The following is a 57,671-nucleotide window of genomic DNA, read 5'->3' as shown; positions in this document are numbered from 1 at the left end:
AGGTAACCAATAGATACACACAACAAGTACCGCAATTCCAATAAGAAAAGCAATGATCTTTAAGAAAAAAGTTGAACTTAGTTTAACATTCATTTGAAGCACCTCACCGATTTAATGATAATATGATATTAGTCTATTTATTATCGTTTATCAATATATTTATTTCGTTTTTTATTATATTATTGTTGTTATTCAAATGATTATTTAAAAATCATGTGGGAATCGTACTTCCGTTATGGTAAGTTTTATGATGAGGTACTGAACAATAGGGCGCAATTGTTAAAGTTGGGAATGCGTCTTTCATCATCTAAAGGGCGATTAAAATAGTAAAGAAATTCGGCAAAATTACATTAGAATTCAGTTTAGCTTGTGAAGTAGTGTATTTAAACTAACACTGCAGTTGAGTTTAAGAAGGATAAAGAAATCATCGAACGAATTAGTTAACTATATTGAAAATGAGGTGACTAAATGAGATTAGGGTTAAAACGAGATGAGGTAAGGTTAGAAGCACATTGTGATGAGTGGAAAAAAGAGTTTTTTAGGGTGAAACAGGATATTTTAAATGCAACGCCAATTCAAGAGAATAGAATTGAACACATTGGTAGCACAGCCATAAAGAATATCGTTGCCAAACCAATATTGGATTTAGTCGTTGGTGTTGATAATATTGAAAATGTTGATAAATCGATATTTCAAGGGCTGAGGGAAGTTGGTTTTTTAAAGCTCAAAGTGGAACGCCCTAATGAAATTGTGCTTGCGAAGTTTAATGATGATCATTATGAGGAAAAGACACACTTTATTCACTTAGTAGAATACAACAAAGAACTCTGGAAAAATTTAATCTTTTTTAGGAACTACTTAAATTCAAACGAAACAGCAAGGGAAGAGTACAGAGAACTGAAAATGAAATTTGTAGAAGAGAAAAATGGTGGGATCAATGAATACACAGATTATAAGGAACAATTCGTAAAAGGAATCTATGAGAAAAGGAAATAATTTCTTGTTAAGCTAACAGTATGCTTTACTTTAACAGGCAAAAGACAAATCACCGTCTTGCTATTCAGCAATCGGGCGCTTTCATGGAAAACTAGGAAAGTGTCTTTATAGGACAAAGTGTTATGGAACGCTGCATTTAATTAGGGGGGCATTGTTATGGAAATATACTGGGTAAACGGACAATATCAAGAAGATGAGCGGATTTTTGATTCTCAGTTTGAAGTTTATGAATGGACGGACTCATTATATCAAGATTTCTCCAATGGCTTTTTGAGAAAAGAAAATATCGGTTATGCAACTCCTGATATAAAGGTCATTGATTGTTTAACGGAACTAATACCACAATGGGCGGAATACATGAATGTATATGTTACAATGCATAGAGATAAGATTGAGGTAGATTGTAAAAAAATGTATAGAATTTGGACTTCATATAGTAGATAAAGTTCTTCCACCATCGGGCGCGGTTCTGTAATAAGGATCAGTGCTCGATCATTATAGGGACATATAATTGAATAAGAAATTATAATGTATAAATAGGGATAACGTCAGGAAAATGCGGATTTATAACGCTAAGTAAGGTTCAACTATGAGAAAACCTAATTTCTCAGTATGAAGTAAAAATTAGGTTTTTTCAATAATAGAAAGAGATTTATAAGTATTTATCGCTAATCACTTTCATATGGTGTAACTCGTGCCCGACAATGCCATATACAATGGTTCCTACTGAAACTGGACTGTTCATTATAGTTCCTTTACGAACCCACGCAGCTTCATCAATAGTTGAAATCAGGCTTAATGTGTTGGAGCGTGCGGTGTCTAAACCAGCTAGTAACTGTTCCCAAGATAATTTGTTGAAGTTTGCCGCAGAAACGTATTGATCCTGATCCATTGCTGGGAGTGGTGCAATTTCATTTCGTGCAATGGCAAGTATTCGATACGACATCACACGTTCCGAGTCGGTCATATGCCCAATCACTTCTTTTAAAGTCCATTTCCCTGGTGCGTACGTCTTACTTGCTAACTCCTCTGATACGCTGCCTAAGAGGGTAAGGGTCTTAGCTTGTTGCTTATTAAGTATTTCTTCAATATCTCCATCTGGCACAAGACTAACATACCTATCATGCTCTGGATTTTCAATAAATAATGGTCGTGGACGCACATGAATCCTCCTCATCGGAATAGTTAATTATGGTTGTAGGGTAATATTCTACTTTCAAGCGGATATTTCCTTTATATAATATTTATTTATTTTCATTACCGCTATTTCGAAGACATATTAAATAATCGGGCGCAATTCTTGAAAAGGAATTGTGCCTTTTTCATTAATAGGGCCATTTAATTGAATTAAAAATGGGGCTTTATGTTAATCTTGATTTGAGTTTGTGAAACAATGTACTTAAGCTAACGATGCATTTAGTTGAATAGCAATTAGGTGTGACTGGAAGAATTGGAGATGATATAAAAAAACACCGAAGTGTCATATGTATTTTCAAATTAAGCTTATGGACAACTTGGAATTTGTGGGGTTAATCATAATAGTGAAATTCAAAACCGTCTTCTGGTTCGCCAACTTCATATCCCAATAATTTTGTAGCTCTATTCTTAAATATTGTAATCCATTCATCCCATTCTTCTGATGGTAACTTAGCATAGAATTGTAATCCACTTGATTCAATACTTACTTCTATTAATTTATCATCTGAACCATACCACTGTGGACAGCCGTTTACAAAGTTGTTCCAGTTAGGCATTTCTCTATATAAACGCTCCAACTTATCCCAAACTTCTTGTGGAGCAGAATAATGAATATTCAAATTAATATTGTATATTTCCATATGTTCTCCTTTTAATATATTGTTTTACTGTGGGTCAACTGTGATAAAAACACTTTTTAATCCGTCATCCGTATATAAAAACTCCATTTGTAAACACATATCTGCCAATTTTGAATTTGAAGTTAAAGCATAATCAACAGCAAATCCACTATTATCATTGAATTCATAGAAGTTGATTTGTGAATATTTGTATTTGGGGTGGAAATTACATGGAGCGCCATATTCATCAAATGAATCAAATCCATTTAAGTTTAATGTTTCTTGAACATAATAGAATAACTCACCAATATCATCCACTTCACATTCATCCACATAATTTAAAATGTTTTCATATTCTTTATTGTGCATTACTTTTAATATATTAGTAATAACAGTTAAAGCATATTGTTTATCTTCATTTTTCATAGTGAACCTCCAAATTCTAATTTGTCTTTCTATTCAACTGTATAATATCATAAATTTGTGAGAAAATTCACTTAAACTAACGGAGTGCTTTAGTTCAATAACGATCTTCCACAATCTGGCGCGATCATGGAAGAAGCCAATGATTATTTATTGTAGTATTGTGGTAGATGTTGTAGTAGTAAATGGGTTCATATGTTGTCCAAAAAGGATAGATGTAAACAGGTATAATTCCTGTTCATCTATCCTTTTTTTACCCACTATAATGTGTGATATTTTAATAAAATACATGATAATTAAGTTCTATATTTATTCTCACCTGCTTTTTGTTAATATTGATATTTTTTGCGCGTCAGCAGCAAAATAGCGATGGCAGGCACTGTACAAATAAGCATGGCTGCAAAGGACAGGCCAGGAGATATTTCGTATAAATATCCCCCTAAAAACGTAAGGATTGCTGTACTTAAGCCCATGGCTAATGCGGAATAGAGACCTTGCGCATTTGGAATTTGTTCCTTTGGTAGAGCTTTCGTTAAGTAGCGGATAAAAGCGAAATGTGCTAGTGCAAAGGATAATGCATGCAAGGTTTGTGAAGCAATAAATACCCAGACATTCGGGAACATAAAGATGAGTAACCAGCGCAGGGAAGAGCCGCTTGCTGCTAAGAGCAATAATGACGATGAACGCCACTTCATCAATAATGTATCGGCCTTCATAAAGTATAGGATTTCGCAAATTACTGCGATGTTAATAATCATGCCCATATAGAATGGGTCAACCTGTAAGTCTTCTAAATAAATATAACCATAGCTATAATAAGAGGCATGTGCACCCTGTAATAAAATTACGATAAATAAGACAATCGGGAAGCCCTTGATAGTCCATAAAGTCTTCATCGATAATGATTTCGCACGTTGTTCTTTTGTTGGCACAACAAGTAATTCCTTTGGAGTGGCTAATTGTTGCATAAGTAACATGCCAATCAACCCAATAATCATGCTCCAAAAGATGATGTTTTTGCCGAAAACGCCCGTCAGCATACTTATAATTAATACAGCAATCACAAACCCGAAGGAACCATAGGAACGGCTTTTGCCGTAGTGAATATTGCCATGCTGGACAAGCGTTGCTGCACTACTTTCCACAGCAGGTAATAGTGCTGGATAAAAGACACTAAATAAAATGGTCACGATTAATAATGCGATAAAGCCAGTGCTTGGAATATAAAGTAATGCAGTTAGTAGAGCACCTACTGCTAAAATCGTAATAAGACGTTTATTGTGTACATATTTTGCAAGGGTTGGAAAGAAGAAAAGATTGGACGTGGCACGAGCTAGTAGCCCACAGCCCATTACAACACTTGCCTGCGATACTGTCAGATGTTTTGCATCCACAAGCCAACCTGTCCAGTAGGGTAAGAAAATGCCCCAGGTGATGAAAAATGTAAAGAAATTCTGAGAAAGCCATCGTTGATTGTTCATATAATTACCGTACCTCCATTAACTAAGTTGAATAATAGCATGTTCATCGCTACAATAATGTGAGATATCTCATATTTTTTAGAGGGGAGAGTAAAAAATGCATATTCTAACAGCTGAAGCACGTACCCAATATCTTGAAAAATATCCGATAAATGATTTTTTCTCATTTGCTATCGATCCTTATCTGGAAGTGTGTCAATTTGACAAAGGAGAGTGGATTTTTCAGGAAGGCTCCTTTCCAGATACATTGTATTACATGATAGAAGGCAAGGCGAAGCTCTATATGACGCATAAAAATGGCAAGGTTTCACTAATTGAATATTTGGAAGCTCCTCGTTTTATGGGGGAAATTGAATTGCTTAATGAGGCGAGGTATACAAAGGGGATACAAACTGTTACCAAGACAATTTGTTACTCCATTACACAGGCATGTAAGGAAAAGTTACTTGTGGATGCCTTGTTTTTACGTAGACTTTGTGTGTTTCTAGGGGAAAAAGCCACGAACATGACATCTAAATATACACAAAATCAAGCATATCCGTTTGAGAATCGCTTAGCAGCCTTTATTCAATTATCTGCTGATCAAGGTGTCTATAAGGAAAAGCATACGGAAATCTGTGAGTATTTAGGGGTTTCTTATCGCCATTTATTATATGTATTGGCACAGTTTTGTGAAGAGAAGATATTAGAAAAACGTAAGACAGGCTACCATATTATTGATGAAAAACGTCTTGCACAGTTGGCTCAGGAGATACAATAGCGATGGACTTGCAGGAGATCGTGCTAGAAGGAAGCGCCCGATTAAGTTAGCAGAACGCTTACGAAGTACCATATCAGACTTCATATAAAGAAGTCTGGGTTTGGCTTGTTGTATTCACTTTTTTTAATGAACCAGCGAGCGATGTCCTTACCACTATGGTAGAAGTCTACCTCATGCACCTTATTTTTTTGGATGGTGATGTCTAGCGTGTTTTCCATAACGTCAAAAGGTAAAACACCGATACATAAAGGATTGTTTGGTAAAAGACTTTCATGTGGTTTACGAACAGTTTGTTTCGCTTCAAGGTGCTTGTTCGCCGTATTATTTTGTGTCATATGGAATGCAAGTAGTTCTCCTTGTGCCAATGCCGTGCTTGATGAGTAACCAGTACTTTTCATTCAACATGCCCCCTTTTGTCGTTACATTTATTGTACAAGACTGGTTGGAAAAATAGCCGTTATTTACAAGGCTTTTACAATAACTTTAAGATTCATGGAATATTTAGTAATTTGTAACCGCATTCATACCGTTTTTGGATAAAAACCATAGAAAACTGATATAAATTCTTTTTGAAAAACTCATACTCAAACTATTGTGAATTTTTCTAACACAAAGTATTATTGTAATTAGATTTAACGTGAAAGTTTTCACAAAGTCACGAAATCGTTAGGAGGAATTTTAATGAGTGCAATTCGAGTAGGTATTGTAGGATATGGAAATTTAGGACGTGGTGTGGAGTATGCTATTTCACAAAATCCAGATATGGAAGTAGTAGCGGTGTTCACACGTCGTGATCCTTCAACAGTAAACGTAGCAAGCAATGCGAGCGTATATTTAGTAGATGACGCCGAAAAATTCCAAAACGACATTGATGTCATGATTTTATGTGGTGGCTCTGCAACGGATTTACCAGAACAAGGACCACATTTTGCACAATGGTTTAATACAATTGATAGCTTCGATACACATGCGAAAATTCCTGAATTTTTCGATGCTGTAGACGCAGCGGCACAAAAATCTGGTAAAGTGTCTGTTATCTCAGTTGGATGGGATCCAGGTTTATTCTCCTTAAATCGTCTACTAGGAGAATCCGTATTACCAGTTGGTACAACATATACATTCTGGGGCGATGGTTTAAGTCAAGGTCACTCAGATGCAGTACGTCGTATCGAAGGTGTTAAAAATGCTGTTCAATACACATTGCCAATTAAAGAAGCTGTAGAACGTGTACGTAATGGTGAAAACCCTGAATTAACAACACGTGAAAAACATGCACGTGAATGTTGGGTTGTGTTAGAAGACGGTGCAGATGCTGCAAAAGTGGAACAAGAAATTGTCACAATGCCTAACTATTTCGATGAATATAACACAACAGTTAACTTCATCTCTGAAGATGAATTTACAGCAAACCACACAGGTATGCCACATGGTGGTTTTGTCATTCGCAGTGGTGACAGTGGAGCAAACGATAAACAAATTCTCGAATTCTCATTAAAACTTGAAAGTAATCCAAACTTCACATCTAGTATATTAGTGGCTTATGCACGTGCTGCGCATCGTCTAAGTCAAGCTGGTGATAAAGGAGCGAAAACAGTATTTGATATTCCATTCAGTCTGCTTTCACCAAAATCAGCTGCTGAATTACGTAAAGAATTACTATAATCATAGAAAATCACCCGATTATCATTCATTTGATTATCGGGTTTTTTATTTTTGCCATTCATTCGATAAAATATGGTAAACTGTCAATAATTTAATAATCTGAATTTTTGTGAAAAAATGGAGCTATTGTAACCTTACACAAATTTGGAGGTTATCGTTAACATGACAGATATTATTATTCAATCAAAATGTATGGCACCAAGTCCATCCACTCATTGTATCAATAGAGCCGCACTTATGAAGACATTAAAGAAGAGTCATCACCATACTTGTACATTTATTCATAGTGGTGCAGGGTATGGTAAAACGACCATCCTCACACAATTTCTCTCGAACGAAGCGAATAAATTTTCTTGGTATAGTATTTCCGAAGAAGATGATAATTTATTACCCTTTTTAAGACATCTTTTTTTTAGCATACAGCGAGCTGTGCCGAATTTTGGTCCTACATTCGATGAGTGGAATCAATTGTCACGCTTCCCTAAAATGGAGGAGCTGAATCGCTGGTATAAGCTTTTTGTCAATTGCCTATGTAGCATAGAGGAGCCATTTCTAATTGTCATTGATGATTTTCATTTAGTGGATCACGTCTTTTCAATTAATTATTTTATGGAGAAAGTTATTGAATTTGCTCCACCAGCGATTCATTTTATTATCGCATCTAGAACATTACCGAATTGGGATATTATGAGAAAATTAAAGCTGCAAAAGAAGTGGCTAGTGATCAACGAGGACGAGCTGGCCTTTTCAACTGAGGAAATTGCTGTTTTTTTTGAAGAATATGTAGACGTGCATTTATCCGATGCTGAAATGGCCAAGATATTGGAGATCACAGAAGGCTGGGCCATCAGTCTTTCCTTGTTAGCAGAGCAATGGCATCATGTTTCTTTAGATTATTGGCTAATGATTTCTCCGAATGATCTTTTCACCTATTTGTCAGAAGAGGTTTATAGTAGGATGACTGCAACGGAGCAAGAGACCATTTTAAAACTAGCTATTTTTCCTACATTTTCAGCGGAGCTATTGGAAGATTTTTATGGCTTTGAGATGGCACAAATGTTGAATACTTTATCACAGCGTCATTTATTTATTCAACCAGTGACAACAGATGGTTTATACCGCTTCCATGCTTTGTTTAGTCGGTTTTTAGAAATGAAATGGCGTCAGCATACAAGTTGCTATACGGACCTTCATAAACAAGCGGCATTCTATTATATGGAACGGCATAATATTCAAGCTGTGCTTTATCATGCCTTTAAAACGAATGACCATGATTTTTGTGGAGAGCTATTACAGCGTCATGCAGAGCCATTAGTACGTGCTGGACAATTTGAATGGTTATTAGAAAAAATCAATCGATTTACTGTACAAGAAAAAGATACATTTTATAGATTATATTATTTTGATGGCGAATGCCATCGCTACCGTGCTTATTATGAAAGGGCGAAACAATCCTACGACAAGTGTGCAATGATCGCACAGCAGCAGCAGGATCACCTATTTATGACAAAATCTCAAGCAGGTTTGGCACATATTTACTTAGACACTATACAGCCTGCATTAGCAGAGCCTTATTTAGAAAAAGCATTAGAGCTTGCCAAATATACCCCCTTACTAAAAGAGGAATTATTAGAACTTCAACGGCAATATGCTGAAAACTTAGTGAACTTAGGGAAGGCCAAGGGTGCACAGTTATTTATGGAGGACGTGGCATTGCCAGCGGATGTCATGCAACGAGCGAATGTGGATGTCCGAGTTTTACTACGGACTGGGCAATTACGAGAGGCGAAGGAATTATTAGCACAGCGCCTTGAATTGCCACCTCAGCTTGTGGCAACCCATCGTGAAAGTGAACTACTAGCAGCATTTGTCTATGCATTGTTAGGACAAGGAAAGGAAGCTTGGTATGCAGCCCAGCATGGGATACGCAGGGGGTTAAGAGAGAAGTCTATTTTTATAGAGGCGGTTGGTTATATCAGAAAAGCACATGCGCTACTATTAATGGATTTCCCAGATTATCAAGGGGCATGTCAAGCCTATGAAAAAGCGTTGACTTTATTGAATGCCATTAATATTTCTCGAGTTAAGGCCGAACCTTATATGGGGCTAGCGATTGCTAAACATTATTTAGGAGATATAGTAGCGGCTAAGAAATACTTGGCATTGGGCTTACGAGAAACCGAGCAAGTACAAGATGCTTGGATGACAGGCCTCATTCTTTTAGCGGAAGTGAAAATCATTCTCTCCCAGCAAGAAACAGAACGAGCGAAGCAATTAGTAAGGAAGGCACAACAACTATTTCAGGAATGCGGAGATCGCAATGGCTTGATGCATGTTCTATTCTATCAATCCGTTATCGCGTTTCAAGAAAATAATAGAGACCAATTTCATCCGTATTTTCAACAGTTTGCGCAATTATGTTTGGCAAATGGCTATGACTATTTTTTACAAAGGAAAATGATACTTGGTCCAAGTGATCGAATGATTTTCTATGAGCTATTGCATTTTAGCCAAACAGGAGGTGTGGAACATGCAGCCATTCTTACATTACGAAGCTATTTTCAAGTGGAGGACAGTATCAATTATCCGCATGATGCAATACAAATCAATCTTTTTGGGAGTTTAAGTTTAATTCGAGCACAAAGAAAGCTCGAAGATAAAGAATGGCAACGTGATAAATCGAAGGAATTGTTCGTGTATCTATATTGTCATCGCAATCGTTTTACACCAAAGGAAGAAATAGCGCAGGCATTATGGCCAGACCGCACTGTCGAGTCTTTAGATCGGGATTTTAAAGTGGTCTTAAATACATTATTAAAAGTGTTGGAGCCACAACGACATGCAAGGCAGGAGAGCTTTTTTATTCAACGTAAGAATAATATGTATCAGTTGCAAAATATTGCCTTTCTCCAAATTGACGTGGAACGATTTCACTATTATTACAACCTAGGAATGGAGGAATTTGATCCACAGTTGTCCGATGAATGGCTACTGTTAGCGGAAGCGAGTTATCCAGACGCCTTATATGCAGAAAAAAAGCAAATCGACTGGCTTACTCAAGATCGCGAAAAGCTACAATTTTTATATATAGAAGTTCTAGAACGTTTGGCACAAAATGCCACAAGGCAGCAGCAATATAAAAAAGCCATCCACTATGCAGAGAAAATAATTGGAGAGGATGCACTATGGGAGGAGGGCTATCGCCTGCTTATGTACAGCTACTACCAACTCCAAAACCGTTCTCTAGCATACAAATGGTACGAAAAATGTGTACAGCAGTTACAGAGCGAATTAAATACAACCCCTATGGAGTCGACCATGGCTGTCTATGATTTAATTATGGGATAGCTAGTGCCGTCGTTTAAATGAGGGAATCTTATTCGGGTGGTACTACTTTGTAGTGTAGGGAGAGCCACTCATAAGTAGAAATGAACTATATGAACAAGTTAAAAAAAGCAACATATTTAAATGCCATTTTGTCAGACAAATAAAAGGCTGGCCACAATTTGCAGATTGAACAAGATGAGTGAATGGTTGAATCGTGTAGAAGGAGAGATGAATTAAAGTGATACTTGCAAATGAAAAATTATTTTTAAGGGAATTCACGCCACATGACTGGATTGATGTTCATAAATATGCCTCACAGGAGATTGTTTGTAGGTATCAAACATGGGGACCGAATACAGAGGAGGATTCAAAAGAATTCATTCAGGATGCACTCGATGAAGCAAGACAAACACCAAGGGAAAGATATGTTTTTGCTATTATTTATCAAGAAACTTTAATAGGTTCGGTTGAGATAATGATTAGGGATTTCACGAATAAGGTGGGGGAAATTGGCTATATTGTTAACCCTGACTATTGGGGGAAGGGAGTAGCAACGCAGAGTGCTAAATTAGTGATCACTTTCGGTTTTGACACATTAAAGCTCCATCGTATTTATGCAACATGTGACCCAAGAAACATTGGATCATCAAAGGTTTTAGAAAAGGTTGGAATGGCCAAAGAAGGAATATTACGTGAAAATATGTTAATGAAAGACGGTATTTGGCGAGATTCCTTCTTGTATAGTGTATTGAAGCAGGAATGGTCTTCATGAAGCGTACTACAGAATGCAGTTTGAAACACTAAAAAATAGTTCCTAATACAAAAGACAAAAATGTTGTATATTCAACGTTTTTGTCTTTCTTTTTACCTGATGTAATTAGTAGCGTAGCGATAAATCTTTTAACACTTTTAAATTTTTAATAAATAATTCCATAACATCGATACAGAAAAATGCTTTGTACTTTTGTGCAAAGCATTTTTTGTAACTAATTTGTAACTGGACTTTTGTATAGTGTTGTCATAGCAAGAAAGCGCTTTCTATGGAGCTTATTTTAAAGGGGGGTATAGGATGAAGAAGCGGTGGTATTGGTTTCTTTTAGTAATGTTGGCTGTGGTGTTGGTAGCTTGTAGTGGGGAGGATACGAAGGATGATGCAACAGATGCAGATTCCTCCGATGGTGAGACAAAAGCGGTGACGGCGGAAGGAGGCACGATTAAGATTGGGGTGCTTGCTTCGTTAACGGGGGCGCTTGAATCATATGGGAAGCAGACGCAGCGGGGATTTGATTTAGGGATTGAGTATGCGACTGGTGGGACGATGGAGGTCAATGGTAAGAAAATCGAGGTTGTGTATGAGGATACGGAGACGAAGCCGGAGGTGGCCGTGCAGAAAGCAACAAAGCTATTAGAAGATGACCAGGTTGATTTTTTAGTAGGTTCTTCAAGTTCTGGTGATACCCTTGCTGTTCTACCGCTGGCGGAGGAGTATGAAAAAATTATGGTGGTGGAGCCTGCGGTGGCTGACAGTATTACAGGTTCTGAGTTTAATGAGTATATTTTCCGTACAGGTCGTAATTCATCACAGGATGCCTATGCAGCCGCGGCGGCTATTGCTAGTAAAGGTGTGAAGATTGCTACATTTGCCCCAGATTACTCGTTTGGCTGGGATGGGGTGAATGCGTTTAAAACGGCAGCGGAGAAATTAGGTGCTGACATTGTGTTAGATGAGTATGCAGACCCAGCAGCAACAGACTTTACGTCTAATTTACAAAAGGTGCTAGATGCTAAGCCTGATTATTTATTCGTTGTCTGGGCAGGAGCAAATTCACCATGGAATCAAATCGCAGATCTTAAAATTCAAGAAAAGGGCATTAAAATTTCAACGGGAGCACCTGATATTATAGCGCTTCAATTTATGAATCCATTGGTTGGTATGGAAGGTTTTTCGGTGTATTACCACACACTACCGCAAAATGATGTAAATAAATGGTTAGTTGAGGAACATCAAAAACGTTTCAATAAAGTACCTGACTTATTTACACCTGGCGGCATGTCTGCGGCGATTGCCATTATGGAGGCATTGAAAAAATCGGAGGGAGATGCAGATGCCAACAAGCTGATCGGCATAATGGAGGGGATGTCATTTGAGACACCAAAAGGTACGATGACGTTCCGTGAAGAGGACCATCAAGCCCTTCAATCGATGTATTCAATTCGCTTAGAGCAACAGGATGGCGTGGATTATCCAGTACCCGTACTTATTCGGGAGTTAAGTCCTGAGGAAACAGCACCACCTGTTATGAATTAAACAAATGAGAGGCAGCATGGCTGTCTTTCTACATAACTATTAGAGGAGAAGGGAGTAGAGGATGGAGCCAATACTACACACAGACAATTTAACGATTCAGTTTGGGGGACATACGGCGGTGGATTGCGTTAATTTTCAAATGCCTGAAAAGCATTTAAAGTCCATTATAGGGCCGAACGGTGCTGGGAAAACAACATTCTTTAATTTGATTAGTGGAGAGCTAAAACCAACTGCGGGTGATGTTTATTTTAAAGGGCAATCACTTGCCCAAAAGTCGGCCATCGAAAGAACACGTATGGGGTTGGGTCGATCCTTTCAAATCACGAATGTGTTTCCAAATTTAACGGTTCTCGAAAATGTTCGTTTAGCCGTGCAGTCAAAGGAAAAGATTCGTTATCAGCTATTTCGACACTACAAAAGCTATAAGGCGATTACCGACAAAGCGGAGGAGCTATTATCACTCGTTTTACTCGACAATAAACGGGACGCCCTGACAACGATCCTATCACACGGGGAGAAAAGAAAGCTTGAGATTGCCATGCTACTTGCGTTGGATACGGAAATTCTGCTACTCGATGAACCAACAGCTGGTATGTCTTTAGAGGAAGTACCTACGATTTTAGAGGTCATTCGGACCATTAAAAATCAAGGGAATAAAACCATTCTGCTCATTGAACATAAAATGGATATGATTTTAGATTTATCGGATTCCATTATGGTGTTATTTAATGGTCAGCTACTAGCAGATGGTTCACCCGTGGAAATTATGAATAATGATACCGTACAACAAGCATATTTAGGAGGGCTGTACGATGACCACCTTACTGACATTAAATGAGGTTCACACGCATATCGGCCAATATCACATTTTGCAGGGAGTTAATTTTGAAGCGAGGGAGGGACAGGTTAGCGTACTGCTTGGACGAAATGGTGCAGGTAAAACAACGACCTTGAAAACAATTATGGGATTAACACCTGCGACAAATGGCGAAATCGCCTTTCGCTCCCACTCCATTAAAAAAAGCCCAACATACAAGGTGGCTAAATTAGGGATAGGTTATGTGCCTGAAAATCAAGGGATTTTTGCAGATTTAACGGTAGAGGAAAATATGAAGGTAGCCATGTATAGGGAGGATACTGCCACGTTAGAGCGACAGCAATATGTGCTGGAGCTGTTTCCCGATTTGAAGAAGTTTTGGAAAAAGGCTGGCGGGCATTTATCAGGAGGGCAAAAGCAAATGCTGTCCATGGCAAGAGCCTTTATCAATGATAGCCAATTAATATTAATTGACGAGCCTTCCAAGGGGCTTGCGCCCATAGTGGTGGAGAAGGTGATGGAAGCGATTATGGAAATGAAAAAGAAAACGTCCATTGTTCTTGTTGAACAAAACTTTATGATGGCAAGCCGGATTGGTGATACCTATACTTTGATCGATGATGGCAAAACAGTAAATTCGGGCATGATGGAGGATCTGATTGTCAATGAAGAACTAAAACGCAAGTATTTAGGAATTGGATAAAGGAGGTGACCATCATTGGAGCTTTTCATCAATTTACTCATTAATGGCTTAGCAACAGGGATGCTGATCTTTCTGCTGGCGGCAGGTTTGACGTTAATTTTTGGCTTAATGGATGTGTTGAATTTTGCACATGGTGGATTATTTGTTTGGGGAGCCTATGCGGGAATCTTTACCTATATGTGGACAGAAAGCTTTATCGTAGGAATTATAGGTGCGCTTGTGACGGGCGCGTTACTTGGACTGCTTACAGAGAAATTGATTATTACGCCTGTTTACGGCAATCATATTCAGCAAATTTTAATTACGTTAGGGCTTATGCTCGTTTTGCAGGAATTCATCAAGGTGATTTTTGGTCCAAATGGTGTGGCCGTGAAAACGCCGAGCTATTTAGCGGGAAGCTGGGAATTTGGTGACGTGATTATCATCAAATATCGCCTATTTATTATTGTTATAGGGTTTGTGATTTTTGGTGTTTTTCAATATATGCTGAAACGCACGAAGATTGGGTTGATCGTTCGAGCTGGTGTGCAGGATAAGGAAATGGCACAGGCTCTTGGTATTCATATTAAGCGTGTATTTCTATATGTCTTTATGGTGGGTGCGGCTCTTGCGGCACTTAGTGGAATGTTGATGGCTCCGTATTCGGGCGTCATCTATGCGGAGATGGGCATGGAGTACGCCATTTTAGGATTTATTGTCGTCGTCATTGGCGGAATGGGTAGTTTTTCAGGCTCATTGTTGGCTGCTATTTTAGTAGGGCTAGCAGGTAGCTTTATGGCTTATTATGTGCCTGTGCTGTCACTAGCAGTCAATATGATTTTAATGGCCATCGTTTTAATTTTCCGTCCACAGGGGCTGTTTACGATGCGAAAGGAGCGAACATCATGAACAAGAAAATGTCCTTACGCTCTATCGCTTTTTTCCTGTTATTGGCGATTTTTATCGTGCTCCCTTTTGTCAATGATTCAAGGACGCTGCTTATTTTACTGACACAAATTTTCATTTTTGGCATACTGGCGATGAGCTATGATATTTTGCTCGGTTATACAGGAATCGTTTCCTTTGGACACGCTATGTTTTTTGGTATTGGCGCTTACACGACAGCAGTCATGCTCAAGCAAATGGAGAACACACTATTCATCTTTGTGCTGTCCATCGTGATAGGCATGGTAATAGCAGGCTTTGTTAGTTTTTTAGTAGGTTTATTAACCTTGCGCTTGAAAAGTCATTTTTTTGCGATGCTCACACTAGCCTTCTCGGGGTTATTTTTAGTAGTAGCTGAAAAGTGGCGCTCTGTCACGTATGGCAATGATGGCTTTACTTTTCGAGCACCAGATATTTTTAGAGATCGGATGACCTTCTATTTCTTTGTGTTAGCAAGCTTAGTTGTCATCTTTTTAGCGCTCCACCGTTTTGTTAACTCGCCGACAGGTCGACTACTAATTGCTGTTCGGGAAAATGAACAACGGACGAAATCATTAGGCTTTAATACCTTGCACTATAAAGTGGTTGCCTCCGTTGTTGCAGGCATTGTTGCGAGCTTTGCAGGCTCCTTATATGCGATTTCTTTACGCTTTGTTAACACAAGTGTGATGGCGATGGATATTACACTCGATGCGCTATTAATGACGATTATTGGTGGAGTCGGCACTTTAGTAGGGCCATTACTAGGGGCAGCAGTGATTGAATATGCACAGCATGCATTATCAGGGCTAGCACGAGATTACCCTATTTTTGAACGCTGGATTATCTTCTTTGGGATTCTCTATATTTTAGCCGTTATCTTTTTCCCGAAAGGTATTATTGGCTCACTAAGACTGCTGTTTTGGAAATGGCGAGCAAAGCTAAAGCAAAGAAAAAAGCCCGTAGCTCTGCCCCAGGAAAAGGAGCGATTTGAATGACTGTTGGTATTGTCAGTACAGGTATCTATCTACCTCAAAATAAAATGACTTCGCAGGACATTGCTGCTCTTTCAAATATTCCAGAGGACATTATCCGTCAAAAAATGGGTATTCATGAAAAGCCAATCCCTGGTGAGCATGATCATACCGTGCAAATGGGCATATGGGCAGCACAGGATGCGATAAAAAAAGCAAATCTGGACCCGAAAGATATTGATGTGATCATCTATATGGGTGAAGAGCATAAGGAATACCCACTATGGACAGCCTCCATCAAAATGCAAGAGGAGCTTGGTGCGGTTAATGCATGGGCATTTGATGTGCAATTGCGCTGTGGCACGACGATCATGGCATTGAAAGTAGCGAAAAGTTTAATGGCATCAGATGACACAATTCATACCATTCTTTTAGCAGGTGGCTATCGCAATGTGGATTTTATCGATTACAGCAATCCACGAACGCGCTTTATGTACAATTTGGCGGCTGGTGGAGGTGCCATATTGCTACAAAAAAACTATGAAAAAAATCAGCTTTTAGAGGCGGAAATTATAACAGATGGTTCTTTCTCAGAGGATGTAGTTGTACCAGTTGGAGGTACGAAAACACCGTTAACACCATTCCATTTAACAGAAAATTTATATCAGCTTGACGTTTTGGACCCGATTGGGATGAAGGAGAGGTTAGAACAAAAATCATTAAGCCATTTTTTGAAGGTTATTCGCTGTTCTCTAGCGAAAAGTGGATACAGTGAAGAACAGCTCGACTACTTAGCGATGCTGCATATGAAAAGGTCTGCACATGATTATATTTTAGCAGAGCTTGGCTTACAGCAGGAACAGTCTATTTACTTACAAGACTATGGACATATTGGGCAAATCGATCAAATATTGTCCTTACAGCTAGCTCAGGAGCAAAATCGTATTCAAGCAGGTGCTCTTGTGACGCTAGTGAGTGCAGGCATTGGCTATGTTTGGGGGGCTATCACAATACGTTGGGGATAAGGGGGAAATGGTATGTTACAAACAATTCAACTAGCAAATGGTGAGACGATGGCATATCGCAAAAGAGCTGGAGGAAGTCATCCTTTAGTGTTGGTTCATGGCAATATGACTTCCTCTAAGCATTGGGATGTGCTGATAGATGCTTTAGATGATAAATACACCATCTATGCAATCGATTTACGAGGCTTTGGAGGTTCATCCTATCATCAGCCAATCTATACCATTAAAGATTTTAGTGATGATGTTAAGCTATTTGTGGATGCGATGCAATTGCAAAGCTTTGACATGATTGGCTGGTCAACTGGCGGAGCTGTTTGTATGCAGTTTGCAGCCAATTATCCAGGTTATTGCCAGCAATTAATCTTACTGGCCTCCGCTTCTACACGTGGCTATCCATTTTATACGGATTTAGGAACAGGCGATCCAGCCTGCTTTAAGCGAGCCTATAACTATGAAGATGTACTTGTGGATACATCTAAAACCAAGCTTATCCAAGGCTTTTATGACACAAAAAACGGCGAAGGTTTACGGTCGATATGGAATGCTTTAATTTATACCCATCAGCAACCAAACGAGGAAAAATACCAAGAATATATAGAGGATATGCTAACACAGCGCAACTTAGCAGAGGTGTATCATGCACTCAATACATTTAATATAAGTGCTGTTGACAATGATGTGACAAAAGGGTCACACGAAGCTCTCCTACTCCAGATACCGATTTTAGTACTGAGAGGGGATCGTGACTTAGTTATTACAGAGGAAATGAATGCGGAATTACTGCAAGACTTAGGCAAAACGGCACAGTTTGTTAGCTTAAAAGATTGTGGGCATTCACCATTGATGGATGATTTAGCACAATTAACAGCTGAAATCGAGGCTTTTTTAGAAATTGGAGGAAGACAGTATGCGTTTAAACAATAAAGTAGCCATTATTACAGGTGCAGCCAATGGCATCGGCTATGCGGCTGCCGAGCGTTTCATCGAAGAAGGGGCATGGGTGTTTATCGCTGATTTCGATGAGAAGGCAGGGAATCTCGCAGCTCAACAATTAGGAGGAAACGCTATATTTATACAGGTGGATGTGGCAAGTAGAGAGAGTGTTAACCAGCTGGTGACAGCAGTGATCGAACAGGCTGGACGCATTGATATTTTAGTGAATAATGCAGGTATTACAAGAGATGCAATGCTAACAAAGATGACAGATGACCAATTTCAGCAGGTGTTAGATGTCAATTTGACAGGCGTTTTTCATTGCACACAGGAGGTCATTCCCCATATGGTGGCAGCTGGAGGTGGCAAAATCATTAATACATCATCGGTTAGTGGGGTCTATGGCAATGTTGGTCAAACGAATTATGCAGCGACGAAAGCTGCCATTGTAGGGATGACCAAAACATGGGCAAAGGAATTAGGGCGTAAAGGCATCAATGTCAATGCAGTGGCACCTGGCTTTACAGAAACAGCTATGGTCAAAAAGATGCCTGAAAATATTTTGGCTCAAATGCGGGCAATCGTGCCGTTACAACGTTTAGGAACCCCACGGGATATAGCCAATGCCTATTTGTTTTTAGCATCTGATGAGGCATCGTATGTTCATGGTCATACGCTTCATGTAGATGGCGCCATTATGATGTGATGGGGGTGTCAAGATGTTTGTTGAGCAAGAATGGATTTTAAAACGTGCCGCCTTAACGCCTCATCACATCGCCTTGATTAATCTAGCGTCAGAGGAGCAATGGACCTATCAGCAATTATCAGAGGAAATCGGCAAATGGAGTCAATTTTTCGAGCGTCAGCAGCTAAAAAAAGGCAGTAGAGTCGCAGTTTTTGCGAGAAATCATATCCAACTTTTTGCTATTTTATTTGCCTGTGGGCTACGAGGGCTTATTTATGTGCCATTAAACTGGCGATTAAGTAGAGAGGAATTAATACAAATTTTGGAGGATGCGACCCCTTCCATTCTCTTGTATGAAGAAGAGAGTCATTGTTCTTTGGTGGTAGAAAAAATGTTTCCACTTCATCTCATTAAGCACGAGAAGGCAACGCTACCAAGTAGGCAAGACGTGGACTTGAATGATCCATGGCTAATGATTTATACCGGAGGCACAACAGGTCGTCCAAAGGGTGTTGTGCTATCCTTTCAGTCGGTCAATTGGAACGCAATCAATACAATTATTAGCTGGGGTTTACAGGAGAAAGATCGGACATTAAATTATATGCCGATGTTTCATACAGGTGGCTTAAATGCTTTATGCATACCTCTTCTTATGGTGGGAGGAACCGTCATCATTGGCGATAAGTTTGAAGCGGAAGCCGCACTGCGGGCAACGAATCAATATCAAACGACAATTTCCCTTTTTGTCCCAACGATGTATCAAGCGATGATTGCTACGGAATACTTTCGAGAAAATCATTTCCCCTCGATGAACGTATTTTTATCTGGCGGTGCCCCATGCCCACATCCCATTTATGATGTCTTTCATAAAAAGGGGTTATTCTTTAAGGAGGGCTATGGCTTAACAGAGGCGGGACCTAATAACTTTTATATTGCGAGAGAAGATGCTTACGCGAAAAAAGGGGCTGTTGGGAAAAGCATGCAGTTTAATGAAGCGAAAATCATTAATCAAGCTGGGCAAAGCTGTGCACCTCGTGAAGTGGGCGAGCTTCTGGTAAGAGGTAAGCATATGTTCCGTTTTTATTGGAATAACAAGCAAGAAACCGCCAATATCCTACAAGACGGCTGGTTAAAAACAGGTGATTTGGCGACGATGGATGAGGATGGTGATTTTTATATCGTCGGTCGTAGAAAAGAGATGATTATCTCCGGTGGTGAAAATGTCTACCCTCAGGAAGTGGAGCAATGTATGCTGCAGCATCCAGACGTACAGGAGGTTGCCGTGATTGGGGTAGCAGACGATTATTGGGGTGAGATTGTAACCGCATTTATTGTTTGTTGTCATCAAGTAGCGACTATCTTAGATGAACTTAACGAACTGTGTCATCAACAATTAGGACGTTATAAGATTCCGAAACAAATCATTTTTTTAGACCAACTACCGAAAACAAGTGTTGGTAAAATTGATAAAAAGGCATTGCATAGGCTAGTCGATTCCACCTGCTAAGTATGATGAGTCTCTCTTAAATAAGAATTAAAAGTGAGGAACAAATGAATGGCACACGCATTAGTTATTGGTGGGACAGGAATGTTAGCTGATACAACCCTTTGGTTAGTGAAGAACGGATATGACGTTTCGGTAATTGGACGTAATGCCAATCGAATGGAATGTTTCATAAGTAAATCATCAAATCCATCACGTGTCACACCAATTTTAGTTGATTATCTTGATATAGCCTTATTAAAAGAGAAGCTAGAAGAAACGATAGCGCATAATGGACCCATTGAATTGGTCATTGCTTGGATTCACTCCTATGCTGAAACTGTATTAGAGAGCATAGCTAGTGAAATTTCAGGAATATGGAAGCTGTTTCATGTATTAGGCAGCAGCGCTAATCTAAATGAAATCAAAGATAAAATCCATCTACTTGAGATCACTCACTATCGTCAAGTCCAGCTAGGTTTCATAATGGAAAACGGTCAGTCAAGATGGCTTACACATAAGGAAATTTCACAAGGAGTCATCGATGCTATTCAGCATGATCGATCTATCAATATCGTTGGCACGCTACAGCCTTGGGAACAACGCCCGTTATAAATAGGAAATAACCTTCGTCCAACTAGTGTGACGAAGGTTATTATTTTTTATCATCATAAACGATTGTGTTGAAAAGCATTTAGATGTCATATGGGATGTAAAATAATATCCCATATTTTTACACAAAAAAATGCATTGTTTTTGATTCAAATAGTGGCGTACTAAGCTTTTAGAAGAATGCATGTTCATCTTAGGGCTCTTACTTTTGATTTCCTTAGACAGATTTTTCTTGTAAGCTTACCCTAATTTTTTCGCATCTCTTCCCATCAGACCAACATATCAGTAAAATAGAGAAGGTTAGGGGGATTGCATGTGAAAGATCAACGCTTTAAAATAGCGCATCGAGAGGCGCTTATTGGGATAGGACTAGTCCTTGTCAACTTTGCGATTTGGTTTGGCTTTGCCTATGGATTAGGTTCGGGAGACCCCAAAAATTATTCATATGTCTTTGGTTTCCCTGCTTGGTTTTTCTATAGCTGTATTGCAGGGACAGGCTTTATGATCCTACTCATCTGGGTTGTAATGAAGCTCTTCTTCAAAGAGGTGCCATTTGATGATGAGGAGGTGGATCGCTAATGCATTGGCAAGTTGTATTTCCATTGCTATTATTTTTAATTATTATTTTCGGAATTGGTGTTTGGTCCAATAAGCATATTCGGTCCTCTAATTCTTTCTTACAGGAGTATTTTCTTGGTGGTCGTGAAATGGGTGGTTTTATCCTGGCGATGACGATGATTGCTACATACGGCAGTGCGAGCAGCTTTATCGGAGGACCTGGTGTGGCCTATACGAAAGGGCTTGGCTGGGTGTTATTGGCAATGGCACAGCTGCCTGCAGGTTATTTTGTACTGATGATTTTAGGCAAGAAATTTGCTATTATCGCTCGTCGTTACCAAGCTATTACGTTAATCGATTTTTTACGAGAGCGCTACAAAAGCCATGTCATTGTAATTTTATCAGCCATTAGTATCATTGTTTTTCTATTTTCGGCTATGATGGCGCAATGGGTAGGTGGTGCACGCTTAATTGAGTCATTAACAGGCCTAAAATACACAACGGCACTATTTATTTTTGCGATTTCAGTGCTAGTGTATGTCATTATTGGTGGTTTTCGAGCTGTTGCTTTAACGGATACTGTGCAAGGTTCGATTATGGTCGTTGGCACAATTATTCTATTAATTGGCACAATTATTGCAGGTGGTGGCATCGATAATATTATGGCCTCACTTGTCGCTGAAAATCCTAATTTTGTGTCACCATTTGGAGCGCAAGGAGATTTAACACCACTGTATGTTTCGACATTTTGGATTTTAATTGGCGTAGGGGTTGTAGGGCTTCCGCAAATTGCTGTCCGTGCCATGAGCTATAAGGATTCTAAAAGTATGCACTTAGCCATCATTATTGGTACGATTGCCATCGGGACAATCATGTTTGGCATGCATTTAATTGGCGTATTAGCACGACCTGTCTTACCTGGCATTGAGATTGGTGATAAAGTAATGCCGCTTCTGACATTAAAGGTATTGCCACCATTTTTAGCGGGGATCGTCTTAGCTGCGCCAATGGCTGCTACCATGTCAACTGTCAATGCTCTGCTTATGCTGGTCAGCTCCACGGTTGTCAAAGACATTTATTTAAATTACATGAAGCCACAAGCTAGTGATGCAGAGATTAAACGTGCAAGCTTTGTTGTGACCACGGTTATTGGCTTAGCTGTTATTATCTTTGCGCTCAACCCACCCGATTTATTAGTGTGGTTGAATTTATTTGCTTTTGGTGGGCTAGAGGCTGTCTTTATCTGGACAGTAGTTTTAGGGTTGTATTGGAAAAAGGCCAATAAATACGGTGCGATGGCGTCCATGATTACAGGCATGTCCTTGTATATTATGATTGATCGCTTTTATCCTTCCGTCTTTGGTATGCACACGGTTACGATTCCCATTGTTGTATCCTTCATTATTTTTATTCTCGTTAGCTTAGCCACAAGTCATAAATTCAAAAATGAGCAACTCATGATTTAAATCAAAGAACGCCGCAGATACAAGTCTGTGGCGTTTTTGTGTTTAATGAATCATAAAATCATAGGCATTTTTCGCAAGCAATGTCACTGTCACTACGATAAAAAGCATACGAACAAAACCGCTTCCTTTTTTGATCGCCATTCGGGAGCCGAGCATAGCGCCACCAATTTGAGCAATGCCCATCACGAAGCCATAAACAAAATGGATTTGACCTAAGTAGGCGAACATACAAAGGCCTGCCACGTTACTTGCCAAATTTAAAAACTTTGCATTTCCTGCCGCCTTTAAAAAATCAAAGCCTATCAACAAGAAGCTAAAGATTAAAAAAGAGCCTGTACCAGGTCCAAGAAACCCATCATAAAAACCAATGCCAAATAATAATCCCATAAATAATAGTAAGTGGGTTCTAGAGAGAGTTTTTACGCTAGAGACAGCGCCCCAATCCTTTTTGAAAATTGTATAAACCGCAACGGCTGCCAGCATCACGAGCATTAATGGCTTTAGTAATGCTGGGTTGATTAAATGCACGGTCCATGCACCAAATAAGGAGCCGACAAAGGCAAGCGGGAAATATTTGAGAACGGATCGTATTTCAAGCTGACCAGAACGATAAAAGGAAATGGAAGATGTCAGTGAGCCCATTGTCCCAGCAAGTTTATTGGTTGCAACAGCAGCTGCTGGATTGAGACCAGCAAACAATAAAGCTGGCAATGAAATTAAACCGCCCCCTCCCACTACAGAGTCGACAAAAGCCGCCAGAAATCCAAATGAAATTAACAGGATAAGAATATGTACATCGACTTCAAAAAACATAATACACCTCTTTTAAATTAGTTACTACTGAAATAGTAACTAATTTTAATTGCGCTGTAAACCCTCATTTTTTCATTGGCAAATCTTCACAACAGTAGCCTATAATAAAGATAATGGAGGGATTACATGGAGGAATTAATCGCCCAGTTGAAAGACATGGGCTTTACAGAATATGAAGCAAAGGCCTATACGGCACTTGTGCAGCAAAGTCATGTTAGTGCCTATCAGGTCAGTAAAAATTCTGGTATACCACGCGCAAGAATTTATGATATTTTAAACGTCCTTGTAGAAAAGGGAATTGTGCTAAAAGAAGAAACGGCTGAACAAACGACCTATGCGGCTATGCCTGTATCTGTGTTTTTACAGCAGATGCAGCAGCGCTGGCAATCGAATTTTACATCCATGAGTGCGAAATTAGAAAAATTAGAGGAAAAAGTGCAGGAAGTGGAGCCAAAAGTAGTCATGCTAAAGGGCAAGGAGGCGATCATCAACTATTGCCAGTCACTTTTAAAAAAAGCCAAGAAAAAAGTGATTCTATCGATGTGGGAAGATATGTATGATACTTTAAGGGGAGATATTCAAGAAGTGGCACAGCATGTTCCTATTCATGGTATTACCCTATATGTAGGGGAACAGCTAGAGTCGATTGACCAGCATAGAGCTACACACTACACGAAAAAAACGTCTACACCACATTGGTTTATTTTATCGGTAGATGGTCAGGAAATGATTTATGGTCACTCTCCATCTACGCAAGAAATGGCCTTTATCACCAATGACCCTGTCCATATTTATTTGTTAGAGGATTATGTTTGGCATGACGTCCTTATCAATCGATTGGTAAAACGTGATGATCAGGAATTAGAAGACTGGATTGCTAAGGAGCGTAAAGCTTTTTTCTTAGAATAGTCATAAGGGAAGGGGAGTAACGTGAAAAAATTCGTGTTGCTAGGTTTAATGAGCTTATTAATGTTAGGAGCATGTAACGCTAAAACGCCTACCAAATCACTAATGATTCATGAGCTAACTGTCGTTCCAGACAATATTCAACAAAAAATTGAGGCTAATGATAAGATTCAATTATTGTATGAAGATGACTCTACGTATTATCTTGTTTATTATTCGAAAGGGAATGTGCTGGCAAGTATTGCGGCTGAAGAAAACAGTCAAGTCATCCAACTGAAAGAAGGTAGCGAGCAACGAAAAGAGGCTCAACCCTATGTATATAAAATCATTACCAAAGATCCTGAGCTAGACACGATTGATTTGCGAATAAACGGCGAGAGTACGCCAATAGATCGCGTAACCTCTATATAAGACAAAAACCGAAATCCCATTAAATGAGATTTCGGTTTCTTTACAAGATATCTTAATAAAAGACTTTCTCTACATTGTATTTGGAGCGGAAAGTGTTAATCGCATATGTTTCGTAAATTTCACGTTCCATTGGATCTTCTACTTCATAGACCTCAATTTTGAACACTTCATCACGATGATTTTTCATCGGAGATACATTGTCCTCGAAATGCTTTTTAATACGTTGACGAATTTTACGTGCTTTGCCGACAAATAATAGCTCATTCTTGTCATTATAGAATAAAAAAATGCCGCCTTTATCACGTGTGATTTTATGGAAGTCAATAAAACCAAAGTATGGTGTGATAGGCACATCACCAGGTTTTACTTCTTGTTCACGTTGACGGATGACTACATCAGGTTTTGGAAATTCAATTTTAATCAAAGTATTCACGTTCCTCTCTGTTACTAAAGTTATATGGTAACATAAATACGGCATGTTTACCATAAATTTTAAATGTAGAAACACTACTTATAGCAAGCTTAGTGTACATCAAATAAACGAGGAACATGCATTTGAATCACAAAATATTCTATGAATTATTGATATTCTAACTAATTCATGCTACAATTCGATGTAATTAAATAATCTTATCAAGAGAAGCTGAGGGATTTGGCCCGATGACGCTTCAGCAACCTCTAACAATTGTTAGAAAGGTGCTAATTCCAGCGAAGGATTTTTCCTTTGAGAGATAAGAGTGGACGTGAAAAAATCCTTCTCATTCTATCTCGTATGGAATGAGGAGGATTTTTTAATTTGTCAGCAAGGTTTGCTAAAAGAGAGTGATCAAAGAGAGGGGAACGCAAGATGCCAATTAATATTCCGAAAAATTTACCAGCTGGAGAACATTTACGTGAGGAAAAAATCTTCGTCATGGAAGAGGACCGTGCGAAAACACAGCAAATTCGTCCGTTAAACATATTAATATTGAATTTAATGCCTGAAAAAGAAAAAACGGAGCTTCAATTACTACGTTTATTAGGGAATACACCGCTACAGGTAAATATCACCTTTTTAAATACGGCCACACATGAGTCGAAAAACGTCAGTAAATCACATTTACAGCTATTTTACACAACGTTCAACCAAATTCGTCACCGTCGCTATGACGGGATGATTATTACGGGAGCACCTGTAGAAAAAATGGCCTTTGAAGAAGTTAACTATTGGCGGGAAATTTCAGAAATTATGGACTGGTCCAAAAAGAATGTGACATCCGTTTTACATATCTGTTGGGGGGCACAGGCGGCACTGTATCATCATTATGGGATAGGAAAGGTAGAACTTTCAGCTAAATGCTCAGGTGTCTATTCCCATGTAATCACCGATTTAACAGTGGATTTAGTACGTGGCTTCAGTGATTTATTTACCGCTCCACATTCACGCTATACTTCTGTTTCGATCGACGAGGTTCGCAATCATCCAGACTTACGATTATTATCCTATTCAGAGGATGCAGGTGTATTCATCGTCCAATCAAAAGATAATAAAAACATTATGATTACAGGGCATCTGGAGTATGATGCGACAACATTAGCCGATGAATATAGCCGTGATGTCGCAAAGGGCATAGATATCGCTGTTCCTGTGAATTACTTCCCGAATGATGATCCATCACAGGAGCCAATGAATACATGGCGTGCCCATACGCATTTATTATTCTCTAACTGGTTGAACTACTATGTTTACCAAGAAACACCATACGAATGGGATTTTGTAGATGAAATTGAATATCATATTTAATTAATAAAAAGTCTAATTTCTTTTCTCACCATAAAAGAAATTAGACTTTTTGATTGTCATTCGTTGTTTCTGTATTAGGCGTTTCGGTACTTTGAGCTTTGGTTTTGCGATTTCGTATAACTGCGACAATCAATAAAAGTATCGGTAATAAAATGGTGATTATAAAAGAAAAGATTGGCCAAATTTCATTATTGTAATTGGTTGAATGTACAATGTCTGGATGAATAATTTGAGAAAGCCCAATGACAATTAGACCCATCGGTAATATGAGAGGGCGATGATCCTTGATTTTTAAAATTTGCGCAAGACCGACAACAGTCGTATAGAAATACATAAATGTGCGAATATAAATGGATGAAATCCACATAAAGGCCATGATGATTTCAATGCGCTGCAAAAAATTCCCTATCGATATTCTTTGCGCTAAGGCATAGCTAGGAAATGTTCTAGATGACGTATTCTCAGGTCCTAAAACAAGAATCGATAGCACAATCAACGTAATTAAGACGATGCCACCGAGGATTGTCCCAAAATATAACCCTTTCTGTGCAGATGGCTGTACATTGACACCAGCAGGATACAGTATTAATAACACCAGTAATGGAAAGGAAAAGATACTCATAAAGCGTGCAATACTATAAAGCATAGATGTTTTGGTTGCTTCTAATAAGGGTTGAATGTTCTCAAAATGAATTTGAGGCGTAATACAAACCATAAAAAAAATAAAAATAAAGACAAATGCTGGAAAAATAATTTCTGCTGAACGGGCAAAGGTCTCAATGCCTAAATAAGCAGCGTACATAATGATAATACTAAACATCAAGGCAAATGCTAATGTCGGAGTCTCCGGCATGACTTCGGTTTTCATAAAAATACCGATAAAATAGAGTAATTCTCCAGCAGATAGAAAGGTTAAGATTAGGAAACAACTGGCTGTGATTTTTCCAAAAAAACGACCAAGAATTTTTTCATTTGCCTCTACAAAATTAAGTGACGGTGTTTGGTTGGCTAGTGTTAAAAATAATTTAACGGCCAGCAGGCTAAGGACAACTCCAATGCAGGCGGCAATCCATGCATCTTGCTTAGCGGCACCCGTAATACTAGAAGGGATAATTAAAATTGCCGTTCCGATAGAATAGAGGAATGTAATGATTGTAAATTGTCTTGAACTAATAATCTCTTTTTCCATCGAGCAACCCTCCATTTTTTATCCTTCTATCTATTTTGTTAATGACACAATATAATCTTTAATTGGTGTAAAGATAAAGGTAATCAAATCCAATGGGCTTGGAATATGGATTTTTAGCGCATTTCCCATATTCAAAGCCGTTCCGATGAGAAGCAAAATAGAAAATACGACAATGGTTTTTGAATCATGCTGCTTTTTTAGCTTTGGTATAAAAATAAGTGCTAGGATCATTGAAATGATAAAGATGGCTACAGCTAGCACCATTTCGTTACTCCTCCTTTGGCTTGTTTAATAATGAATTTTGCATCGTACCTAAACCTTGTGTCGTTACTTTCACTTGCACATCTACCGCCAAATCTGGAAAGATGGAAGCCCACTCATCCTTAATTTTTTTCCACTGTTTTGGATCTGCACGATGTAAGGCATCACCGAAACCAAACACATCAACCTCATATTGCTGTTGTATTTTCTCCAATGTTTTTTGAATTCGTTCATCAATGCCCTTAGCTGTTTTTTTATTGACATAATCAATGGATTTATTTTTTGTAAGATCGATATCACATTCGACCTCTCCTATGTTCTGCTCAACATTAATACGGACATCAATTTTCGGCTTTCCGTTATCAAAAGACCCTTTCACTTTTGTTGTGGATTGAGTGATTTCAGATGATAGTGTTCCTTTCTTTGGGCAGGCTATGATTTCAATCGTACTCTGTATTTTATCATTCAGGAAACTAACGCTTTTACTTTCTCCCTCAGTCAATAGTCCAATATATTTATCCCCTTTAAAGACCGCTAATCCTGCATACTGCAACAGCACAGGCGTTTTAACTCGTTGCACATTTGTTTGATCTACACCTAATTTCTTATCACCATGTACTTCAATAGCAGTAATTAATGCCCCTTTATGCTTAGTCGTTAATGTATTGACTAACTCATCTATATTGACAGCTATTGTGGCGCCCCAAGCTTTTTCAGAGACATCAAGGGAATTTAACATTTTATTAGCGGGTATCTTTTCAATGGGTGTTAGTACATTTAACACTTCCTTCGCTGTCGCTTCATGAGACATAATGACATCAAAATCCTTACGAAATTCATGGTCCCTTACAATTAAATCAAGTGAATCACTAATTCCTTCTTTTGCTAGATCTTCCCCTAAAACAACCACTTGAAGATGGGCAAAATACGGTTTTCGGGCAGCATTGGTTGTCATTTTTCGAATTGCCTCAAAGATGGTCTCGCCTCTCGAATGATAGCTAACGACAGGAGAGCGTTGCGTGGAAGCCTGTCGCATCGAAATTTCACTTGGATCAACAATTTGAACGGTAATCTCATATTCCTCGTCTATTTTGTCAATACCCAGTGCTACGACAATGGCTAATTCATTTAATTCACGCTTACTCCAGCAGCCACTTAACAGTAAAGTGAGGATACATAGTAAGCAAATCACTTTTATTTTTGCCATATTCCATTCCTCATTTATCCAGTAGTTATTTCCTGCCCTTTACATTGACATATTTATGTCCTCTAACAATATTTTTTTGATTAACTAAACGAGGTCGTGTTAGTAACTTTCTACGAGGGAACAAAAGAAAGGCATCCTTTTGATCCTTTAAAACTAACGGTGCAAATGGACTTAAATAAGGTACACCAAATGAACGAATACTACATAAATGGAGAATAATGACCATAATACCGAACATAACACCAAATAAACCAAACATAGCTGCTAAAATCATTAATGGGAAACGTAACACACGAATCGTATTCGACAAACCGTAGGCAGGGAAAAGAAAACTACAAATTGCTGTTAAAGCTACAATAATGACCATTACAGCAGATACCACACCCGCATCAACTGCCGCCTGACCAATAACTAAAGTACCGACTATAGACACCGCTGGGCCGATTGTTCTAGGCATACGAAGCCCAGCCTCCCTTAATACCTCAAAGGCAATCTCCATAATGAGTGCCTCCACAACTGCGGGGAAGGGAACGCCTTCTCTTTGTGAAGCAATACTAATCAACATTGGTGTTGGCAGCATTTCCTGGTGAAAGGTAGTTATAGCCACATATAAGGATGGCGCGACTAATGCCAGACCGATGCCAAAAAAGCGAAGTATGCGTACAAGTGAGCTAATCATCCAATGCTGATAATAATCCTCCGCTGATTGCAAAAAGGATGTAAATAACGCTGGTACTACTAAGACAAAGGGAGTACCATCAACAAGAATCGCCACTTTGCCATCTAATAATTCACCAGCAATAACATCTGGACGTTCTGAATTGTAGACTGTTGGAAACATAGAGTTTTTAGAGTCTTGAATAAAATCCTCTATATAGCCACTTTCCAGTATGCCATCGATATTAATGCGGTCTAATCGGGCTAATACCTCTGCGACGATTTTGTCACTGGCAATGCCATTTATATACATAACCGCTACATCTGTTTGTGTCACATCACCGATAACTCGTGACTTTATCCAGAGATTCGGGCTTTTTATTTTGCGACGGATGAGTGCGGTATTGGTACGTATGGTTTCGGTAAAGGACTCCCTAGGACCTCGAATAACAGATTCAGTCGATGGCTCTGTAACGGCTCGATCCTTAGCACTTCTGGTACTTGTCACAATCCCTTCTGCAAACCCATCTAATAAAATAACCGTTTCCCCATTGAGAATGGCATTGTAGAGTGTTGTGAAATGCTCGATATTCGACACATCCCCAACTGTTAAATAGGAGTTTCGTACATATTGATTAATGGTCGTTATTTCAATGTCTTGTTCTTCCTCGATATTTGCCATAAGCTTATCAATAACAGAATCGGAGATTGTCGTTTTATCTGACAAGCCATCAATCGAAATGATAGCGATGTTATGAGGGGTAGATTCACCAATTGTGATTTCACGTATGATGATGTCATTACTGTGACCAAGCGCCTGTTCAATGATTTTTTTATTTTTAGCTAGGGATGTATACAACAAATCGTTTGTATGGGATGGGGAGGTATCGATATTGTTAGACATAGACATGTGTTTTCCTCCTCAAATATACGCTCATTATTTATAGAGTGGACAATTTTTTTGAGAGATAAACGAGGTGAGGGTGAAAATCTAACTATTGGCATGATGGAGCCAAATAAAAAAACAGTCTATCCTTTCATGGACTGAAAGGATAGACTGTTTTATGTACGATAGTCATATTGCAATTCATCATTACTAGCATCAACGTCAACATGTAAGTTGTGATCGTTAAAGAACCAGAGATCTTTCTCATCAATGTAATAGGTTACATCATCAACCACTGTCTGTACGCCTATAGCAATAGGTTCTTCACGAGTCATGCCAAGTGAAAAGCCTTCATGAAAAGGACTAGAGCCACCATAGCGTGCATAAAAACGAATCGTATCACCTGGTTCTACTTCCATTTCGTGTTTGAACCACTGGAGTGCTTCATCTGTCAATGCAATGTTCATTTCGAATGCTCCTCTCTTCCTAAAGCCATTTTACCTTTGGCTCAGTGCCGTTTTTAATACGTGTAATATTGGCACGGTGACGATAAATAATAAAGGTAAATAAAAAGGCTACCAAGATGCCTAATGCAAAGTCACCCGTAACAAAATAATAAACGATTGCATAGATAAGTGCTACTAAAGCGGCTATCATCGATGTTAGGCTGACGATCTTTGTGATTTTTAATGTCACAATAAAGGTAATAAATAATAGGACAAAGAGTGGCCACGAATAGCCTAATAAAACACCTGCGGATGTTGCCACTGCTTTTCCACCACGGAAATTGGCGAAGATCGGAAACATATGACCGATTACGGCAACAAGACCAAGTAATAAGGGATGCAGTGTGCTGTCAGAGAAAACGGGAAGTGCTACTAATAAAACCGCAGCTGTTCCTTTGAGCACATCCATTACGGTTACAACAATACCTGCTTTTTTCCCTAATGTTCGGAATGTGTTGGTTGCACCAAGATTACCGCTCCCGTGTTCACGAATATCGGTATTATAAAAAATTTTACCTATCCATAATCCAGAAGGTATAGAGCCGATTAGATAAGCACATAAAATAATAAGTCCATTGATCATAGCTGGACTCCTTTCATTCATAGTCCATCACTTGGTACTAATAGTTTGTAACAAGTATTTTACACTTTTTCTTGCTAATCTACAATGTTATGAAGGAGATTTCATTAGGAGCCTTGAATTCAATACAAAAGAAAACCTATTAATAAGGGGTAGGCTTTCAGACATGAGATTCTAGAAAGTGAAAAAAAGCCTTTATAAAAATATAGGCAAAAAGGCAATTTTGTCAATCCTTCATTCCTTTGGTAGAATAGAAGTCTAACTTTATCCAGTTTAACCGTAATAAACATTGTAGCGTTTACACTGAACTAGATTCTATGTATGCTGAAACTAAATCGGCTACTATGCGTCAAACGTTTATGGATACTAGTAGCAGTCTGCCCTGCTTAAATACCAATTTTAAGCAACTGTTGCAGATGTTTACTATTGATAAAGATGATCAAAACTGTGAGCAAATTTTAAAAATTTAATGGACCTGTCGCTAGCTATTGACAGGAAATGCTATTATTATTAGGATGAGAACATAAATAGAACATGTGTTTGTTTTTTGGAGGGGAATTTTTTGACGAATAAACAGTCAACTAGCGTTTATAATGATGACGCTATACAAGTATTAGAAGGATTAGAAGCGGTACGCAAACGACCTGGCATGTATATCGGTTCAACGGATGGCCGTGGACTTCATCACCTTGTGTATGAAATCGTAGATAATGCGGTGGATGAAGCACTGGCCGGCTTTGGATCTCATATTATTGTCACAATTCATAAGGATCAAAGTATGAGTGTGCGCGACTTTGGCCGTGGGATGCCAACAGGTATGCATAAAATGGGTAAACCTACCCCTGAAATTATTTTTACGGTGCTACACGCAGGTGGTAAATTTGGACAAGGTGGTTATAAAACAAGTGGTGGCTTGCATGGTGTAGGTTCCTCTGTAGTTAATGCACTATCAACATTTTTAGAGGTGACGATCCATCGTGATGGTAAAAAGTATCGTCAGCGCTTTGAGCATGGTGGACATCCTGTCACAACACTTGAAGAAATTGGGCAAACGAAGCAAACAGGTACACTTGTTCATTTCCTACCAGACGAAACGATTTTTTCTGTCACAAAATTCAATTATGATACGTTAGCAGAACGTTTACGTGAATCAGCCTTTTTATTAAAGGGCTTAAAAATTGAATTAATCGATGAGCGCGAGGAAGGCAAACAAGATGTATTCTTTTATGAGAATGGCATTGAAGCTTTCGTTGCGTATTTGAATGAAGAAAAGGATGTTCTTCATCCTGTGAAATATGTAGAAGGCATACAAGATGATATTGAAGTAGAATTCGCTTTCCAATATAACGATGGTTATTCAGAAACGATTTTGTCGTTCGTTAATAATGTACGTACTCGTGATGGCGGCACACATGAAACGGGTGCAAAAGCGGCATTGACGCGTGTATTTAATGAATATGCAAGAAAAATCGGCTTGCTAAAGGACAAGGATAAAAACCTTGAAGGGACAGATATTCGTGAGGGTTTAGCAGCAATCGTGTCTGTTCGTATTCCAGAGCATTTATTACAATTTGAAGGACAAACCAAGGGCAAGCTTGGTACAAGTGAGGCTCGCTCTGCCGTAGATAGCGTAGTGTCTGAGCAAATTTTGTATGTGCTAGAGGAAAATGCAGAGTTATCGGCTTCTCTTGTACGTAAAGCAATCCGTGCGCAGCAAGTAAGAGAAGCGGCTCGTAAAGCGCGTGAGGACGCTCGGAATGGCAAGAAAAGCAAAAAAGGTAGTACGATTCTATCAGGCAAATTAACACCAGCTCAGTCTCGCAATGCGGCCAAGAATGAGTTGTATTTAGTTGAGGGTGATTCTGCAGGTGGTTCTGCCAAACAAGGTCGTGATCGTACATTCCAAGCGATTTTGCCTTTGCGCGGTAAGGTCATCAACACAGAAAAAGCCAAGCTACAGGACATTATGAAAAACGAAGAAATATCAACGATTATCCATGCGATTGGAGCAGGTGTTGGCACGGATTTTGCTGTGGAGGATTCAGCCTACGATAAAGTAGTGATTATGACCGATGCGGATACGGACGGGGCACATATTCAAGTCTTGCTCTTAACGTTCTTCTATCGTTATATGCGTCCACTCATTGAAGGAGGCAAAGTCTATATCGCTTTACCACCACTTTATAAGGTATCAAAAGGTACTGGTAAAAAAGAAGTGATTGAATATGCTTGGACAGAAAACGATTTACAAAAGGCCATCCAGAAAGTTGGAAAGGGTTACATATTGCAGCGCTATAAAGGTCTTGGTGAGATGAATGCTGACCAGCTATGGGATACGACAATGAACCCTGAGACACGGACATTAATTCGTGTCACAATCGAGGATGGTGCACGTGCAGAGAGACGTGTCACGACGTTAATGGGTGATAAAGTAGAACCGCGTCGTAAATGGATCGAAGCCAATGTTGACTTCGGTATGGAGGATGATTCAAATATTTTAGAAAATGAATTCATCCAACAAGAGGAGGACCAAGCATGAGTAGTACAGAAAAGTTTCAAGATTTACCGCTAGAAGAAGTGATGGGTGATCGTTTTGGTCGCTATAGTAAATATATTATTCAAGACCGCGCGTTGCCTGATGCACGTGACGGTCTTAAACCAGTACAGCGTCGTATTTTATATGCAATGTTTACAGAAGGCAATACACAGGATAAACCGTTTCGAAAATCCGCAAAAACTGTCGGGAACGTAATCGGTAATTACCATCCGCACGGTGATAGCTCTGTTTATGAAGCAATGGTACGTATGAGTCAGGACTGGAAGGCACGTCATATGCTTATTGAGATGCATGGTAACAATGGTTCGGTTGATGGTGATCCTCCAGCTGCGATGCGTTATACAGAGGCGAGACTGTCTGCTATTGCTGGTGAAATGCTACGAGATATTGGCAAGAAAACGGTCGAGTTTGTACCAAACTTTGATGATCAAGATATGGAGCCGACTGTTTTACCTGCACGTTTTCCAAACTTACTAGTCAATGGCTCTACAGGGATTTCGGCTGGCTATGCAACAGATATTCCCCCGCATGCGCTAGATGAAGTGCTAGATGCTGTGTTAATGCGCTTAGACAAGCCGAACGTGACAGTAGATGAGTTGATGACTGTGATTAAAGGGCCGGATTTCCCGACAGGTGGGATTATCCAAGGGGTAGATGGCATCAAAAAGGCTTATGAAACAGGTCGAGGTAAAATCATTGTCCGTGCGCAAGCCGTAGTAGAACCGATCAAGGGTGGCAAAGAGCAAATTGTCATCACGGAATTACCATATGATGTGAATAAAGCGAATCTTGTGAAAAAAATTGATGAGCAACGTGTAGATAAACGTTTAGAGGGTATTGCGGAAATCCGAGATGAATCAGACCGTACAGGCTTACGTGTTGTAATTGAGCTGAAAAAGGATGTTCCGGGAAAAGGAATCTTACAATATCTATTTAAAACAACAGATTTACAGGTAGCTTATAATTTTAATATGATTGCTATTCATAATCGTCGTCCAACGATGATGACATTGCCATTATTGCTAGATGCCTATATTGCGCATCAAAAAGAAGTGGTGACGAACCGTTCGATTTATGATTTACAAAAGGCAAAGGATCGTTCTCATATTGTAGAAGGGTTAATTAAAGCACTCTCCATTTTAGATGAAGTGATTGCGACAATCCGTTCTTCTAACGATAAGAAGGATGCGAAGCTTAATTTACAAGCGAAGTTTGATTTTACAGAGGTACAAGCCGAGGCGATCGTTAGCTTACAATTATATCGTTTAACGAATACAGACATTACAGAGCTTCGTCAAGAGCAAGACGAGTTAAATAAGTTGATTGCGAAGCTAGAAGGAATTTTACAAAGTGAAGCCAAGCTTGTACGTGTCATTAAACAAGAGTTACTAGAGATTAAGAAACGCTTCACAGAGCCACGTCGCTCGAAAATTGAGCAGGAAATAGAAGAAATTAAAATTACGCTAGATGTCCTTGTGCCAAGTGAAGAGGTTGTGGTGACGGTGACAAAGGATGGCTATATTAAACGTACATCCACACGTTCACATGCCGCTTCCAATGGTCAGGATTTTGCGATGAAGGATTCGGATTACTTATTGTATGAAGCAACCTTAAATACACAGCATCATCTGTTACTGTTCACAAATCGAGGCAATTATATTTACCAGCCTGTTCATGAGCTACCTGATATTCGCTGGAAGGATCTTGGACAGCATATTTCAAGTATTGTGCCAACAGGGGAAGATGAGTCTATTATTGCAGTGTATGGCTTTGAAACATTCGAGCAGCCAAATACGTATATTTTAACAGCTACAAAAGATGGTCAAATTAAACGCTCCCCACTGGCAGATTATGCGGTGACGCGTTATTCGAAGCCAATAAAAACAATGAATGTTAAAGCGGGCGATGCGATGATCTTTGCATCGTTTGTGACAGATGATGTGGAACTGATGTTAACAACGGATACAGCCTATGCGATTCGTTTCCCACTGGAAGAATTACCAGTTACAGGGGTGAAAACAGGCGGTGTCAAAGGCATCACGCTAAAGGATGGAGAAGCCTTAGTCGGTGTCAATGTGCTACAGCCTGATGCTACACAATATGTGGTAATCGTCACACAGCGTGGAGCCGTGAAGAAAATGAATGTTGCAGAAGTTGAAGTGGCAAGTCGTGCAAAACGTGGTCTAAAAGTATTAACAGAATTAAAAGCAAATCCTCACCGTATTGTGGCAGTTATTCAAGCAACGAATGAGGAGCAAATAGTGATTGAAACGGAAAAAGGTGTACAAGAGCTCATTGATGTCCAAACATTGACGCGTGCTGATCGCCATTCCAACGGTTCGTTTAAAGTGGATATTGCAACAGATGGGGCTATTTCCCATGTTTTAACGGCTAAAAAAGAACAGAAACTAAGCTAATGATAAGCCCAGTCTCTTAGGAGTGCTGGGTTTTTTTACGAGAGCAGTCGTTAGTCAAAAATAGCATCTTGTCATTTTAGCGTAACTATGGGTATAATAATCAACGAAAAGTTCATAGCACAAGAATGTAGGGGGGCTAGTAGTTGCTAGCTGAGATTGTGTCCGATAGACGCTGACCCTTTGAACCTGATTTGGCTCGTACCAGCGTAGGGAACATCTATTCAAAAAAGCAAAGTTTTGAAGATTGATTGCAATACGTCTGGGAGGAATCCTAGGCGTTTTTTTATGTTTTCAAGCAATATCTTGCCAAACGCATACGCTTTCTTTCTGGTGACAACATTCAATCATGAACACTTTCACATTATCAACTAGGAGGACTTCGCATGAAAAAATGGTTATTTATTCTAGTGGCTGCACTTTTAACGTTAGTGGGCTGTAGTGACAAGGAGGACAAGCAGGCTACTGATCAGCTGAAAAAAGTATCAGTGGTCTTAGATTGGACACCAAATACAAATCATACAGGACTGTATGTCGCAAAAAAACTCGGTTATTTTGAGGAGCAGGGCTTAGATGTTGACATTATTATGCCTGGGGAGGCAGGAGCCGATCAGCTTGTTGCTTCTGGCAAGGCAGAGTTTGGTGTGAGCTATCAGGAAGGGATTACACAGGCTCGTGTGCAAGATGTGCCTCTTGTCTCCATTGCTGCTATTATTCAACATAATACATCTGGCTTTGCTTCTATTGCATCAAAAGGTATTACATCACCAAAGGATTTCGAAGGTAAAACCTATGGCGGTTGGGGGGCTCCACTAGAGCAAGCTGTCCTACAATCATTGATGCAAACAGAAAAGGCAGACATTCATAAACTAGATATCGTCAATGCAGGAGATTTAGATTTTTTCACGATGATGCAAAAGGATATTGATTTTGCTTGGATTTATTACGCGTGGACAGGTATTGAAGCTGAGCTACGGGGTGAAAAGATTAATATGCTGTACTTAACAGATTATAGTGATCAGCTGGACTATTATACACCTGTTCTAGCTACAAATGAAAAAATGATCCAGGACAATCCTGACCTAGTTCAAGCGTTTGTGGCGGCTGCATCGAAGGGCTATGAATACGCCATAGCACATCCAAGTGAGGCGGCTGATATTTTAATAGAAGCGGCTCCCGATTTAGATCAAGCGTTAGTGCATAAAAGTCAGGAATGGCTAGCCGATAAATATCAGGATGATGCCAAGCAATGGGGAGAGCAAAAGCTTTCTGTATGGGAAAACTATGCAAAATGGATGTCTAGCAACAACGTGTTAGAGGGCGAATTTAATGCGAAACAAGCCTTTACAAATGATTTCTTACCTAAAAAGGAGGCCAAATAAGATGGCGAATTCATTAATCAGTGTTCAAATCATTCCAAAAACAGAGAAATTTGAGGATGTTATACCGTATGTCGATGCGGCGATTGCTGTGATAGATGCTGCTGGTGTGAAATATGAGGTACATCCGTTGGAAACGACGATGGAAGGTGAGCTGTCAATGTTGCTGCAAATCATTGAAAAAATGAATGACAAGATGATTGAGCTTGGTGCTATCAATGTCATTACACAAGTGAAAATATTATATCAGCCAACTGGTATAACAATGGATACATTAACGGAGAAATACCAGTAATGAAACAAGCTTTGCAAAAGGGAAGGACGATTATTTTTATCGCCTTCCTCTTATTCGTGTGGGAGCTCATTGTGCATGTGGCTGAAGTTCCTCATTGGTTATTACCTGCACCAAGTCGTATTTTGTTGGAAGCTTTTAAAGCCTATCAAACCTTTTTACCACATGCTTGGGCTACGATGCAATTAGCCTTATTAGGACTTGCCATTGGTATTGCCTGTGGATTAATGGTGGCGATTGTCTTGCATCGATTTACATTTATTCGGGAGTTGTTTTATCCGATTTTAATTATGTCGCAAAATATCCCTATTCTTGTCTTAGCGCCATTGCTCATTATTTGGTTTGGCTTTGGTTTATTACCAAAGCTCATCATTATTTGCCTCGTGTGCTTTTTCCCCATTGTTATTGCGGCAATGGACGGATTTCGGCAAACAGCACCTGAGTTAAAGCATTATTTTGCCATGGTTGGTGCTACAAAGGCGCAAACTTTTTGGAAGCTTGAATGGCCTCATGCATACCCAACGATTTTTTCAGGTGTAAAAATTGCTGCGACGTATAGTGTGATGGGCGCTGTTATTGCGGAGTGGCTTGGTGCAAAAAAAGGAATAGGCGTTTATATGACCTTAGCACAGTCCTCGTTCCGCACTGATCGTGTATTCGTAGCCATTTTTGCGATTGTTTTATTAAGCTTACTGTTGTTTAGCAGTATTCGCTTACTTGAAAAATTCATGGTGAAGGGGAGAGGCTATCATGCTCAGCATTCAAAACATCGCTAAATCCTTTGATACCCTGCAAGTTCTTGAAGATGTATCCTTTGACGTTAAAGATGGAGAGTTTGTGGCCATTGTTGGTCCCTCTGGCAGTGGTAAGAGTACCCTTTTTCAATTAATTGGTGGCGTTTCTACGATTGATCAAGGGTCCATTTTATTAAATGAAGAGGACATTCAGCGAAAAAGAGGAACGATTGGTTATATGCCTCAGCAGCCTTGTCTACTACCTTGGCGCACGATTTTAGAGAATGTCACACTCGTAGAGGAATTACAGCATCAACCAAATACTGAACGTGCTATAGAGTGGCTTGAAAAGGTGGGGCTTGGTTCATTTATCCATGCTTATCCAAACGAATTGTCAGGCGGCATGCAACAGCGTGTATCTTTTATACGTGCGATGGTCAGTGATAAGCCTATTTTATGCTTAGATGAACCATTTTCTGCGCTGGATGAATTCACCAGACTGGAAATGCAAGCGTGGCTATTATCCATCTGGGAAGCCTATCGTAAATCAATACTATTTGTCACGCATAGTATTGAGGAAGCACTCTTTTTAGCGGATCGGATCCTTGTTTTAAGCAAACGTCCTGCGACGGTTAAAAAGGAAATCATTGTGCCTTTTGAAAGACCCCGAAAAGAGGAAATTCGTCATTCAGCAGCGTTCACCGAGTTAAAGCAACAATTATTTATGTACTTACAAGAAGAAAAGGGTGATATGTTTGTTGATTGATGCTCATATTCATTTGGATCAGTATCGAGATGAGGAAATTCCAGCCTTACTTGAAGAGGTAGAGACGGTGATTGCGGTTAGCATGCAGTTGTCGTCCTGTAAAAGAACATTGCATTTATCGAATAACTATCAGCCAGTGAAAGCCGCTTTTGGCTTTCATCCAGAACAGCCTTTACTAAGTCCAAATGATGAGACAGCTTTATTTGATTGGATTCGTTCGCATCAGGATGATATGGTTGCTATTGGTGAGGTGGGTCTACCTTATTATTTAAAACAAGAGCAAGCGATTGATGAACGTCCCTATATGGCTCTATTAGAGCGTTTTGTTGCATTGGCAAAGGAATTGGATAAGCCAATAGTGTTACACGCTGTCTATGAGGATGCTAGCATCGTTTGTGATTTACTTGACAAACATCAGCTTCGCCAAGCACATTTTCATTGGTTTAAAGGGGATGAGGCTGTGGTGAAACGCATGATTCAGCATGGCTATTTTATTTCGATCACCCCTGATTGTTTGTATGAACAAGAAATTCAACAGTTGATACAAGCTTATCCCATTGAACTAATGATGGTGGAAACGGATGGTCCTTGGCCTTTTGAAGGACCGTTTACAAATAAGCGTACATCTCCGTGGATGATGCATTCGACCATTGAGGTCATAGCGTCCATCAAGGGGTTGTCGACACAGGAAGTGGCTCAAATTATCACGCAAAACACCAATGCCTTCTATCGGCTTTAAAAGAAAAAGCAGTATAGGGAACGTTAGTCGTCCTTATACTGCTTTTTATGTTTTGTGAAATCATGATCGAGTTTCTCATTCTTTGTTTTTGTTATGCGCTCGTGTGTACTGAAGGATATAGATTGACGGTTTTTTTCAACATCCTTGCCGACAGTTCGTTTAACATGCATCCGTTTCTTTTTAGCCCTTGATTGTGACATGAGCATAACCTCCAATCTTTTTCTCATTCTATAGTAGCGAATAGGGAAGAAAAAGTAAAACCTCGTAAGCGAGATGCTTACGAGGGTGTTGAGTGATTAGTGAGATACGTCCTGTACAGAAATACCTGTGTTTGCTTTAACGTCAACTTCACGATACTTCGCGTCATCCGTTTCTTTAGAAAGGAATGTACCGATGAAACCACCAAGGAAACCAAGTGGTACAGAGATTAAGGCTGGGTTCGTTAACATGATTAATGGTTCACCAACGAAAATCGCCTTACCTTCAACTGGATTCCATACGTTTGGTGAAATAGCAACTAACACTAATGCAGAAATTAAACCTGTTAACATCGCCGTTACAGCACCAGCTGTATTAAAGCGTTTCCAATAAATTGTATAGATAATAACTGGAAGGTTAGCAGATCCCGCAATACAGAATGCTAGAGATACTAAGAATGCAACGTTTAATGTTTGTGCGCCAAGTGCTAATAGGATAGAAATAACAGCGATTGTAATGGAACCAATGCGAGCTGCAAGAACTTGCTCTTTTTCTGTAATTTTACCCTTTTTGATAATTTGTCCATAAATATCATGAGATAGGGCAGATGCACCTGAAAGTACAAGGCCTGCTACTACCGCTAGGATTGTTGCGAAGGCTACCGCACAAACGAATGAGAATAGGATGTCTCCACCAAGTGCTTCTGCAAGCAGTGGGGCAGCCATGTTACCAGCAGCGTTTGCAGCGATAATATCTTCTTTCCCAACGAATGCTGCTGCACCGAAACCTAAGAAAATTGTTAGAACGTAGAAAATACCTACGATCCAAGTAGCCCAAATAACCGATGAACGAGCTGTTTTTGCGTCTTTTACTGTAAAGAAACGCATTAAAATATGTGGAAGACCCGCAGTACCCAATACTAAGGCAATTAACATAGAGATTGTATCAAGTCCATTTGTGTATTTTAGACCTGGATTTAAATAAGCAGCACCACTATCAGTAGCTGTTGTCATTTCTGTAAACATTGTCGAGATACTGAAGCCGAACTCTTTTAATACTAAGAACGAAATAATCACTGTACCAAGCATTAACAGACAAGCTTTGATGATTTGCACCCAAGATGTCGCTGTCATACCACCGAATAATACGTATGTTGTCATCATGAAACCTACGATTAACACGGCAATCCAGTAGTCGATTCCTAAAAGTAATTGAATAAGTGCTCCTGCACCAACTAGTTGTGCAATCATGTAGAATAAAACAATTGTAATCGTGCTTAAAGCAGCTGTTCCACGAACTTTTGCATTATTGAAGCGAGCTGTAATCATGTCAGCTAATGTAAATTTCCCAAGGTTACGTAATGGCTCAGCAACGATGTATAACACCACTAAGTAAGCTACTAAATAACCAATAGAGAAGAAGAATCCATCAAATCCAAATAATGCGACTGCACCAGCGATACCTAGGAAAGAGGCTGCTGATAAATAGTCTCCAGCGATAGCTAGTCCATTTTGCCAGCCTGTTAAGCCACCACCTGCCGTGTAGAAATCACTTGCGGAAGATGTACGTTTAGATGCCCACCATGTAATAACTAATGTTAAACCAACTATGGCTACGAAGAAGAATATGGCTGTAAAACTCATTCCGTTACTCATCGGCGGCCACCTCCGTTTTCGTATTCAGCGATAATCGCTTTTGCTTCTCTATCAAAGTTGTTTGCCTTAGCTACATATAAATGACATAACCCCCATGTCATGATGAATAGCCCCGCTGCATAGATCCACACCCAAGTAATTTCCCCAAATGCCTTTTGATGTAGAATTGTCGTGTACGATGTCAGAATTGGTAACAACATGTATGCCAATAAAAATATGACAGTTATAGACCAAAGAAAAGAATTTTTTCTGCGTACAAGAGATTTAAATGATTCTTGGTTTGCAATTGCATCATAGTCAATCACGATACCTTTTTTTGCCTGATTGTTCGCCATTAACATTCCCCATTTTGTGTATATTTTTTCTACCTCAAGACTTGATTTTGCTAGTTTAGTGAATTCACATTTTCATTTTATGAAACAGTTCACAAAATTGCAATACATTTCAGAAAAATTATGCAAAAAAAATTTTTCTGAAAATAGTACTGAGAGAGAAAAAATGGCACAAACTCAAGAATATAGGGGGTTTTAGAAAATTCAGATAAATAAATAAAGCAAAGGGAAATCTAGATTCTTGACAAAAATATAAGGGTAAATTTACAAGAAAATCTTGTTTTTTCAATTAAAATTAAACACCATTTACCTAGTGGGAATTGGATTTTTTCTGTTTTTTGGAAGAGAAATAGTATTGTTCAATAAATAAATTAGTAGATATTGAATAACAAAAAAGGCGAAAAACTCGATGAAAAATCGAATTTTTTGCCTATTTTTTTGCATTTTTTGAATTGGAATTCATTATGCAAGAGGTGAATAAATATTAATGAGAAATATCAGAAACAGATACGCCTGTATTCGCTTTCACACGAATTTCTTGATAAATACGTTCAGCTTCTTCCTGTGGTACTTTGCTAGCTGTCAAAACTGTACCAAGGTACCCAGCAATAAAGCCTAATGGAATCGTAATAATCGCAGGAACAGCAAGTGGTACAAGCGGTTGACCAACAAAGATGGCTGCACCTTCAACGGGGCTCCAGACATTCGGTCCCATTGCGCCTAAAATTAAACAGGACACTAAACCCGTTACCATAGCTGTTACAGCTCCTGTGGAATTAAATTTCTTCCAATAGATTGTATAAAGGATCACAGGTAGGTTGGCTGAGGCACCGATACAAAAGGCAAAGGATACTAGGAACGAAACATTTAAGCTTTGGGCAAACAATGCAAGAATAATAGACACAATCGCAATCGAAATAGAGCCTGTACGTGCAGCTACAACCTGTTGCTTTTCAGTTAATTTCCCTCCTTTTATGATTTCTCCATAAATATCATGAGAAATAGCAGAAGCCCCCGTTAACACTAAGCCTGACACAACAGCTAAAATCGTCGCAAAGGCTACGGCGCCAATAAATGCCATCAAGACATCTCCGCCTAAATAATGCGCTAGAAGTGGGGCAGCCGTATTACCAGCCTTACTTTCAGCAAGAATTTGATCTAATCCAACAAAGTTTAGCGCACCGAACCCTAAGAAGATCGTTAGTGAGAAGAAAATAGCTGTAATCCAAGTTGTCCAAGAAATAGAAGAACGTGCTGTCTTGGCATCTTTTACGGTAAAGAAACGCATTAAAATATGTGGTAAACCTGATGTTCCTAAAACTAAAGCCATCATCATCGAAACGGAGTCGATTGTACTTGTGTATTTAATCCCAGGCACAAGGAATTCTTCCCCATGATCCATTGCAATTGTGTCAAACATTTTCATAAGAGAGAAATCAAATTTCATTAACACTAATACCGCTAATAGACCTGTCCCAAATAATAACAAGCTTGCTTTAATAATTTGTACCCATGAAGTTGCTGTCATGCCGCCAAACAATACATATGTTGTCATCATAACGCCGACAATTAACACAGCAATCCAATATTCAATTCCAAATAGTAGTTTAATTAATGCACCAGCACCTACAAGCTGTGCAATCATGTAAAGAATCACAATAATAATCGTACCTGATGCAGCCACGCCACGAATTCGTTTTTCATTAAAACGAGCCGTTAACATATCTGCTAATGTGTAACGCCCCAAATTACGCATAGGCTCAGCAATGACATAAAGAAGCACTAAATTTGCTACAACATAGCCAACAGAGAAGAAGAAACCATCAAAACCAGTTAAGGCAATCGCACCAGACACCCCAAGAAAGGCAGCTGCTGATAAATAGTCACCAGCAATCGCAAAGCCGTTTTGCCACCCCTTTAATCCACCACCGGCTGTGTAAAAATCAGCAGCCGAGGAAGTGCGTTTTGCTGCAATATAGGTAACGACAAGTGTTAATCCAACAATGGCTAAAAAGAAACCTACAGATACAATATTCATTTAGTTACCACCTTTCGCATGATACTCGGCTAGCACAGCAGCCGCAGCTTTATCGAATGAAGCAGCTTTTTTTACATATACTGTACAGAGCACAATGGTCATGATAAATAACCCTGCAGAATATACCCATACACCCGTAATATTTCCGAATAATTTTTGTTGTAGTACAGGTTGGAAGGCAAGGATCGGAAGCAAAATATAAAGAATTAGAAACACTGCTGTAATCGAGAAAAGAAAGGTATTTTTCTTTTTCACAAAGGTATTAAACGATTCCATTGCCTCAATTGCATGATAATCAATTGATTGAGCCTGTTTTTCACTAGAAACATTCGCCATTATTATTCCCCCTAAAGTTATATATTTCTGTTTTAAACGACATATTTCTTTTTCTTTCGTCGTTATATTCACTTATTTTATGGGGGATATTCTTATAATGCAATACTAAATTTTGAGTTTTTATAATTTTTAGTCAGTTTAGTTACGTAGAAATAACATAGAAATATTAAGTGTTTAATAGAATAAAATGGTATTAAAGAGAACGAGAATTTCGAGTGAAATAATATTATTGAAATAGTTTGTTGCTGATAAAGTTGAATGTAGGAGAAAATATATTCACAAAAGAGAATTTTCTGTATTTTATTATTCTTCTATTAAAACCCAAAAGGTAGAAATAGTTTGTTATATAACAACCGTTCTTTCTCTTGGGAAATAACGAAAATAATAAAAAAAAGCTTTCAAAAAAATTTTGAAAAGGATGTGTCATTTGGAAGATGTAGTGTAATGAAATACCAGAATCAGTTAATGTTCACATGTTATACAAATAGCAATCTGGGGGTAAGTCCATTATCTTGTATTTGGCTTCTAGAATGAATAAAATAAGATGATGAAATGAAGGGAAGTGGTACCACAAATGAAAAAGAAAAGTATATTGCTCGTTTTAGTTCTAGCATTCAGCAGCATTTTAGCTGCTTGCGGAAGCTACAAATTTGAGCCATCTGTAAACATTGAGGTCCAAGATTTCAATGTAATGAATCAAAAAAATGAACAAGTGAGCCTAGATGATTTAAAAGGTAAGCCTTGGCTAGCAATGTTTATTTTTACAAACTGTACGACGATCTGTCCGCCAATGACATTTAATATGACAGAGGTCCAGCAAGCACTACAGGATGAAGGCCTTGAGGATTATCAAATTGTCGCATTTAGTGTAGATCCAGAGGTGGATAAGCCTGAGGTATTAACGAACTATTTAAATACGTATAATGTTGTCGATGAAAGCAAATGGCAGCTATTAACGGGCTATCAACAAAAATTTATCGAACAATTTGCACGTAAATCATTCAATTCATTAGTCAAAAATGATCCAAACTCAGACCAAGTCATACATATGTCGAGCTATTATTTAGTGAACGCAGACGGCACAGTTGTAAAAGACTATGATGGCGCGACAAACGTACCAGTTGAAACTATTGTTGGAGATATGAAGGCACTCATTAAGGAAAGCAAATAACACAGAGGTCCATGTGACTTCTGTGTTTTTTTGTTGTCGAGAAAGAATTCACCTCCAAAGATTGGATTCGTCTCGATTTTCTTTCTCAATATTGCACAGAATAGCATTGTACTTTATGGTTGTATCCATAGGATGGTTCAATAACTTAAACTATTCAACTAATTAAAGGAGGGATTATTTACATGACTAAACAGGACCAACTACACACCATTAAAGAAAATTTTATCAACTGTCAAAAGGTACTATTGGCCATTGGTGATGAAACACGTCAATCTATTTTACTTGTGTTAATGGCTACGGATTGTCAAACAGGATTACGTGTAGGCGAAATCACAGAACAAACCCATCTGTCTAGACCTGCTGTGTCACATCACCTTAAAATTTTACGTGATGCCGGTGTTATTTTAATGCGTAAAGAAGGGACAAAAAACTTTTATTATATAGATATACGCACAAAATTAGGTTTACTAAAAACACTTGTTACGGATATTGAGACGCTATTAAAGGAATTTTATTGAGAATACGATAAGTTATTTGGAGGAATAAACGATGAAAGCAATGGTTATCAATCAATATGGCAAAGCCCCGATGCAGTTAGCAGAAATACCTACACCTGAAATTGGTGAATATGAGATACTTGCAGAAATTCATGCCGCTAGTATTAATCCTATTGATTTTAAAATACGCGATGGGAAAGTGAAGTTGTTAATACAATATAAAATGCCTCTAATCCTTGGAAATGATTTTTCGGGAGTTGTGGTAAAGGTTGGCACAAAAGTAACTCGTTTTAAAGTGGGCGATGAAATATATGCACGCCCACGTAAAAGTAAAATCGGTACTTTTGCCGAATTTATCGCAATACATGAAGATGATATAGCCCTAAAACCTAAAAACTTGAGCTTTGAGGAAGCTGCATCCATCCCTCTCGTTGGGTTAACTTCATATCAAGCATTACATGACATCATGCACTTACAAAAAGGACAAAAGATTTTAATTCATGCAGGGTCTGGTGGTGTAGGCACTTTTGCTATTCAACTGGCTAAAGTAATGGGTGCCACAGTAGCAACAACTGCTAGTGAAGCTGGTGCAAACTTAGTCACATCTCTTGGTGCAGACGAAGTGATCAATTACAAGACAGAGAAGTTTGAAGAAATATTGGGAAATTATGATGCCGTCTTTGATACACTTGGGGGTGAGACGCTTGAAAAATCTTTCGGGATCATCAAAAATGGAGGGAAAATTGTTTCTGTTTCTGGCATGCCAAATGCCCGTTTTGCTAAAGAAAATGATTCAGGATTTTTCAAAACCCTATTATTTTCAGCAGCAAGTTATAAACTGACTGCACTTGAAAAGAAGCATCATGCGCAATATTCCTTTTTATTTATGAAGCCAAGCGGTGATCAATTACGTATAATTGCGGACTATATTGAATCTGGTAAAATCAAACCCGTCATTGATCGAACTTTTACATTTGAAGAAGCTCAAAAAGCGATGGAATATGCTGAGTCTGGAAGGGCAAAGGGGAAGATAATTGTGAAAATCAAGTAGTCATCTAAGCTATCTTGGTTGCTATTGATCTAAATTATTAAATGTATAGAAGGGTGTTTCCTTCTTATTTAATGGCCAATTTAACTAGTTTTCGGAGTGACTACGCTTAATATGAACATGGTGAAGGAAAATATAATAGTGTTGGCACATGCTTCCAAAAATGCCTATGCTAGAAAATGATATTTCGATCTTGATGATTCCTTCATTGTTTTTTCGCTGAATTTACATTGAATATTTTGGCATAAATAGATTTTCCTCTTACAAGCTCAAATTCATTAAGCAATTTATGCAAGTGCTTATGGCCAAAAGCTAGCTGATGTATAGAGATAAATATGAAAGAAGCTGTGATTGCAGCTTCTTTTTTGCAGTAAATAGTACTTTATTTGAACGTATAAGATTGTAGCCCTTGTATCATCATTCGACTGATGGACTTTGTGAGTTCTTCTAATGAACAATCGAATTTTCCTGCTAACCAATCTTGATACATCGACATTAGCCCACCTACTAAGAAATGGACACGTAATACAAATTCTTGACGTTCTTGACTGGGATGAATAGTTTCTTGAAAACTAATGATTTTCTCAATCAGAATGTCTTTTAATTTCACGACAAAGCAAGAGGCCCCCTGTACAAAGATTAACTTTCGGTAAAATTCAATATCTTGTTGTAAAAAGTCGACCATTTTTAAAAATAAAGGCATCGGATTTTGAATGATTTCGACCGCTTTAAAATCATTCAGAAACTCTACCATTTTGCCCATTAGTTCATTTTCAATTTCCTCAATAACCGCCAAAATATCCGAGTAATGAGCATAGAATGTTCCTCTACTTACTTCAGCTCGTTCAACAATATTTTTTACGGTGATCTTTTCTAAATCCTTCTCCAGCACTAATTCTACAAATGCGTGCCTAATCATTTTTCTTGAGCGAATTGCGCTTTTGTATTCTGCTTTCCCACTCATTTTTTTTGCACTCCTAAAATATTTTTCTAAAGTTGAACACATTGATATGTCAATGTTCAAAGTTGTACATATAGACGAAAATTGAACATTGTCCCGTTTTCTGAGGCTAAGTATACTTGATTTACGAGTAAAAGTATACACTTGTATGATTTTATAATCGTTTATCTAGGGGCTAGCACTCTCTAGATAGTTGTTAATTTAGTAAAGTGAAAGTGAGAGAAATGATGATGAAAAAAATCATGAATTGGCGAGTAGCATCGTTCGTTTTATGGATAGTCATGGCAGTCCTTATGGTCGTGACGATGCCTAATTTAGATCAATTGGTTAGAGAAAAAGGGCAAATTACTATTCCCGAAAGTGCTCAAAGCAATATTGCAGAAGATCTGCTTAATCAAATGGATAATGACAGTGGGGAAAGGTATCAAATTATTGCTGTCTTCAATAGTGGGAATGATCAAGCATTAACAAAGGAACAAAAAGAAGAAGTAGGAAAAATCATTAAAGAATTAAAAAAAGAACAAACTCAGCTCGGTATGAAGGAGATTATGACTCATTTAGATAATGAGCAAACGAAAAAACAGCTCATTTCTGAAGATGGAACTACCATCCTAGCCCAGCTTTCTATTGAGCAGAATAATAGAGAAATTTCTGAGATAACGAAGGAGCTTACTAAAATTATAGATAGTAAAAATGTAGATACCTATCTAACAGGAAACAGTCTGGTAATGGAAGATTTCGTTCAATCCACCCAAGAGGGGATTAAGAAAGCAGAAATAATAGCGATTTTCTTTATTATCGCTGTGCTCATTCTTGTTTTCCGATCACCAATAGTGCCATTCGTCTCTCTTTTATTGGTTGGAGTAGCTTACGTAGTGTCACTAGGAATCATTGCACACTTAGTAGATCAGTTTAATTACCCATTTTCGAATTTTACTCAAGTATTTTTAGTTGTGATTTTATTCGGTATCGGCACAGATTATAATATCTTACTCTTCACTCGATTTAAGGAAGAACTGGTGAAGCAGGAAGATCGTTGGAAAGCAGTGCGCAGCACGTATAAAACAGCTGGAAAAACGATTCTGTATAGTGCGCTTGCGGTGTTTATTGGATTTATGGCTCTTTATTTGGCGGAATTCGGGTTATACCGAGCAAGTTCAGCTGTAGCAATTGGCGTAGCTGTACTCGTATTGGTCTTATTGACCTTAAATCCCTTTTTTATGGCTTTACTGGGGAAAAAGATGTTCTGGCCAGCGAAAACTTTTACTGGTCATAATGACAGTAAAATCTGGGGATTTTTAGCGAGGCTATCTGTTTTAAGACCTTTCGTTGCATTAGTCTTTACAGCGATTTTGTGTGTTCCATTTATCATGAATTCTAGCCATTCTCTAAGCTATAATGACTTGTTGGAAATCGATGATCGTTATGCTTCAAAGCAAGGGATTAATGTGATTGAAGCGCATTTCCCAGCAGGTTTTTCATCACCTACTACACTTGCCTTACAGTCAAATGAAGCACTGGATAATGCAAGATCATTACAAGCATTAGATGAAATAGCTGAAAAGATTTCGCAGATTGACGGTGTATCTAAAGTATTAACAGCTACACGACCAGTTGGAGAAAAAATGGATGACCTATACATCACGGAGCAATCTAAACAAATAAAGAGTGGCTTAGGTGATGCGAATGAAGGTGTAGGTAAGATTAGTAATGGTTTGTCTTCAGCTGAGCAACAATTCCAACAAACAGATACAAATGCTGCTCAAAATGTTCAGGCATTAATTCAAGGAACAGATGAAATGACAAAAGGTGTTTCTAGTTTAGGGACTGCTATTGATCAATTAACAAACGGCGTAAGTGCAGGAGCAAATGGCGTCCAAGAACTAGAAAATGGTTTAGCTTCTGTAAAAGAAAATACGAACACTTTATCCATTTCGATGTCACAATTATTAAATGGTTATACGGAACTTGAAAAAGGTTTGTCCTCATTTAGTACGAATCTTACCAGCATTGGGCAAGGGATTGAAAGTGCAGAAAAAGGATATAGACAAATTGAAAGTGCAATGCATGCACTCGTACAGTCAAAACCAGAGCTAGCTAATGATATGAATGTGCAAACGACGCTTAGCATTGCATCAACTGAAAGGCAGCAATTAGAGCAATTATCAGAGAAATTACACACAGTGACAGCTCAATTCGAAGGGGCCATGACATCATTTAGGGAAGTAAATGCTTCACTTGCCAAAGTGAACAGTAGCTTCTCCCAATTACAAGCAGGTGTGAATCAACTATATGAAGCATCTTCTAGCTTAACACATGGTTTGCAATCTGCAACAAAGGGGTCTAACCAAATCGCAAGCCAAGTACCCTCCCTTGAATCAGGATTAATGACGATTAACGAGGGACAAAAGCAACTGCAAACAGGACTAACGGATTTAGCTGATAAAATGGCAACCTTACAATCAGGATTATCAGCAAGCACAAAAGGTTTACAAGACGTCAGCACAGGTTTAACAGATGTTCAAGACTATTTAACAGGTCTTAGTGAATCAGAGGCTTCTGAAAAGTTATATATTCCAAAGGATGTTTTAGTGAGTGATGAGTTCCAAAAATCATTGAACATGTATATGTCCGATAATCGGAAAATAACTCAGATGGGTATCATTTTAGCTGTGAATCCTTATTCAAAGGAAGCCATGATAATTGTTGACCAAATTGAGCAAGAGATACAAGCGATCATTAAAAGTAGTGAGTTTCGTGATGCGAAGGTAGCAATCGGTGGAAGAACATCGCAAAATGTGGATCTTGAAGAAATTGCGAGTGGGGATTTCACTCGAACAGCAGCCATCATGCTAATAGGCATTGGTATCATTCTGATCATTATTACTCGTTCTTTCCTAAAACCAATTTTTATTTTAGCCTCTTTAATCATAACGTACTATACTGCCATAGGTATGAGTAGTATTATAAGCGCTAAATTTCTCAATATGAGTGAACTAGCGTGGAATGTACCATTCTTTAGTTTCATCATGATTGTTGCACTAGGAGTAGACTACAGTATTTTCTTGATGATGCGTTATAGAGAGCTGGAGGGGAATTCGACAAAAGCTATTATCGATGCCACACGTCACATTGGAGGTGTGGTGATATCAGCAGCGATCATTCTCGGAGGTACATTTGCGGCATTAATGCCTTCAGGTGTCATAACGCTTATTGAAATAGCCATAACGGTTATTCTAGGGCTTGTTCTACTTACTTTTGTCATGTTGCCAATTCTAATTCCTGCTTTGTTAAGCGGGGTGGGGCGAATTCGCAATATTGGAAGAAAGAAAAGGAAGCAATAGATAACTTATAAAAAACCATAGTTACACCAGAAAAAAAGCTGCCATTTCAGAAAGCTTTTTTCTGGTGCTGACGGGGAAGGCAAGTGGAGACCTATTTAGCTAATTAAATGATAAAAAAGTGAAATAGAGAGCAAACTCCATTTCACTTTTTTGAATAAAGCATTTTTCTGTAACTAAATATGACTAATATGAAACAATGGCACTGAGCATAATAGTTAATCATAATCTTTAAAATTTAACTCTCCTCTGAAAATGGATTGCTTGATTGCTATAATTATGGACGTTTTTATTCAATCCAAAGGTTGATAAAATCACATCATACTACAAGTAGGAGTGATAGCCATGGTTAAGGTACGTTACAAAGTAAGAGAAGTGTTGGACAAGAACAAAATAGATACATTTTTGCAGCAAGCTCGCATTGGGCATCTAGGTATGGTTGACGGTCATTTGCCATATGTTATCCCACTTAATTTTGTGTGGACAAACGGGGTGCTTTATTTCCATGGAGCCACTGGCGGGAGACGAAATCAAGTGATGGAAGAGAATCCAGAGGTCTGCTTTACAGTTTGCGAAGAATATGGAACGATTACTAATCCAGTACCCGCTAAAACGGACACCGCTTATATGAGTGTCATGGTTTTTGGTAAGGCTCAACCTATCGTCGATCTAAATGAAGCGACACATATGTTGCAAGAAATGATAAATAAATATGTACCTGGTTACTATAATCGTCCCTTATCCCAGCAACATGTGGACAAATATCGATCAGCCGTTTTCGGAGGGCCGGTTCAAGTTTACCGAATTGTTCCGCAACATATTACCGCGAAAGAAAATCCAATTGCACTAAGGGAAATGTTCAATATTGAAAAAATCCCACATACATAGTACTGGTTTTCAGAACTTGTTAAATCAAATCACTTTAAGCACCACTAACCCTAGTCATCTAGGGTTAGTGGTTTTTTAGTGTACCTACTTTATGGACTGTTAAAATTCGCATTTTTGGATGTTTTTTATCAATCCGTAATACGTTATGCTAAGACCGTTCAATAAGAAAGGTGGTTTTTAAAATTAATACGATGAAATCAATAGAAGCCTTTGAAATAGCAAAAAAGCTGATGCCTGGTGGCGTAAACAGCCCAGTAAGAGCATTTCAATCAGTTGGGATGGAGCCCATTTTTATTAGCCATGGGAAAGGCTCGAAAATCTATGATATTGATGGCAATAGCTATATAGATTATGTTCTTTCCTGGGGACCATTAATTCATGGACATGCAGATAAGGAGGTTTTAGGTGCACTTCTTGAAGCCATTCATAGTGGGACAAGTTTTGGATTGCCAACTTTACAAGAAAATAAGCTAGCTGAATTAATAACTACTCGCATTCCTTCCATAGAAAAGATTCGAATGGTTAACTCAGGTACAGAAGCGACAATGAGCGCCATTAGACTAGCTAGAGGCTTTACTGGCAAAAACATGATTGTGAAATTTGATGGAAACTATCATGGACACAGTGATCATCTATTAGTAAAGGCAGGTTCAGGAATTGCTACATTAGGCCTTCCTGATAGTCTAGGTGTACCTTTAGAGATAACTAAAAATACAATCTCCATTCCCTATAACAATATCGAAGTCTTGAAGAAAATATTTGATAAATATGGCTCACAAATTGCAGCCGTTATAGTAGAACCATTTGCAGGCAATATGGGAGGAATACCAGCTAATCCTGAATTTCTTCAAGCGATACGCTCTTTCACTACAAAATATGGAGGGCTATTTATACTTGATGAGGTCATGACTGGCTTTCGAATAGATTATCATTCTGCTCAGGGGCTTTATAACATAAAACCAGACTTAACTTGTTTAGGTAAGATCATTGGTGGAGGGATGCCTGTTGGCGCATATGGTGGAAGAAAAGAGATTATGAATCAAATCGCTCCTGAAGGGAATATTTATCAGGCTGGAACTTTATCAGGTAATCCAATAGCGATGGTAGCGGGGTATACGACAATAAATAAATTAAATCCTGACAGTTACGAGTATATAGAAAGGTTATCTAATAGACTTATTCAAGGCTTATCCAAAGTAGCTCATAACTATAATATCCCCCTTAAAACAACTAAAGCTGGGACAATGATTGGATACGCATTCATCGATCATCCTTTACAAGATTTTGATGATGCTCAAAAAATAGATTCCGAGATGTTTTGTCGTTTTTATAGGGAAATGCTTAAACAGGGTATACTTTTACCTCCGTCTCAATATGAAAGCATATTTATATCGACTGCCCATTCCATACATGATATTGATAGAACGATTCATGCTGCAGAAGTAGCATTTAAAAGAATAATAGCATTTGTTTAGATGAAGCAAAGTATACTAAAACCATCCTATTCCTATAAAATTATCGATTTGATAGTATAATAATGATTGACTGTACGAAACTATTAATTTTCACTTAATTTAACAATCTTTATTCTAATTGGAAGTGAATTGAATGTTAAAAGTTAACCGAGACGATAAAAATCCTATATGGCAGCAGTTACTTGACCAAGCTATTCATCATATTACAACAGGAAAATGGCCACCAGGGGAGTTGCTTCCTCCATCCCGAGAACTCGCCTTATTAGTAGGTGTTTCACGCTCAACTATACAAATTGTTTATGAGGAATTATTTAGTCGTGGATATACCGTGACAAATTGGCGTGGTGGAACAAGGGTAAGTGAATGGGGATATAAAAAGAACTCGTCAGAAGAGGTCATTCTTCAGGGACCATCTACGCCAGTATTACCTTTATTAAACTCGGCAGTTGATGAGTTAAACAGTTGGTTTAGAGGTAAAGCAAATCAAAACGTTGCAATCGATTTTTGCCCCCATGAGCCGTATTTGGACGAGCATTTCCGAAAAAAATGGAGACAATCTTTTTTACAGGCTTCAGCAGAAACAGACCTGACCAATTGGGGTTATGGCGATGCCTACGGTTTTACACCGCTACGTGAACAGATTCAACGTTACCTGACATTTGAAAGAGGTGTACATGTAGATATTGACCAAATCATCTTAACCTCTGGCGCACAGCATAGCATCGATCTGATTGCCCAAGCTCTTTTAAAGGAAGGAGAAACGGTTTCTGTTGAAGATCCTGGATTTCCTGCTGCCTGGATGACCATGAAATATCGGCGCATGAATGTTATTGCTGTGCCTGTTGACGAGTACGGAATACAAGTGGATTCTATTCATCCACAAACCAAGCTCGTTTTTGTTACACCTTCTCACCAATGTGCAGTTGGTGTCATTATGTCTGAGCCACGCCGACAACAATTGCTGCAAAAATCTGTGAAAGATCAATTTTGGATTGTAGAAGATGATTATGATGGTGAATTTAGGTATCGGGGTGGCCCGCTTCCTACCTTGTTTAGCCAACAACCCCAAAACACATTATATATGATGAGTTTTTCTAAAATGGTTGCTCCTGGCATACGAATTTCGGCTGTCATTGGTCCAAAAGATGCCATTCGCCAACTTGCGCAAGTACAACAATTAACTTATCGACATCTCCCAATTATGGAGCAATTAACACTTGCTCATTTTATTGAGCACGGTCATTTTATGCGTCACATGAGGAGAGCAAGAAATGTCTATCGACGTAGACATGAAGCTATGACGAAGGCAATCATAGCGTCAGGACTAGCGGAACGTTTCAAGCTAAGTGGCATTGAAACGGGCTTGCATATGCTTCTTGAAGCGGAAGAATCGTTTGATGAAGAAGCAATGACGAGCCTCGCACTCGAAAAGGGGATACGTGTTTATCCACTTAGTAAGTATTGCTTAGAAAATAATCGAAAAGGATGGGTACTCGGATTTGCTAAAATGGATGAGTTAGCAATTGAGGAAGGTATTTTTCGTCTCGCAAAAATCCTCTTGCAAGAAACGTAATCATTAGCGGGTCATAAAGGAAATTATTATAGAAATGGGGTGGAGTGATACTATGCCATACATTCACGAGTTTGGAATCATTTCTTGTATAACTTTCTAAGGTTTTTAGTAAAAAATACATCACGTTGAAACATTCGCCCACAACACAAATAGACCGTTTAAAAGTCTCGTCTATTGGGGAATAACCTTGACACCACCGAGCTTTCATAGACAATTTTTAAATATGGTGAGTGAAGCCAATGTCGAATATCAATCAGCAGAACTTGAAGAATTAATCAAAAAAATTGCTGAGGCAATAAAACAAGATAAATGGATGATTCATTATAGTGTTTCATTTTTCCAATACATACAGGTAAGGGGAAGAGGCGATTGTTCAATAAGAGCAATCGCTTCTTAACATACCCTTTTTAAAATCATATTAAATTATTAAACTGTATGTTGTTATCACTTGGTATCTTAGTAATAAGGGTGATTTATTTTATTAAATCCGAAACGACCTGACCAATTAAGAACAAAAAATGATTGGTAATATAATTTGAACCCATCTTGTTTGGATGTACGGAATAATCTTTAAGCCTAAGAAAGAGCCAACAATATAGCCAATTGAAACAGGAATAGCAATTCCCCAATTAACAATGCCAGTAAAATAATAAAGAGAAAGTGTCTGTTCAGCAAGCAGATATTCAGCAAAGTTTATATATTTGCTCGCGGAAATCCGATCTAATCGAACAACCATTTATACACTTTTTAAAAACTCATTTAAATGCTTAAGTTAACCTTTAAAATCGTGAACACGTACAATGCTGTTTTGGTTGACTCTATTTAATCAATAAGGTATGTAGAGTGAGATATATAGTTGGTAGTAATTATTGGTGAAAATCCGTAAAGAGAATAAAAACGTATGTTAATATTCGAGAATTAATTAATCGTTCGTGTTTTTAACGGTGAAATGCGAATCATCCACTGGCTGGATACTTTTACTTTTGCGTAAAAAACGAACATTATAGATAAAGCTTTGTTAATGAAATGATTAGGAGGAAATACTTTACGAAAACTAGTAGTCAGTTTGTACGATGAGCAATGGATTCAACTGTTTCTGGAAGAGGCTGAAAAACTGAATTTTATATTTAAAAATGAAATCATAG

57 protein-coding genes and 2 riboswitches (1 of these 59 only partly in view) are annotated in these 57,671 nt (G+C 38.6%); of the genes, 36 read left to right on the top strand and 21 right to left on the bottom strand.

The features are described from left to right. Nucleotides 1-93, bottom strand: partial view of a DUF2975 domain-containing protein gene (locus CRI88_RS12900; protein WP_058843523.1) — the 5' end (the start) only. Its footprint begins 378 nt before the window's first position; only the first 93 of its 471 coding nucleotides appear in the window; its start codon is at nucleotides 91-93; its stop codon lies off the left edge, out of view. Nucleotides 94-468: 375 nt separating this feature from the next. On the opposite strand from CRI88_RS12900, the gene CRI88_RS12895 reads away from it, so the two are divergent. After that, entirely contained in the window at nucleotides 469-996 is a 528-nt protein-coding gene (locus CRI88_RS12895; protein ID WP_058843524.1) for a GrpB family protein, read from the top strand. Nucleotides 997-1,152: 156 nt separating this feature from the next. Next, nucleotides 1,153-1,440 (top strand): hypothetical protein, encoded by a 288-nt coding sequence (locus CRI88_RS12890; RefSeq protein WP_089932766.1) that lies wholly within the window; start codon nucleotides 1,153-1,155, stop codon nucleotides 1,438-1,440. Nucleotides 1,441-1,648: 208 nt separating this feature from the next. Here the strand turns inward: CRI88_RS12890 and CRI88_RS12885 are convergent, their stop codons facing one another. The 4 genes from CRI88_RS12885 to CRI88_RS12870 all read right to left on the bottom strand — a co-directional run bounded on the left by CRI88_RS12885 (nucleotide 1,649) and on the right by CRI88_RS12870 (nucleotide 4,717). Further along, the gene (locus CRI88_RS12885; RefSeq protein WP_089932769.1) at nucleotides 1,649-2,158 is read right to left on the bottom strand and encodes a DinB family protein; all 510 of its coding nucleotides are present in this window, start codon (nucleotides 2,156-2,158) and stop codon (nucleotides 1,649-1,651) included. A gap of 367 nt (nucleotides 2,159-2,525) precedes the next feature. Then, nucleotides 2,526-2,834 (bottom strand): hypothetical protein, encoded by a 309-nt coding sequence (locus CRI88_RS12880; protein ID WP_036117651.1) that lies wholly within the window; start codon nucleotides 2,832-2,834, stop codon nucleotides 2,526-2,528. A gap of 24 nt (nucleotides 2,835-2,858) precedes the next feature. Next, nucleotides 2,859-3,239, bottom strand: coding sequence for a DUF7668 domain-containing protein (locus CRI88_RS12875; RefSeq protein WP_089932771.1), 381 nt, complete (start codon nucleotides 3,237-3,239; stop codon nucleotides 2,859-2,861). Between the two features lie 326 nt (nucleotides 3,240-3,565). Then, complete coding sequence (locus CRI88_RS12870) at nucleotides 3,566-4,717, bottom strand: MFS transporter (protein ID WP_058843527.1); 1,152 nt, start codon at nucleotides 4,715-4,717, stop codon at nucleotides 3,566-3,568. A gap of 97 nt (nucleotides 4,718-4,814) precedes the next feature. Between CRI88_RS12870 and yeiL the strand changes: the two genes are divergently transcribed. Further along, nucleotides 4,815-5,477, top strand: a complete 663-nt coding sequence (gene yeiL / locus CRI88_RS12865) for a transcriptional regulator YeiL (RefSeq protein ID WP_089932774.1) — start codon at nucleotides 4,815-4,817, stop codon at nucleotides 5,475-5,477. 80 nt (nucleotides 5,478-5,557) lie between these two features. Here the strand turns inward: yeiL and CRI88_RS12860 are convergent, their stop codons facing one another. Then, nucleotides 5,558-5,875, bottom strand: coding sequence for a hypothetical protein (locus CRI88_RS12860; RefSeq protein ID WP_036117662.1), 318 nt, complete (start codon nucleotides 5,873-5,875; stop codon nucleotides 5,558-5,560). Between the two features lie 283 nt (nucleotides 5,876-6,158). On the opposite strand from CRI88_RS12860, the gene CRI88_RS12855 reads away from it, so the two are divergent. From CRI88_RS12855 to panF, 15 genes are all read left to right on the top strand, one after another. Further along, nucleotides 6,159-7,139 (top strand): diaminopimelate dehydrogenase, encoded by a 981-nt coding sequence (locus CRI88_RS12855; protein WP_036117665.1) that lies wholly within the window; start codon nucleotides 6,159-6,161, stop codon nucleotides 7,137-7,139. Between the two features lie 162 nt (nucleotides 7,140-7,301). Beyond that, nucleotides 7,302-10,487 (top strand): winged helix-turn-helix domain-containing protein, encoded by a 3,186-nt coding sequence (locus CRI88_RS12850; RefSeq protein ID WP_058843529.1) that lies wholly within the window; start codon nucleotides 7,302-7,304, stop codon nucleotides 10,485-10,487. A 217-nt stretch (nucleotides 10,488-10,704) separates the two neighbouring features. Then, a complete protein-coding gene (locus tag CRI88_RS12845) occupies nucleotides 10,705-11,238 on the top strand; it encodes a GNAT family N-acetyltransferase (RefSeq protein ID WP_058843530.1) in 534 nt (177 codons plus the stop codon). A 297-nt stretch (nucleotides 11,239-11,535) separates the two neighbouring features. Then, nucleotides 11,536-12,774: a substrate-binding domain-containing protein gene (locus CRI88_RS12840; RefSeq protein ID WP_101966707.1), complete on the top strand. Its 1,239-nt coding sequence runs from the start codon at nucleotides 11,536-11,538 to the stop codon at nucleotides 12,772-12,774. A gap of 61 nt (nucleotides 12,775-12,835) precedes the next feature. Next, nucleotides 12,836-13,612 carry an ABC transporter ATP-binding protein gene (locus CRI88_RS12835; protein ID WP_036117677.1) on the top strand — a complete coding sequence of 259 codons (777 nt, stop codon included), beginning with the start codon at nucleotides 12,836-12,838 and terminating at the stop codon, nucleotides 13,610-13,612. After that, entirely contained in the window at nucleotides 13,587-14,294 is a 708-nt protein-coding gene (locus tag CRI88_RS12830) for an ABC transporter ATP-binding protein (RefSeq protein WP_036117680.1), read from the top strand. The genes CRI88_RS12835 and CRI88_RS12830 overlap by 26 nt, the downstream gene beginning before the upstream one ends. Nucleotides 14,295-14,309: 15 nt before the next feature. After that, a complete protein-coding gene (locus CRI88_RS12825; RefSeq protein ID WP_101966706.1) occupies nucleotides 14,310-15,182 on the top strand; it encodes a branched-chain amino acid ABC transporter permease in 873 nt (290 codons plus the stop codon). Further along, the gene (locus CRI88_RS12820; RefSeq protein WP_101966705.1) at nucleotides 15,179-16,195 is read left to right on the top strand and encodes a branched-chain amino acid ABC transporter permease; all 1,017 of its coding nucleotides are present in this window, start codon (nucleotides 15,179-15,181) and stop codon (nucleotides 16,193-16,195) included. The genes CRI88_RS12825 and CRI88_RS12820 overlap by 4 nt, the downstream gene beginning before the upstream one ends. Continuing rightward, nucleotides 16,192-17,196, top strand: a complete 1,005-nt coding sequence (locus CRI88_RS12815; RefSeq protein ID WP_036117689.1) for a 3-oxoacyl-ACP synthase — start codon at nucleotides 16,192-16,194, stop codon at nucleotides 17,194-17,196. Before CRI88_RS12820 ends, CRI88_RS12815 begins: the two co-directional genes overlap by 4 nt. Nucleotides 17,197-17,208: 12 nt before the next feature. Next, nucleotides 17,209-18,120, top strand: a complete 912-nt coding sequence (gene phaZ / locus CRI88_RS12810; protein ID WP_058843536.1) for an intracellular short-chain-length polyhydroxyalkanoate depolymerase — start codon at nucleotides 17,209-17,211, stop codon at nucleotides 18,118-18,120. Further along, a complete protein-coding gene (gene fabG / locus CRI88_RS12805; protein ID WP_101966704.1) occupies nucleotides 18,104-18,835 on the top strand; it encodes a 3-oxoacyl-ACP reductase FabG in 732 nt (243 codons plus the stop codon). The genes phaZ and fabG overlap by 17 nt, the downstream gene beginning before the upstream one ends. A 13-nt stretch (nucleotides 18,836-18,848) precedes the next feature. Next, entirely contained in the window at nucleotides 18,849-20,321 is a 1,473-nt protein-coding gene (locus CRI88_RS12800) for a class I adenylate-forming enzyme family protein (RefSeq protein WP_101966703.1), read from the top strand. Between the two features lie 48 nt (nucleotides 20,322-20,369). Continuing rightward, nucleotides 20,370-20,912: a short-chain dehydrogenase gene (locus tag CRI88_RS12795; protein WP_101966702.1), complete on the top strand. Its 543-nt coding sequence runs from the start codon at nucleotides 20,370-20,372 to the stop codon at nucleotides 20,910-20,912. 312 nt (nucleotides 20,913-21,224) lie between these two features. Continuing rightward, the gene (locus CRI88_RS12790) at nucleotides 21,225-21,488 is read left to right on the top strand and encodes a YhdT family protein (RefSeq protein ID WP_101966701.1); all 264 of its coding nucleotides are present in this window, start codon (nucleotides 21,225-21,227) and stop codon (nucleotides 21,486-21,488) included. Continuing rightward, the gene (panF, locus tag CRI88_RS12785) at nucleotides 21,488-22,933 is read left to right on the top strand and encodes a sodium/pantothenate symporter (protein ID WP_101966700.1); all 1,446 of its coding nucleotides are present in this window, start codon (nucleotides 21,488-21,490) and stop codon (nucleotides 22,931-22,933) included. Before CRI88_RS12790 ends, panF begins: the two co-directional genes overlap by 1 nt. Before the next feature lie 42 nt (nucleotides 22,934-22,975). Here the strand turns inward: panF and CRI88_RS12780 are convergent, their stop codons facing one another. After that, nucleotides 22,976-23,746 carry a TSUP family transporter gene (locus CRI88_RS12780; protein WP_036117587.1) on the bottom strand — a complete coding sequence of 257 codons (771 nt, stop codon included), beginning with the start codon at nucleotides 23,744-23,746 and terminating at the stop codon, nucleotides 22,976-22,978. A 126-nt stretch (nucleotides 23,747-23,872) separates the two neighbouring features. Between CRI88_RS12780 and CRI88_RS12775 the strand changes: the two genes are divergently transcribed. Continuing rightward, a complete protein-coding gene (locus CRI88_RS12775; protein ID WP_036117590.1) occupies nucleotides 23,873-24,655 on the top strand; it encodes a TrmB family transcriptional regulator in 783 nt (260 codons plus the stop codon). 21 nt (nucleotides 24,656-24,676) lie between these two features. Beyond that, on the top strand, nucleotides 24,677-25,063 hold the full coding sequence (locus CRI88_RS12770) for a hypothetical protein (protein ID WP_036117593.1): 387 nt from the start codon (nucleotides 24,677-24,679) through the stop codon (nucleotides 25,061-25,063). A 52-nt stretch (nucleotides 25,064-25,115) separates the two neighbouring features. Here the strand turns inward: CRI88_RS12770 and CRI88_RS12765 are convergent, their stop codons facing one another. Next, the gene (locus CRI88_RS12765; protein ID WP_170829836.1) at nucleotides 25,116-25,541 is read right to left on the bottom strand and encodes a nucleotide excision repair endonuclease; all 426 of its coding nucleotides are present in this window, start codon (nucleotides 25,539-25,541) and stop codon (nucleotides 25,116-25,118) included. Between the two features lie 149 nt (nucleotides 25,542-25,690). After that, nucleotides 25,691-25,801, top strand: a riboswitch (SAM riboswitch). Between the two features lie 109 nt (nucleotides 25,802-25,910). Here CRI88_RS12765 and metA point away from each other — a divergent pair. Beyond that, nucleotides 25,911-26,846 (top strand): homoserine O-acetyltransferase MetA, encoded by a 936-nt coding sequence (gene metA / locus CRI88_RS12760; RefSeq protein ID WP_036117598.1) that lies wholly within the window; start codon nucleotides 25,911-25,913, stop codon nucleotides 26,844-26,846. A gap of 40 nt (nucleotides 26,847-26,886) precedes the next feature. Here metA and CRI88_RS12755 read toward each other — a convergent pair whose 3' ends face one another. From CRI88_RS12755 to plsY, 6 genes are all read right to left on the bottom strand, one after another. Then, nucleotides 26,887-28,035 (bottom strand): GerAB/ArcD/ProY family transporter, encoded by a 1,149-nt coding sequence (locus CRI88_RS12755; RefSeq protein ID WP_089932808.1) that lies wholly within the window; start codon nucleotides 28,033-28,035, stop codon nucleotides 26,887-26,889. A gap of 30 nt (nucleotides 28,036-28,065) precedes the next feature. Next, nucleotides 28,066-28,299 (bottom strand): hypothetical protein, encoded by a 234-nt coding sequence (locus CRI88_RS12750; protein ID WP_036117602.1) that lies wholly within the window; start codon nucleotides 28,297-28,299, stop codon nucleotides 28,066-28,068. A gap of 4 nt (nucleotides 28,300-28,303) precedes the next feature. Beyond that, nucleotides 28,304-29,503: a Ger(x)C family spore germination protein gene (locus CRI88_RS12745; RefSeq protein ID WP_101966699.1), complete on the bottom strand. Its 1,200-nt coding sequence runs from the start codon at nucleotides 29,501-29,503 to the stop codon at nucleotides 28,304-28,306. A gap of 25 nt (nucleotides 29,504-29,528) precedes the next feature. Then, nucleotides 29,529-31,070 (bottom strand): spore germination protein, encoded by a 1,542-nt coding sequence (locus CRI88_RS12740; RefSeq protein ID WP_036117608.1) that lies wholly within the window; start codon nucleotides 31,068-31,070, stop codon nucleotides 29,529-29,531. Nucleotides 31,071-31,222: 152 nt separating this feature from the next. Continuing rightward, nucleotides 31,223-31,513 carry a HesB/YadR/YfhF family protein gene (locus tag CRI88_RS12735; protein WP_036117611.1) on the bottom strand — a complete coding sequence of 97 codons (291 nt, stop codon included), beginning with the start codon at nucleotides 31,511-31,513 and terminating at the stop codon, nucleotides 31,223-31,225. 19 nt (nucleotides 31,514-31,532) lie between these two features. Further along, nucleotides 31,533-32,135 (bottom strand): glycerol-3-phosphate 1-O-acyltransferase PlsY, encoded by a 603-nt coding sequence (gene plsY / locus CRI88_RS12730; RefSeq protein ID WP_036117616.1) that lies wholly within the window; start codon nucleotides 32,133-32,135, stop codon nucleotides 31,533-31,535. A gap of 559 nt (nucleotides 32,136-32,694) precedes the next feature. On the opposite strand from plsY, the gene parE reads away from it, so the two are divergent. From parE to CRI88_RS12695, 7 genes are all read left to right on the top strand, one after another. Further along, nucleotides 32,695-34,671, top strand: a complete 1,977-nt coding sequence (gene parE, locus CRI88_RS12725) for a DNA topoisomerase IV subunit B (RefSeq protein WP_036117619.1) — start codon at nucleotides 32,695-32,697, stop codon at nucleotides 34,669-34,671. After that, complete coding sequence (gene parC, locus CRI88_RS12720) at nucleotides 34,668-37,106, top strand: DNA topoisomerase IV subunit A (protein ID WP_058843538.1); 2,439 nt, start codon at nucleotides 34,668-34,670, stop codon at nucleotides 37,104-37,106. The genes parE and parC overlap by 4 nt, the downstream gene beginning before the upstream one ends. A gap of 119 nt (nucleotides 37,107-37,225) precedes the next feature. Then, nucleotides 37,226-37,336: riboswitch (TPP riboswitch) on the top strand. A 153-nt stretch (nucleotides 37,337-37,489) separates the two neighbouring features. Continuing rightward, complete coding sequence (locus CRI88_RS12715; RefSeq protein ID WP_058843539.1) at nucleotides 37,490-38,485, top strand: ABC transporter substrate-binding protein; 996 nt, start codon at nucleotides 37,490-37,492, stop codon at nucleotides 38,483-38,485. 1 nt (nucleotide 38,486) lies between these two features. Then, complete coding sequence (locus tag CRI88_RS12710) at nucleotides 38,487-38,777, top strand: thiamine-binding protein (RefSeq protein WP_036125941.1); 291 nt, start codon at nucleotides 38,487-38,489, stop codon at nucleotides 38,775-38,777. Then, on the top strand, nucleotides 38,777-39,550 hold the full coding sequence (locus CRI88_RS12705; RefSeq protein ID WP_036125944.1) for an ABC transporter permease: 774 nt from the start codon (nucleotides 38,777-38,779) through the stop codon (nucleotides 39,548-39,550). The genes CRI88_RS12710 and CRI88_RS12705 overlap by 1 nt, the downstream gene beginning before the upstream one ends. Then, nucleotides 39,525-40,274 (top strand): ABC transporter ATP-binding protein, encoded by a 750-nt coding sequence (locus CRI88_RS12700; protein WP_101966698.1) that lies wholly within the window; start codon nucleotides 39,525-39,527, stop codon nucleotides 40,272-40,274. The genes CRI88_RS12705 and CRI88_RS12700 overlap by 26 nt, the downstream gene beginning before the upstream one ends. Continuing rightward, nucleotides 40,264-41,013: a TatD family hydrolase gene (locus tag CRI88_RS12695; RefSeq protein ID WP_058843541.1), complete on the top strand. Its 750-nt coding sequence runs from the start codon at nucleotides 40,264-40,266 to the stop codon at nucleotides 41,011-41,013. Before CRI88_RS12700 ends, CRI88_RS12695 begins: the two co-directional genes overlap by 11 nt. A gap of 23 nt (nucleotides 41,014-41,036) precedes the next feature. Here the strand turns inward: CRI88_RS12695 and CRI88_RS22505 are convergent, their stop codons facing one another. From CRI88_RS22505 to CRI88_RS12675, 5 genes are all read right to left on the bottom strand, one after another. Further along, nucleotides 41,037-41,213 carry a hypothetical protein gene (locus tag CRI88_RS22505; protein WP_170829828.1) on the bottom strand — a complete coding sequence of 59 codons (177 nt, stop codon included), beginning with the start codon at nucleotides 41,211-41,213 and terminating at the stop codon, nucleotides 41,037-41,039. A 96-nt stretch (nucleotides 41,214-41,309) separates the two neighbouring features. Then, entirely contained in the window at nucleotides 41,310-42,854 is a 1,545-nt protein-coding gene (locus tag CRI88_RS12690; protein ID WP_036125966.1) for a solute symporter family protein, read from the bottom strand. Nucleotides 42,855-42,862: 8 nt separating this feature from the next. Continuing rightward, on the bottom strand, nucleotides 42,863-43,201 hold the full coding sequence (locus CRI88_RS12685; RefSeq protein ID WP_036125957.1) for a DUF485 domain-containing protein: 339 nt from the start codon (nucleotides 43,199-43,201) through the stop codon (nucleotides 42,863-42,865). A gap of 481 nt (nucleotides 43,202-43,682) precedes the next feature. Further along, entirely contained in the window at nucleotides 43,683-45,236 is a 1,554-nt protein-coding gene (locus tag CRI88_RS12680) for a solute symporter family protein (RefSeq protein ID WP_101966697.1), read from the bottom strand. Then, the gene (locus tag CRI88_RS12675; RefSeq protein ID WP_058843543.1) at nucleotides 45,237-45,572 is read right to left on the bottom strand and encodes a DUF485 domain-containing protein; all 336 of its coding nucleotides are present in this window, start codon (nucleotides 45,570-45,572) and stop codon (nucleotides 45,237-45,239) included. Between the two features lie 574 nt (nucleotides 45,573-46,146). Here CRI88_RS12675 and CRI88_RS12670 point away from each other — a divergent pair. The 3 genes from CRI88_RS12670 (at nucleotide 46,147) to CRI88_RS12660 (ending at nucleotide 48,291) form a co-directional block, all read left to right on the top strand. After that, nucleotides 46,147-46,743, top strand: a complete 597-nt coding sequence (locus CRI88_RS12670; RefSeq protein WP_036126181.1) for an SCO family protein — start codon at nucleotides 46,147-46,149, stop codon at nucleotides 46,741-46,743. A gap of 173 nt (nucleotides 46,744-46,916) precedes the next feature. Next, entirely contained in the window at nucleotides 46,917-47,261 is a 345-nt protein-coding gene (locus CRI88_RS12665; RefSeq protein WP_036126183.1) for an ArsR/SmtB family transcription factor, read from the top strand. A 31-nt stretch (nucleotides 47,262-47,292) separates the two neighbouring features. Further along, nucleotides 47,293-48,291 (top strand): NADP-dependent oxidoreductase, encoded by a 999-nt coding sequence (locus CRI88_RS12660; protein ID WP_036126185.1) that lies wholly within the window; start codon nucleotides 47,293-47,295, stop codon nucleotides 48,289-48,291. 379 nt (nucleotides 48,292-48,670) lie between these two features. Here the strand turns inward: CRI88_RS12660 and CRI88_RS12655 are convergent, their stop codons facing one another. Then, entirely contained in the window at nucleotides 48,671-49,252 is a 582-nt protein-coding gene (locus tag CRI88_RS12655; protein WP_180957805.1) for a TetR/AcrR family transcriptional regulator, read from the bottom strand. A 227-nt stretch (nucleotides 49,253-49,479) separates the two neighbouring features. Here CRI88_RS12655 and CRI88_RS12650 point away from each other — a divergent pair, with 227 nt between their 5' ends. The 5 genes from CRI88_RS12650 to CRI88_RS22900 all read left to right on the top strand — a co-directional run bounded on the left by CRI88_RS12650 (nucleotide 49,480) and on the right by CRI88_RS22900 (nucleotide 56,923). Next, entirely contained in the window at nucleotides 49,480-52,593 is a 3,114-nt protein-coding gene (locus CRI88_RS12650; protein ID WP_101966695.1) for an MMPL family transporter, read from the top strand. A 342-nt stretch (nucleotides 52,594-52,935) separates the two neighbouring features. Next, complete coding sequence (locus tag CRI88_RS12645) at nucleotides 52,936-53,478, top strand: pyridoxamine 5'-phosphate oxidase family protein (protein WP_101966694.1); 543 nt, start codon at nucleotides 52,936-52,938, stop codon at nucleotides 53,476-53,478. Nucleotides 53,479-53,660: 182 nt separating this feature from the next. Continuing rightward, nucleotides 53,661-54,953: a glutamate-1-semialdehyde 2,1-aminomutase gene (gene hemL, locus CRI88_RS12640; protein ID WP_257982909.1), complete on the top strand. Its 1,293-nt coding sequence runs from the start codon at nucleotides 53,661-53,663 to the stop codon at nucleotides 54,951-54,953. A gap of 133 nt (nucleotides 54,954-55,086) precedes the next feature. Then, nucleotides 55,087-56,526 carry a MocR-like pyridoxine biosynthesis transcription factor PdxR gene (gene pdxR, locus CRI88_RS12635; RefSeq protein ID WP_101966692.1) on the top strand — a complete coding sequence of 480 codons (1,440 nt, stop codon included), beginning with the start codon at nucleotides 55,087-55,089 and terminating at the stop codon, nucleotides 56,524-56,526. A gap of 187 nt (nucleotides 56,527-56,713) precedes the next feature. Then, complete coding sequence (locus CRI88_RS22900) at nucleotides 56,714-56,923, top strand: hypothetical protein (protein ID WP_230593923.1); 210 nt, start codon at nucleotides 56,714-56,716, stop codon at nucleotides 56,921-56,923. A 108-nt stretch (nucleotides 56,924-57,031) separates the two neighbouring features. Here the strand turns inward: CRI88_RS22900 and CRI88_RS12625 are convergent, their stop codons facing one another. After that, a complete protein-coding gene (locus CRI88_RS12625; RefSeq protein WP_101966691.1) occupies nucleotides 57,032-57,262 on the bottom strand; it encodes a hypothetical protein in 231 nt (76 codons plus the stop codon). Between the last annotated feature and the right edge of the window lie 409 nt (nucleotides 57,263-57,671).

Origin of the sequence: Lysinibacillus fusiformis (genome assembly GCF_002845985.1) — a bacterium.
In the GTDB taxonomy this organism is placed as follows: domain Bacteria; phylum Bacillota; class Bacilli; order Bacillales_A; family Planococcaceae; genus Lysinibacillus; species Lysinibacillus fusiformis_D.
This window is presented reverse-complemented; position numbering and strand designations above follow the sequence as displayed.

Excerpts from the sequence above, each read along its gene's own strand:
- CRI88_RS12840 (WP_101966707.1), top strand. The coding sequence starts at position 11,536 with ATGAAGAAGCGGTGGTATTGGTTTCTTTTAGTAATGTTGGCTGTGGTG.
- plsY (WP_036117616.1), bottom strand. The coding sequence starts at position 32,135 with ATGATCAATGGACTTATTATTTTATGTGCTTATCTAATCGGCTCTATA.
- CRI88_RS12680 (WP_101966697.1), bottom strand. The coding sequence starts at position 45,236 with ATGAATATTGTATCTGTAGGTTTCTTTTTAGCCATTGTTGGATTAACA.
- CRI88_RS12800 (WP_101966703.1), top strand. The coding sequence starts at position 18,849 with ATGTTTGTTGAGCAAGAATGGATTTTAAAACGTGCCGCCTTAACGCCT.
- yeiL (WP_089932774.1), top strand. The coding sequence starts at position 4,815 with ATGCATATTCTAACAGCTGAAGCACGTACCCAATATCTTGAAAAATAT.
- CRI88_RS12750 (WP_036117602.1), bottom strand. The coding sequence starts at position 28,299 with ATGGTGCTAGCTGTAGCCATCTTTATCATTTCAATGATCCTAGCACTT.
- CRI88_RS12880 (WP_036117651.1), bottom strand. The coding sequence starts at position 2,834 with ATGGAAATATACAATATTAATTTGAATATTCATTATTCTGCTCCACAA.
- CRI88_RS22505 (WP_170829828.1), bottom strand. The coding sequence starts at position 41,213 with ATGTCACAATCAAGGGCTAAAAAGAAACGGATGCATGTTAAACGAACT.
- CRI88_RS12675 (WP_058843543.1), bottom strand. The coding sequence starts at position 45,572 with ATGGCGAATGTTTCTAGTGAAAAACAGGCTCAATCAATTGATTATCAT.
- CRI88_RS12870 (WP_058843527.1), bottom strand. The coding sequence starts at position 4,717 with ATGAACAATCAACGATGGCTTTCTCAGAATTTCTTTACATTTTTCATC.
- CRI88_RS12860 (WP_036117662.1), bottom strand. The coding sequence starts at position 5,875 with ATGAAAAGTACTGGTTACTCATCAAGCACGGCATTGGCACAAGGAGAA.
- parC (WP_058843538.1), top strand. The coding sequence starts at position 34,668 with ATGAGTAGTACAGAAAAGTTTCAAGATTTACCGCTAGAAGAAGTGATG.
- CRI88_RS12755 (WP_089932808.1), bottom strand. The coding sequence starts at position 28,035 with ATGGAAAAAGAGATTATTAGTTCAAGACAATTTACAATCATTACATTC.
- CRI88_RS12700 (WP_101966698.1), top strand. The coding sequence starts at position 39,525 with ATGCTCAGCATTCAAAACATCGCTAAATCCTTTGATACCCTGCAAGTT.
- CRI88_RS12690 (WP_036125966.1), bottom strand. The coding sequence starts at position 42,854 with ATGAGTTTTACAGCCATATTCTTCTTCGTAGCCATAGTTGGTTTAACA.
- CRI88_RS12745 (WP_101966699.1), bottom strand. The coding sequence starts at position 29,503 with ATGGCAAAAATAAAAGTGATTTGCTTACTATGTATCCTCACTTTACTG.
- CRI88_RS12895 (WP_058843524.1), top strand. The coding sequence starts at position 469 with ATGAGATTAGGGTTAAAACGAGATGAGGTAAGGTTAGAAGCACATTGT.
- CRI88_RS12815 (WP_036117689.1), top strand. The coding sequence starts at position 16,192 with ATGACTGTTGGTATTGTCAGTACAGGTATCTATCTACCTCAAAATAAA.
- CRI88_RS12890 (WP_089932766.1), top strand. The coding sequence starts at position 1,153 with ATGGAAATATACTGGGTAAACGGACAATATCAAGAAGATGAGCGGATT.
- CRI88_RS12765 (WP_170829836.1), bottom strand. The coding sequence starts at position 25,541 with ATGCCGTATTTATGTTACCATATAACTTTAGTAACAGAGAGGAACGTG.
- fabG (WP_101966704.1), top strand. The coding sequence starts at position 18,104 with ATGCGTTTAAACAATAAAGTAGCCATTATTACAGGTGCAGCCAATGGC.
- CRI88_RS12830 (WP_036117680.1), top strand. The coding sequence starts at position 13,587 with ATGACCACCTTACTGACATTAAATGAGGTTCACACGCATATCGGCCAA.
- metA (WP_036117598.1), top strand. The coding sequence starts at position 25,911 with ATGCCAATTAATATTCCGAAAAATTTACCAGCTGGAGAACATTTACGT.
- CRI88_RS12820 (WP_101966705.1), top strand. The coding sequence starts at position 15,179 with ATGAACAAGAAAATGTCCTTACGCTCTATCGCTTTTTTCCTGTTATTG.
- CRI88_RS12735 (WP_036117611.1), bottom strand. The coding sequence starts at position 31,513 with ATGAACATTGCATTGACAGATGAAGCACTCCAGTGGTTCAAACACGAA.
- CRI88_RS12780 (WP_036117587.1), bottom strand. The coding sequence starts at position 23,746 with ATGTTTTTTGAAGTCGATGTACATATTCTTATCCTGTTAATTTCATTT.
- phaZ (WP_058843536.1), top strand. The coding sequence starts at position 17,209 with ATGTTACAAACAATTCAACTAGCAAATGGTGAGACGATGGCATATCGC.
- CRI88_RS12625 (WP_101966691.1), bottom strand. The coding sequence starts at position 57,262 with ATGGTTGTTCGATTAGATCGGATTTCCGCGAGCAAATATATAAACTTT.
- CRI88_RS12705 (WP_036125944.1), top strand. The coding sequence starts at position 38,777 with ATGAAACAAGCTTTGCAAAAGGGAAGGACGATTATTTTTATCGCCTTC.
- panF (WP_101966700.1), top strand. The coding sequence starts at position 21,488 with ATGCATTGGCAAGTTGTATTTCCATTGCTATTATTTTTAATTATTATT.
- CRI88_RS12645 (WP_101966694.1), top strand. The coding sequence starts at position 52,936 with ATGGTTAAGGTACGTTACAAAGTAAGAGAAGTGTTGGACAAGAACAAA.
- CRI88_RS12715 (WP_058843539.1), top strand. The coding sequence starts at position 37,490 with ATGAAAAAATGGTTATTTATTCTAGTGGCTGCACTTTTAACGTTAGTG.
- CRI88_RS12650 (WP_101966695.1), top strand. The coding sequence starts at position 49,480 with ATGAAAAAAATCATGAATTGGCGAGTAGCATCGTTCGTTTTATGGATA.
- pdxR (WP_101966692.1), top strand. The coding sequence starts at position 55,087 with ATGTTAAAAGTTAACCGAGACGATAAAAATCCTATATGGCAGCAGTTA.
- CRI88_RS12850 (WP_058843529.1), top strand. The coding sequence starts at position 7,302 with ATGACAGATATTATTATTCAATCAAAATGTATGGCACCAAGTCCATCC.
- CRI88_RS12795 (WP_101966702.1), top strand. The coding sequence starts at position 20,370 with ATGGCACACGCATTAGTTATTGGTGGGACAGGAATGTTAGCTGATACA.
- CRI88_RS12875 (WP_089932771.1), bottom strand. The coding sequence starts at position 3,239 with ATGAAAAATGAAGATAAACAATATGCTTTAACTGTTATTACTAATATA.
- CRI88_RS12835 (WP_036117677.1), top strand. The coding sequence starts at position 12,836 with ATGGAGCCAATACTACACACAGACAATTTAACGATTCAGTTTGGGGGA.
- CRI88_RS12855 (WP_036117665.1), top strand. The coding sequence starts at position 6,159 with ATGAGTGCAATTCGAGTAGGTATTGTAGGATATGGAAATTTAGGACGT.
- CRI88_RS12685 (WP_036125957.1), bottom strand. The coding sequence starts at position 43,201 with ATGGCGAACAATCAGGCAAAAAAAGGTATCGTGATTGACTATGATGCA.
- CRI88_RS12775 (WP_036117590.1), top strand. The coding sequence starts at position 23,873 with ATGGAGGAATTAATCGCCCAGTTGAAAGACATGGGCTTTACAGAATAT.
- CRI88_RS12740 (WP_036117608.1), bottom strand. The coding sequence starts at position 31,070 with ATGTCTATGTCTAACAATATCGATACCTCCCCATCCCATACAAACGAT.
- CRI88_RS12710 (WP_036125941.1), top strand. The coding sequence starts at position 38,487 with ATGGCGAATTCATTAATCAGTGTTCAAATCATTCCAAAAACAGAGAAA.
- CRI88_RS12660 (WP_036126185.1), top strand. The coding sequence starts at position 47,293 with ATGAAAGCAATGGTTATCAATCAATATGGCAAAGCCCCGATGCAGTTA.
- CRI88_RS12655 (WP_180957805.1), bottom strand. The coding sequence starts at position 49,252 with ATGAGTGGGAAAGCAGAATACAAAAGCGCAATTCGCTCAAGAAAAATG.
- CRI88_RS12670 (WP_036126181.1), top strand. The coding sequence starts at position 46,147 with ATGAAAAAGAAAAGTATATTGCTCGTTTTAGTTCTAGCATTCAGCAGC.